At 37.4% G+C, this 45,831-nt stretch carries 39 protein-coding genes; 38 read left to right on the forward strand and 1 reads right to left on the reverse strand.

Translation table 11 applies throughout. From position 1 onward, the window contains the following. Window positions 1-360: 360 nt before the first annotated feature. The 17 genes from B5D25_RS11320 to B5D25_RS11400 all read left to right on the forward strand — a co-directional run bounded on the left by B5D25_RS11320 (window position 361) and on the right by B5D25_RS11400 (window position 17,278). Complete coding sequence (locus B5D25_RS11320) at window positions 361-2,511, forward strand: Na/Pi symporter (RefSeq protein ID WP_078788079.1); 2,151 nt, start codon at window positions 361-363, stop codon at window positions 2,509-2,511. A gap of 121 nt (window positions 2,512-2,632) precedes the next feature. Further along, complete coding sequence (gene thrC / locus B5D25_RS11325) at window positions 2,633-4,117, forward strand: threonine synthase (protein WP_078788080.1); 1,485 nt, start codon at window positions 2,633-2,635, stop codon at window positions 4,115-4,117. 217 nt (window positions 4,118-4,334) lie between these two features. After that, window positions 4,335-4,760 (forward strand): 6-carboxytetrahydropterin synthase QueD, encoded by a 426-nt coding sequence (queD, locus tag B5D25_RS11330; RefSeq protein ID WP_078788081.1) that lies wholly within the window; start codon window positions 4,335-4,337, stop codon window positions 4,758-4,760. A 2-nt stretch (window positions 4,761-4,762) separates the two neighbouring features. Continuing rightward, window positions 4,763-5,434: a putative 7-carboxy-7-deazaguanine synthase QueE gene (gene queE, locus B5D25_RS11335; RefSeq protein ID WP_078788082.1), complete on the forward strand. Its 672-nt coding sequence runs from the start codon at window positions 4,763-4,765 to the stop codon at window positions 5,432-5,434. An 80-nt stretch (window positions 5,435-5,514) separates the two neighbouring features. Further along, window positions 5,515-6,096: a GTP cyclohydrolase I FolE gene (gene folE, locus B5D25_RS11340; RefSeq protein ID WP_078788083.1), complete on the forward strand. Its 582-nt coding sequence runs from the start codon at window positions 5,515-5,517 to the stop codon at window positions 6,094-6,096. 88 nt (window positions 6,097-6,184) lie between these two features. Then, window positions 6,185-6,853 (forward strand): 7-cyano-7-deazaguanine synthase QueC, encoded by a 669-nt coding sequence (gene queC, locus B5D25_RS11345; protein WP_078788084.1) that lies wholly within the window; start codon window positions 6,185-6,187, stop codon window positions 6,851-6,853. An 84-nt stretch (window positions 6,854-6,937) separates the two neighbouring features. Then, on the forward strand, window positions 6,938-7,861 hold the full coding sequence (locus tag B5D25_RS11350; protein ID WP_078788085.1) for a diacylglycerol/lipid kinase family protein: 924 nt from the start codon (window positions 6,938-6,940) through the stop codon (window positions 7,859-7,861). Window positions 7,862-8,038: 177 nt separating this feature from the next. Further along, window positions 8,039-8,680: a prepilin-type N-terminal cleavage/methylation domain-containing protein gene (locus tag B5D25_RS11355; RefSeq protein WP_078788086.1), complete on the forward strand. Its 642-nt coding sequence runs from the start codon at window positions 8,039-8,041 to the stop codon at window positions 8,678-8,680. 168 nt (window positions 8,681-8,848) lie between these two features. Continuing rightward, on the forward strand, window positions 8,849-10,303 hold the full coding sequence (gene purB / locus B5D25_RS11360) for an adenylosuccinate lyase (RefSeq protein ID WP_078788087.1): 1,455 nt from the start codon (window positions 8,849-8,851) through the stop codon (window positions 10,301-10,303). A 12-nt stretch (window positions 10,304-10,315) separates the two neighbouring features. Further along, on the forward strand, window positions 10,316-11,152 hold the full coding sequence (locus B5D25_RS11365; RefSeq protein ID WP_078788116.1) for a class I SAM-dependent methyltransferase: 837 nt from the start codon (window positions 10,316-10,318) through the stop codon (window positions 11,150-11,152). Between the two features lie 87 nt (window positions 11,153-11,239). Next, window positions 11,240-12,910, forward strand: a complete 1,671-nt coding sequence (locus tag B5D25_RS11370; RefSeq protein WP_078788088.1) for a bifunctional diguanylate cyclase/phosphodiesterase — start codon at window positions 11,240-11,242, stop codon at window positions 12,908-12,910. A gap of 26 nt (window positions 12,911-12,936) precedes the next feature. After that, window positions 12,937-13,659 (forward strand): response regulator transcription factor, encoded by a 723-nt coding sequence (locus B5D25_RS11375; protein ID WP_078788089.1) that lies wholly within the window; start codon window positions 12,937-12,939, stop codon window positions 13,657-13,659. A gap of 188 nt (window positions 13,660-13,847) precedes the next feature. After that, the gene (locus B5D25_RS11380) at window positions 13,848-14,771 is read left to right on the forward strand and encodes an ATP-binding cassette domain-containing protein (RefSeq protein WP_078788090.1); all 924 of its coding nucleotides are present in this window, start codon (window positions 13,848-13,850) and stop codon (window positions 14,769-14,771) included. After that, window positions 14,764-15,519 carry a hypothetical protein gene (locus B5D25_RS11385; RefSeq protein WP_078788091.1) on the forward strand — a complete coding sequence of 252 codons (756 nt, stop codon included), beginning with the start codon at window positions 14,764-14,766 and terminating at the stop codon, window positions 15,517-15,519. The genes B5D25_RS11380 and B5D25_RS11385 overlap by 8 nt, the downstream gene beginning before the upstream one ends. A 155-nt stretch (window positions 15,520-15,674) precedes the next feature. Beyond that, entirely contained in the window at window positions 15,675-16,574 is a 900-nt protein-coding gene (locus tag B5D25_RS11390) for a sensor histidine kinase (RefSeq protein WP_078788092.1), read from the forward strand. Window positions 16,575-16,592: 18 nt separating this feature from the next. Continuing rightward, complete coding sequence (locus B5D25_RS11395) at window positions 16,593-17,015, forward strand: helix-turn-helix domain-containing protein (RefSeq protein ID WP_078788093.1); 423 nt, start codon at window positions 16,593-16,595, stop codon at window positions 17,013-17,015. A gap of 17 nt (window positions 17,016-17,032) precedes the next feature. After that, a complete protein-coding gene (locus B5D25_RS11400) occupies window positions 17,033-17,278 on the forward strand; it encodes a hypothetical protein (RefSeq protein ID WP_078788094.1) in 246 nt (81 codons plus the stop codon). Window positions 17,279-17,280: 2 nt separating this feature from the next. Here B5D25_RS11400 and B5D25_RS11405 read toward each other — a convergent pair whose 3' ends face one another. Continuing rightward, entirely contained in the window at window positions 17,281-18,180 is a 900-nt protein-coding gene (locus B5D25_RS11405; RefSeq protein WP_078788095.1) for a LysR family transcriptional regulator, read from the reverse strand. A gap of 211 nt (window positions 18,181-18,391) precedes the next feature. Here B5D25_RS11405 and B5D25_RS11410 point away from each other — a divergent pair, with 211 nt between their 5' ends. The 21 genes from B5D25_RS11410 (at window position 18,392) to B5D25_RS11505 (ending at window position 45,574) form a co-directional block, all read left to right on the forward strand. Beyond that, window positions 18,392-19,675 carry an adenylosuccinate synthase gene (locus B5D25_RS11410; RefSeq protein ID WP_078788096.1) on the forward strand — a complete coding sequence of 428 codons (1,284 nt, stop codon included), beginning with the start codon at window positions 18,392-18,394 and terminating at the stop codon, window positions 19,673-19,675. 193 nt (window positions 19,676-19,868) lie between these two features. After that, window positions 19,869-20,339 (forward strand): hypothetical protein, encoded by a 471-nt coding sequence (locus tag B5D25_RS11415; RefSeq protein ID WP_078788097.1) that lies wholly within the window; start codon window positions 19,869-19,871, stop codon window positions 20,337-20,339. 59 nt (window positions 20,340-20,398) lie between these two features. Then, window positions 20,399-21,199 (forward strand): Cof-type HAD-IIB family hydrolase, encoded by an 801-nt coding sequence (locus tag B5D25_RS11420; RefSeq protein ID WP_078788098.1) that lies wholly within the window; start codon window positions 20,399-20,401, stop codon window positions 21,197-21,199. Window positions 21,200-21,227: 28 nt separating this feature from the next. Further along, the gene (locus tag B5D25_RS11425) at window positions 21,228-22,433 is read left to right on the forward strand and encodes an NADP-dependent isocitrate dehydrogenase (RefSeq protein WP_078788099.1); all 1,206 of its coding nucleotides are present in this window, start codon (window positions 21,228-21,230) and stop codon (window positions 22,431-22,433) included. 56 nt (window positions 22,434-22,489) lie between these two features. Further along, window positions 22,490-25,549: a tetratricopeptide repeat protein gene (locus B5D25_RS11430; protein WP_078788100.1), complete on the forward strand. Its 3,060-nt coding sequence runs from the start codon at window positions 22,490-22,492 to the stop codon at window positions 25,547-25,549. Continuing rightward, a complete protein-coding gene (locus tag B5D25_RS11435) occupies window positions 25,546-27,264 on the forward strand; it encodes a molecular chaperone HscC (protein ID WP_078788101.1) in 1,719 nt (572 codons plus the stop codon). Before B5D25_RS11430 ends, B5D25_RS11435 begins: the two co-directional genes overlap by 4 nt. A gap of 49 nt (window positions 27,265-27,313) precedes the next feature. Continuing rightward, window positions 27,314-28,516: a class I SAM-dependent rRNA methyltransferase gene (locus B5D25_RS11440; RefSeq protein ID WP_078788102.1), complete on the forward strand. Its 1,203-nt coding sequence runs from the start codon at window positions 27,314-27,316 to the stop codon at window positions 28,514-28,516. 208 nt (window positions 28,517-28,724) lie between these two features. Beyond that, window positions 28,725-29,636: a methionine ABC transporter ATP-binding protein gene (locus tag B5D25_RS11445; protein ID WP_078788103.1), complete on the forward strand. Its 912-nt coding sequence runs from the start codon at window positions 28,725-28,727 to the stop codon at window positions 29,634-29,636. A 15-nt stretch (window positions 29,637-29,651) separates the two neighbouring features. Continuing rightward, on the forward strand, window positions 29,652-30,311 hold the full coding sequence (locus tag B5D25_RS11450; RefSeq protein WP_078788104.1) for a methionine ABC transporter permease: 660 nt from the start codon (window positions 29,652-29,654) through the stop codon (window positions 30,309-30,311). Window positions 30,312-30,390: 79 nt separating this feature from the next. Further along, window positions 30,391-31,236, forward strand: coding sequence for a MetQ/NlpA family ABC transporter substrate-binding protein (locus tag B5D25_RS11455; protein ID WP_078788105.1), 846 nt, complete (start codon window positions 30,391-30,393; stop codon window positions 31,234-31,236). A 246-nt stretch (window positions 31,237-31,482) separates the two neighbouring features. Continuing rightward, window positions 31,483-32,847 (forward strand): citrate/2-methylcitrate synthase, encoded by a 1,365-nt coding sequence (locus B5D25_RS11460; RefSeq protein WP_078788106.1) that lies wholly within the window; start codon window positions 31,483-31,485, stop codon window positions 32,845-32,847. Between the two features lie 67 nt (window positions 32,848-32,914). Next, window positions 32,915-33,514, forward strand: a complete 600-nt coding sequence (locus tag B5D25_RS11465; protein WP_078788107.1) for an RNA polymerase sigma factor — start codon at window positions 32,915-32,917, stop codon at window positions 33,512-33,514. Next, a complete protein-coding gene (locus tag B5D25_RS11470) occupies window positions 33,504-34,298 on the forward strand; it encodes a hypothetical protein (protein ID WP_078788108.1) in 795 nt (264 codons plus the stop codon). Before B5D25_RS11465 ends, B5D25_RS11470 begins: the two co-directional genes overlap by 11 nt. A gap of 265 nt (window positions 34,299-34,563) precedes the next feature. Next, window positions 34,564-34,677, forward strand: coding sequence for a serpin family protein (locus tag B5D25_RS13305; protein WP_423230092.1), 114 nt, complete (start codon window positions 34,564-34,566; stop codon window positions 34,675-34,677). A gap of 231 nt (window positions 34,678-34,908) precedes the next feature. Beyond that, window positions 34,909-36,351, forward strand: coding sequence for a serpin family protein (locus B5D25_RS11475; RefSeq protein WP_159444165.1), 1,443 nt, complete (start codon window positions 34,909-34,911; stop codon window positions 36,349-36,351). A 154-nt stretch (window positions 36,352-36,505) separates the two neighbouring features. Then, on the forward strand, window positions 36,506-37,960 hold the full coding sequence (locus B5D25_RS11480; RefSeq protein ID WP_159444166.1) for a serpin family protein: 1,455 nt from the start codon (window positions 36,506-36,508) through the stop codon (window positions 37,958-37,960). 196 nt (window positions 37,961-38,156) lie between these two features. Then, window positions 38,157-39,629 carry a serpin family protein gene (locus B5D25_RS11485; RefSeq protein ID WP_078788111.1) on the forward strand — a complete coding sequence of 491 codons (1,473 nt, stop codon included), beginning with the start codon at window positions 38,157-38,159 and terminating at the stop codon, window positions 39,627-39,629. Between the two features lie 423 nt (window positions 39,630-40,052). Continuing rightward, a complete protein-coding gene (locus tag B5D25_RS11490) occupies window positions 40,053-41,510 on the forward strand; it encodes an alpha-amylase (RefSeq protein WP_078788112.1) in 1,458 nt (485 codons plus the stop codon). A gap of 20 nt (window positions 41,511-41,530) precedes the next feature. Further along, the gene (locus B5D25_RS11495; protein ID WP_078788113.1) at window positions 41,531-42,820 is read left to right on the forward strand and encodes an HlyC/CorC family transporter; all 1,290 of its coding nucleotides are present in this window, start codon (window positions 41,531-41,533) and stop codon (window positions 42,818-42,820) included. Between the two features lie 24 nt (window positions 42,821-42,844). Further along, window positions 42,845-43,666, forward strand: coding sequence for a DUF1836 domain-containing protein (locus B5D25_RS11500; protein WP_078788114.1), 822 nt, complete (start codon window positions 42,845-42,847; stop codon window positions 43,664-43,666). Window positions 43,667-43,915: 249 nt separating this feature from the next. After that, window positions 43,916-45,574, forward strand: a complete 1,659-nt coding sequence (locus B5D25_RS11505; protein WP_078788115.1) for an ABC-F family ATP-binding cassette domain-containing protein — start codon at window positions 43,916-43,918, stop codon at window positions 45,572-45,574. Window positions 45,575-45,831: the final 257 nt, after the last annotated feature.

The raw sequence follows: 45,831 nt of genomic DNA on the forward strand, positions 1-45,831 counted from the left end.
CGGAAGGCGGATTTTCAGAGCCTCTTTAGAGGCAAGCAGGGAACAGCGGCTTATAGCCGCAGAGCAAACCACCGGCTGAGCCGGTGGTCATGATTTTGCCACGGACTATGTAACCCGGGATTATGAAACGCTGTATTTATGCCGCTTTTTGGAAGGATAAAGGACCTGGTATGCGGCAAATTGTATAATTCAGGATTGATATTTTATGAAATAATATGCTGGACTAAGTGCTGTTTTCTTAGTAATATATATGTGGTGAAATTTGTGAAATATGATTGACAGACTGTTTACAAATTCAGGGAGGTAATAGGTCTGTTTTGATATAGAATATATTTTTCGAATAAAAGAGGGAAAAAACAAATGGATATTATGTCAGTTTTACAATTGTTTGGTGGATTGGGACTTTTCCTTTACGGAATGAGTCTTATGTGTTCATCAATCGAAAAGATTGCAGGATCCGGACTGGAAAGAGCATTAGAGAAGGTTACTACAGGTAAGAGTAAGTTTACAGGCAGACTTAAAGGTTGGGGCTTTGGTGTAGGTGTTACCGGCATTGTACAGAGTTCAGCAGCCGTTACCATAATGCTTAGTGGTTTTGTTAATGCAGGTATTATGAAACTAGCCCAGGCTATGCCGGTTGTATTCGGTACAAACGTAGGTAGTACTGTTACAGCTCAGATCCTTCGTTTAGGTGATGTTAGTTCGGACAATATTCTTCTTCAGCTTATTAAGCCGGCATCATTTGCACCTATGCTAGTAGGTACGGGAGCATTCATAATGCTTTTCGGAAAGAAAAAGAAGCCAAAGCAGATAGCAGGTATTGTTGTTGGTCTTGGTCTTCTGTTTTACGGTATGACTCTTATGGAGAAAGTATTCGAGCCACTTAGAGAGTCGTCTAAATTCCAATCTATTTTTTCAAGCTTTAGTAATCCGTTTTTTGGATTCTTAGCAGGTCTTATTATCACAGCTATTATTCAGAGTTCAAGTGCATCAGTTGGTATACTTCAGGCTCTTTCTGCATCAGGAAGTATCACATTTGCAATGACAGTACCTATCATCATCGGTATGAATGTCGGTAAGTGTATGCCTATAGTTCTTAGTATGCTTGGTTCCAATAAGAAAGCCAGAAAGGTTTCATTCGGTTATATTTTATTTAACCTCTTAGGTGCATGTATACTCATGGCCGGAATCTACAGCATTTATTATACAATTGGAATTCCTTTCTTTGCGAAGGTCGTAAATAGAGGTGATATAGCAACTATTCATCTTCTCTTTAATGTTATTACAAGTATGTTAATGCTTATATTCACAGATAAGGTTGTTAATGCAGCCAATAAGGTTGTAGGCGAGGAGGAAGATGCTGAGCAGGATAAGGAACTTGCGAAGCTCGATGATATGCTTCTCAATACACCTACTATCGCTCTTGAACAGTGTAAGAGCCTCATGAATAAGATGGGTGAAGCAATTCTTTGGAACTATAAGACAGCTACAAAGATGATTTACTCTTATGATGCTGAGATGTTCCCGCAACTTGAGCAGAATGAGAATTTTATTGATAAATGCGAAACAGCTCTTTCGTCTTACGTGATCCGAATCGATAGAAAGAGACTTACTGATGATGATAAACTTCTTGTTTCCGAGATTCTTAACTCAATCAGCGACTTTGAGAGAATGGGTGACCATTGTATGAGTATTGCATATGTCGCAAGGGATAAGAACGAAGGTGGATTCCATTTCTCGCCTGAAGGACATAGAGAAGTTGATGCAATGATAGCGGCAGTTGGATATGCACTTGATACAGTGGTTGATTCTTTCTTGAATGATGATGTTAACCTTGCTGTAAGAGTTGAGCCTCTTGCAGAATCTGTTAAGAAGCTGGTTGAGATAATCAAGTCAGATCACGTTGACCGTCTTCAGGATGGGCACTGCAGTATCGAAGGTGGTGTATACCTTTTCGATCTCCTTAACTGTTTTGAAAGAATCGTATCGCATTCTTCAAATATTTCTCTTCATGTCATTAAGAGAATCAGGGATGATAGAGACTTTGATGAAATGCATGGACATGCAAATGACAGTTTCAGTGAAGAATATAAGGCACTGTACAGATACTACGAATCTAAGTATGTTGATCCGGTACTCATTCCTATGACACAAGAAGAAAGAGAGAAACTTCTTAAAGAGGGCGAAGAGAGAGAAAATGCATTCAGAAAGAAGGATGAAGAAATTGAAATCACTTCTGCTCAATCATTTACAGAGAATGAAGATAAGCAGTCTGAGAATGACAAAGAAAAGCCGGAGAAGAAACATAAGGATAAAGGTTCTAAGGTCAGATCTAAATCCGATAAATCAGTAAAAGATATTTCGGATGATGAAAAGCATGACAAGAACAGTCAGGAAAAGGCTGAGAAGAGCAAGATAGAAAAAGAAAAAGCATCAAAGGGCAAGCATGATAAAAACGGAACCGACAAGAAAAATGACGGAAAGAGTTCGGGAAAGAAATCTAAAAAATAGCTATTTTGTCCATTGAATATATAAAAATAGTATGTTATCATCGGAAACTGATAAAAAACGTTAATGATCTTATTTTGGTCGGGCGGCATAATGATGCCGGCTTTAGAGGAAAGGATTTATTATGATATACAGAAGTACAAGAAATGCAAATGAAACTGCATCAGCATCAGAGGCTATTTTAAAGGGACTTGCAGAGAACGGAGGACTTTTCGTTCCTGATGAAATTCCGGCACTTAATATCAGTCTTGATGAAGTTGCAAAGATGAGTTATCAGGAAGTGGCTTATGAAGTTATGAAGCTCATGTTCACTGATTTCACAGAAGAAGAGTTAAAGTATTGTATTAACAGTGCTTACGATGAGAAGTTCGATACAAAGCTTATCGCACCTGTTGTTAAGCATCATAATGCAAATTACATTGAGCTTTTCCATGGTAAGACTATTGCATTTAAGGATATGGCACTTTCAATCCTTCCATACCTTCTTACAACTTCTGCAAAGAAAAATAACATAAAGAATGATATAGTTATTCTTACTGCGACATCAGGAGATACAGGTAAGGCTGCTCTCGCAGGTTTTGCTGATGTTCCGGGTACAAAGATTGCTGTATTCTATCCAAAGAACGGTGTAAGTCCAATTCAGGAAAAGCAGATGGTTACTGAAAAGGGTAAGAATACATTTGTTGCAGGTATCACAAGTAATTTCGATGATGCTCAGACAGGCGTTAAGAAGATGTTCCAGGATAAGGCTCTTGAAGAGTATCTTGACAGCAAGGGATTCCAGTTCTCTTCTGCAAACTCTATCAATATAGGACGTCTTGTTCCTCAGATGGTTTATTATGTATATTCATATACAAGACTTGTTGCAGACGGAACTATCAAGGCAGGAGATAAGGTAAATATCGTTGTTCCTACAGGTAACTTCGGTAATATTCTTGCTGCTTATTATGCAAGCATTATGTGCCTTCCTGTAAATAAATTCATCTGCGCTTCAAATGATAACAAAGTGCTTTATGATTTCTTTACAACAGGAACATATGACAAGAACAGAGATTTCATTCTTACAACATCACCTTCAATGGATATTCTCATTTCAAGTAACCTTGAAAGACTCATCTATCACATTGCAGGAAATGATGCAGCAAAGAATGCTGAACTCATGAAGTCACTTAATACAACAGGTAAGTATGAGATAACTGCTGACATGAAGGAAAGACTTACAAGCTTCTACGGCGGATATGCTACAGAGGCTGAAGTAGCTGAGCAGATAAAGAAAGTCTATAACGAAGATGGTTATATCATGGATACTCATACAGCAGTTGCTTCAAAAGTTTATGATAAGTACAGAGAAGAGACAAATGATGATACTGTAACTATCATTGCTTCAACAGCAAGTCCATATAAGTTCACAAGAAGTGTACTTACAGCTATTGATCCTGAGTATGATTCAAAGGGTGATTTCGAACTCGTTGATGAACTTGCAAAGCTTTCAGGAGTTAAGGTTCCTAATGCGGTTGAAGAGATCAGAAATGCTGATATCATCCACAATACAGTTTGTGACAAGGAAGATATGGAAAAGGTTGTTAAGAAGTTCCTTGGCGTTGAATAATTCGTATTGACCGGATTCAAATAAATAATAGCAGTTCATTTGCACCATCCTGCTTATCAAAACTAGGGCTATACTTTCAGAGGAAAAGTTTATTTACTTTTTGTTTGGAGTTTAATTAGTGTAGAAACAGGATGCGGAGAATGTATCCTGTTTTTATTTTGTACAAATTTATTAAAATGTTTTCTAAGACTTGGGTTTTATTTAGAGAGGATTAGTAATGTATATTTTATCTACAAAATCAGATTTTGACAGTGCGCATTTTCTTAAAGGGTATGATGGAAAATGCGCAAATATTCATGGACACAGATGGACAGTAAGTGTTGATGTTAAAGGAAATAAACTTATAGAGTCGGGTTCTTACAGAGGAATGGTTGTTGATTTTTCAGACCTTAAGGGCTCACTTAAAAAGCTTACAAAAAATCTGGATCATTCTTTGATAATAGAGGAAAACAGTCTTAAAGAAAAGACGATGGAAGCTTTGGAAGAGGAAGGGTTCAGAATCATAAAATTCCCATTCAGACCAACGGCAGAAAATTTTGCAAAATATTTTTATGATGCCATGAGTAAAGAAGGATATGAAGTTGTGAAGGTTTCGGTTTATGAAACTCCGAATAATGTAGCAACTTATATGCCGGGAGAATAAAAATGAATAAGTATAAAATAGCTGAAAAGTTTATAAGTATAAACGGCGAGGCGAGAAAGGCCGGTGAGCTGAGTGTATTTATAAGGCTGGTGGGATGCAATCTGAGATGTAACTACTGCGATACCTTGTGGGCCTGCGACAATAGTGCTCCGGGGGGAATGATGACCGAGGATGAGATATATGATTATATCAAGAAGTCAGGTGTCAAGAATGTAACCATCACCGGAGGAGAGCCGATGCTGGCGGATAATATCAAAGCTCTGCTGCTCCGACTTTCAAGTGATAAGGATCTTTCTATAGAAGTTGAAACCAATGGTGCGGTTTCATTGACTGAGTACTATAAAGAGATGCCGGCCAATATCTCATTTACGGTTGATTATAAATGTCCGGGAAGCGGGATGGAGAAAGCGATGGTTCCGGAAAATTTTGCAAATATAAGAAATAATGACACAGTGAAATTTGTTGTCTCTGACAAAAATGATCTTGATAAAATGTGTGAGATCATCGAGACAAATAATCTTACTGAAAAATGTATGGTTTATGTAAGTGCGGTATTCGGAAGGATAAAGCCTGATGAGATAGTAAACTATATGATCGAACATAAAATGAATGATGTAAGATTACAGCTTCAGATACATAAATATATTTGGGATCCTGATAAAAAGGGCGTATAAAAAGTGTTACAGTGCCTGTGCTGTTAAATGATCCATAAACCGGATTTACAGCACGTTTAGTTATATGAGAGGAAGAAAAAATGGCAATAGATAAAGAGAAGATCAAATTACATGTAAGAGGTATACTTGAAGCTTTGGGAGAAGATCCTGACAGGGAAGGGCTTTCTGAAACTCCTGACAGAGTGGCAAGAATGTATGAAGAAGTATTTGAAGGAATCGGTTATACTAATGATGAGATTGCCGAGATGTTCAGCAAGACATTTGAAGCGCCTGTAAAGAGAAGTAAGAATGATATAGTTCTTATCAAGGATATCGAAGCTTTCAGTTACTGCGAGCATCATATGGCGCTTATGTATGACATGAAGATTTCTGTGGCATATATTCCGAAGGACAGAGTAATCGGTCTCAGTAAGATTGTAAGAATAGCAGATATGGTAACAAAGAGACTTCAGCTTCAGGAAAGAATAGGTTCTGATATAGCGGATGTAATGATGAAGGCAACAGGTTCAGAGGATGTTGCGGTTATCATTGAAGCAAAGCATAGTTGCTTAACAGCAAGAGGAATCAAGAACAGGGCATCGAGCACTCTTACAACAACATATAGAGGCCTGTTCGATACAGATGCCGAAACAAGAGACAGACTCATCGCAATGTTGAAGTAATGATAAGAAAGATTAAACATAACATTAAACAGAACGTTAAACGGAATAGAATATATTTCAGGTAGTATTTTAAATTTGAGGTAGGATTATGAAAAATAAGGATGCAGCTTTAGTAGTATTAAGTGGTGGACAGGATAGTACAACATGCCTTCTCTGGGCGTTAAAGAATTATAAACGTGTCGAAGCGGTTTCATTTGATTATAACCAGAGACATGTAAAGGAACTTGAGTGTGCGGCAAAGATCTGTGAGAAGTTTGGAGTAAGACAGAAGATTATGGATATGTCACTTCTTTCGGAGCTTGCACCGAATTCACTTACAAGAGCAGAGATTAAGGTTGATGAAGAGGCACCAAAGGAAGGAACTCCTAATTCATTTGTTGAAGGAAGAAATCTTCTTTTCCTTACATATGCAGCAATCTATGCTAAGGGCCTTGGAATAAATGATATTATCACAGGTGTTTCACAGAGTGACTTTTCAGGATATCCTGATTGCAGAAATGTTTTTATTAAGTCCCTCAATGCAACACTTAACCTTGCTATGGATTATGAGTTTGAAGTTATCACACCTCTTATGTGGCTTGATAAAGAGGAAACTTGGGCTCTTGCAGACAGCCTTGGCGGACTTGAGATCATCAGGGACATGACACTTACTTGTTATAATGGTATAATGGGTGAAGGTTGTGGCCATTGTCCTGCTTGTAAGCTCAGAAAAAGAGGATACGACAGGTATATGGAAAGAAGATCGCAGTCCAAATAATTGTGATCGGGGAAAGTATTTATATGACAAAATTAACGAGACATAATGCTTAAAGAAAAGACAGATTATCAGGGAGAGTAGATTATGAAGAAAATGCTTTTTGTAGTTAATCCTAAAGCGGGTAAGAAAGTTATAAAAAACAGGGTTTATCAGATAATCAATATATTTTCACATGCCGGATATAATGTGGAATATCATCCTACCAAGAGTGCAAATGATGCGGCCGAGTACGTAGAAAAACACGGTACTGATTATGATATGATAGTTTGTGCAGGTGGAGACGGAACTCTTGATAATACAGTTACCGGACTTATGGGATTGAGGAGAAAGGGATTGGAAATTCCTCCACTCGGATATATACCATGCGGTTCGACAAATGATTTTGCAAAGAGTCTTAAGATATCTTCCGATCCTGTTCAGGCAGCGAAAGATATTGTAAGAGGAACACCTTGTCCTATCGATGTAGGTATATTCGGTAAAGAAAATTTTATATATGTTGTTGCATTTGGTATATTTACGGATATATCATATTCAACATCTCAGAAGCTGAAGAATAAGCTTGGACATTCGGCATATATCATTTCAGCTTTTAAGGAACTTGCAAGGGTTAAGCCTGTTAAGCTTGCAGCAAGAATAGACGGCAAGGTTATCAGCGGTGAATTCCTTTATGGCCAGATTACAAATTCACGTTCGGTTGGCGGATTCAGAGCAATCGGCGTTAAGGATATGTCATTCAGCGACGGAAAGTTTGAATGTTTATTTATCAAGAAACCTAAAAATCCGCTAGAGCTTGCAAAGATACTTACAGCTATAGCTACAAATAAAATGAATCCAAAGCTTATGTATAAATGTAATGCAAAGGAAGTTGTTATTGTAGGTAAGGAGCCGATTCCATGGACTAAGGATGGAGAATATGGCGGAACGTTCAAAAAGATCAAGACAACAAACGGCCATAAGGCTATTTCGATAGTTTTAAATGATAAAAGTGCCTATAATAAGGGAATATAAATGTATGTAAATAAACAATTAATCAAATGTTAATAAAATGTTAACATGGGGTTGTGTTTTCTATAGAAATATAGTATAATAAAATCACAATAGATGTGTGGTGTGGGTAATTGAATATTGTATTTATCAGGGTGAATATTGTATTAACGAGGTGCTGATTTAGAATGGGTGGTTATTATGAGAAAAGAGGGTATTTTCAGACGCAAAGTTAATAAAGGTTTTTCGCTTGTTGAACTTATTATTGTTGTTGCTATCATAGCGATTCTTGCGGCTACTATTGCTCCTATACTTATTAGGTATATTGATAAGGCCAGGAAGCAAAGAGATGTTGCTGTAGCAGAAACAATTTATCATGCAGCAAATCTTGCGCTTGCATCTTCAGATGATAAAGTTCGTGATTCGTGGGAGCAGGATACCAAGCAGAAAAAATGGAGCGTCGTATCAAACGGTGAGTCTTATCAGATTGAGATCATTGCGTGGGCAAGAGGTTCTTATGATTATCGAAGAGAAAACGGAGAGTTCAAGAACGGATGGAATGCAGTTGATAATCAGTGGGATTTTGTAAATGAATTCAAATTAAATCTTACACAATATGGTGGAAGAAAGTTTAATACCGAAAATGAAGTAATTCCTTTTAAGTATAGAAAGACAAAAGACCCATATCGTAAGTCAAAGCAGTATGCTGATAGCTGGATATTGTACAGAAGAACTGACAACTATCAGATGGAAGTATGGATTGGAACTAAGGTTAACGGTGGTGGACTTGTAGAGCCATATTATAGATTGTTCCCGGATACTGATAAGAGATGGCTCAAGTGATGAATAATGTTAAGAAATGATAAGTCATTACTACATCGAAATATGGAGAAAGATAAAACAGACAGCGGAGGCTGTCTGTTTTATTTTTCTTGAAGTGAATATGAAAATATATTATTATATTGATATGACTGCGGTTACGGACCGTTCTGATTCATGGAGGAAAAAATAATGAATAATGATAAGTATGTAAGTCCACTTTCTGAAAGATATGCATCAAAAGAAATGCAGTATATCTTTTCACCTGATATGAAATTTACTACCTGGAGAAAACTTTGGATAGCTCTTGCTGAGACAGAGAAGGAACTGGGTCTTAAGGATACAGAAGGTAATCCGAGAATTACTGATGAAATGATAGATGAACTTAAGAGTCACATCGATGATATCAATTATGAAGTTGCAAAGGAACGTGAAAAGCTTGTAAGACATGATGTTATGAGTCATGTATATGCTTACGGTCAGCAGTGTCCTAAGGCAGCAGGTATTATTCATCTCGGAGCTACCAGCTGTTATGTTGGAGATAATACAGACATTATCATTATGAGAGAGGCTCTTTATCTTGTAAGAAAGAAGCTTCTTAATGTTATAAATGAACTTACAAAGTTTGCTTTAAACTATAAGGATCTTCCTACTATAGCATTTACACATTTCCAGCCGGCACAGCCAACAACAGTTGGAAAGAGAGCAACACTTTGGCTTCATGATTTCTATATGGATCTTGAAGATGTTGATTATATGATCAGCCAGCTTAAACTTCTTGGTTCAAAGGGTACAACAGGTACTCAGGCAAGCTTCTTTGAATTATTTGACGGTGATCATGAAGCATGTCGTAAGGCTGACAAGATGATAGCTGAAAAGATGGGATTCAAGGAGTGCTTCCCTGTTTCAGGACAGACATATACACGTAAAGTTGATTCAAGAGTATTAAATGTTCTTTCGGGCATTGCTCAGACAGCTCACAAATTCTCAAATGACATTCGTCTTCTTCAGCATCTTAAGCAGGTTGAGGAACCATTTGAGAAGAACCAGATCGGATCATCTGCAATGGCATATAAGAGAAATCCTATGAGAAGTGAAAGAATCGCTTCACTTGCAAATTATGTTATGTGCGATGCTCTCAATCCTGCACTTGTGGCTTCAACACAGTGGTTTGAGAGAACACTTGATGATTCTGCAAATAAGAGATTGTCTGTACCGGAAGGATTCCTTGCAATCGACGGTATACTTGACCTTTGCTTAAATGTAGTTGATGGTCTTGTTGTATATGAAAAAGTTATTTACAAGAAGTTCATGGAAGAGATTCCATTTATGGCAACAGAGAATATCATGATGGATGCTGTTAAAGCCGGCGGCAACAGACAGGAACTTCATGAGAAGATCAGAACTTACTCTATGGAAGCAGGTGCAAATGTTAAGAGAGAAGGTAAGGAGAATAACCTTCTTGAACTTATCGCAGCCGATCCTGCATTTAATATGACTATTGATGAACTTAAGGCGCTTATGCAGCCTGAGAGATATGTAGGTCGTGCACCACAGCAGACAGAAGAGTTTATAAATGAAATCATCAGACCTCTTCTTGATGAGAATAAGGATGTGCTCGGACTTACAGCAGAGATTAATGTTTAATTGGATCCTGTAATGAAGAAACAGACTGAGATAGAAAAATATTACAATAAATTTAACGAAGATAAGAGACTTCTTTCCAGACATGGCCAGGTTGAATATCGAACAACGATGCATTATATCCACAAATATCTTGAGGAAATATATGCTAAACGAAAAGATGCCGGCATGTCCGGAGAGGATGATCTTCGGATAAAGAATGATATAAAGATACTCGACATAGGAGCAGGAACGGGAGCATATTCGATTCCGCTTTCGGAAGAAGGATATTCCGTGACGGCAGTAGAGCTTGTCAAATACAATCTTGGAATACTTAAGAAGAAAAGCAGTCTTGTTGAAGCTTATCAGGGAAATGCGCTTAAGCTTTCAAGATTTGATGATGATACATTTGACATGACTCTTCTGTTTGGGCCGATGTATCATGTTTTTTCGAAAGAAGATCAGATCAAAGCTCTGAGTGAGGCCACAAGGGTTACAAAGAAAAATGGAATTATCCTTGTTGCGTATGTAATGAATGAATATGCAGTCATAACATATGCATTTAAAGAGGGACATATCCATGAATGTCTGAAAGACGGAATGCTGTCAGAAGACTATCAGACCTTATCAGAAGAAAAAAATCTGTATCATTATATGAGAACTGAAAATATAGAAGCATTGAATCGTGAAATTGGGGTTGAACGAATTAAGCTTATATCGGCAGATGGACCGGCGGATTATCTGAGACCGGTATTAAATAAAATGGATGATAAAACATTCGAAGAATTTATAAAATATCATATGGCAACATGTGAGAGACAGGATACTATAGGAGCTGCAGCACATACTGTAGATATTCTTTTAAAAAAATAAATAACTATGGGGAACGGTAAAGTTAATAGGTAAGTAGGAAGTAATTATTAGGCTATATATATCAAGTATTGGGAAGGGGTATTTGCTATGGAAAAACGGGCCGAGAAGGAGTTAATCAATCTTATCAAAATTGCGACAGAGAGGGAACTTAATCCTGATGATTTCGCAGGAATCTGCGAAAGTGTAAACGTTGTTAAGATGTACTATGATCTTGCTTTCGATTCTGAAGGATACAGGGGACTCGAGAATGATACTTCGAGATTCAGAGTTTTTGAACTTTATTCAAATGGCAAGGAAAGTAATCTTAAGAAGAAATATACATATTACTACAACGGTTCCGAATATGTTCATGCGATAATTGAGTTTGAAAAGGGCATAGATGAGGAAGATATAGACAAAGTAACTTGTCAGATTCTTGCTGATAATATCTATCTGCTTGTCAGCAGACAGAATATGAGGATCATGCTTGATTTCCTGGAGAATAATGATGTATTAACCGGAATTCCGAATCTCAAAGCCTTGACCAAAAAATATATGAAATGCACATGTAAAAATCACGATGCAGATTATGTTGTTATATATGGAAATGTTAAAAATTTCAAATATGTAAATGACAGAGGTGGAGTCCATCTTGGGGATTATGCGATGGCTGCACTTGCTCAAAAATTAACAAAGTATGTGAAGGAAGATGAAGGTGTTTGCCGTGTGGGCGGTGATAATTTCGCCTTTTTTGTGAAAAGGGATAATCTTGATGTTCTTCTTGTTAAACTTAAAAGTGTAAAAGTCGAAGGACTTATGGGTATGAGAAATGGATGCCATAAGTTTTCATTTTACGTCGGTGTTTCTGACACGGATGTTAAAGAGTTTGCTACAAGAATCGAAGAAGCAAGCACTGCATGTATAGTGGGTAAGACGATATTAAAGAAAGATCTTGTAATCTTTAATGCAGAGCTTTCTGAACTTATAAGTCATAATAACCTTATTGTTGCAGCATTTCCGGATGCACTTTCATCAGGCGAATTTGAACCATTTTTCCAGCCTAAAGTTAATATGAAAACAGGTGAGCTGATAGGAATGGAAGCTTTGTGCAGATGGATTCATAATGATAGTGCTATCGCAGCAGATGAATTCATACCGCTTCTTGACAGGAAGGGAATGATACATGAGCTTGATATGCAAATACTTCACAAGACATGTGAATATATCAACAAATGGAAAGATCTCGGAAGAAAAATTCCGATTGTTTCTGTGAATTTCTCTAAGAAAAATATATTTGTTCCTGATATTGAAAAGCTTATTGTTTCAACAATCAAGAAACAAGGAATCGATCTTTCGATGATAGAGATAGAGATAACCGAAACAGCCAAAGAATCAGAGATAGATAGACTTATTGAATTTGTACATAATCTTAAAATGCAAGGGATCAGGATCAGCATTGATGATTTTGGAACAGGATATTCGTCACTTTCTCTTATTCATAATATTGACGCCGATGAAGTGAAAATCGATAAGAGTTTTGTTCAGAAACTTGGATCTGATGAAAAGGCAAATATACTTATTGAGAGTATTATCAGTATCGCTGAAAGACTCGGTATGCAGGTGATTGCTGAAGGTGTTGAGACGGTTGAAGAAGGAAAGAAACTTTTGGAAATGGGATGCGTTAATGCTCAGGGATTTTTCTACGGGCATCCTTTATCTCATAAAGATATGTCAAGACTTTTGGCTGCTCCGTCTTTTGAGATTATAGATGCTGAATAAATATTTCAGAAAGTTTAAAAGTAGCTATGAAAACAATTTTAATTATAGAAGATGATAATGACATAAATAAAATGCTAACGAAGCTTCTTATGATGAAGGGATATGCTGCAAAGTCAGCATATTCCGGAACTGAGGGGCTTCTTTTACATGGAGATGATATAGATCTTATTTTGCTGGATCTCATGCTTCCGGGAAAAAATGGTGATGAAATAATCTCAGACTTAAAAGCGAAGAAGGAAGTGCCTATCATAGTAATGAGTGCCATTACGGATGTGGGCAGTAAGGTAAATCTTTTCGAGCTTGGAGCTGATGATTATATTACAAAGCCGTTTGAAAATGAAGAGCTTCTGGCCAGAATTTCCGTAAGACTTAAGCGTGCGGAAGCTGTGGCAGGAAATAAGGGCGACGATGGCAGCTCCGGAGATGCTTTGGCAGGCGAGCATATATTGGAATATGGAAATATAAAACTGGACAGTGATAATTTCATGGCGGAATGTAACGGCACGGTTATGGACCTTTCGAAACATGAATTCTTGCTTCTTGAATTATTCCTCAAAAACCAAAAACGTATATGTACAAAGAGTATGATCTACGACCAGGTATGGGATTACGAAAATTCTGCGGATGATAATACTTTGAATGTGCACATAAGTAAGCTGAGGAAAAAACTTAAAGATGCAGAACCGGATTTTGATTATATAGAAACCGTTTGGGGAATAGGATATCGATTGAGAAAAAATACTAAATGATAAATTTTTCATTTAAGGGTTTTTTAAGACTTTTGTTAAGAGTTATTTTATAAAGTGCATGTATCATAATACTTGTAAGACATAAATAATGTTTTTTATCTCAGATATAGCTTGAATAAATATTATAAAGGTTCTGGCATTATCAATATTTAAGCAAAAGTTTGAGTAAAGATATTCAGGAGGAAAATATGCAGGAAGTAATTCTTAAAACCAAAGGGTTGACAAAAAAATACGGAAAGGTTACGGCTCTTAACAGTGCGGATATATCTGTTAATAAGGGTGATATTTGCGGGCTTATCGGAAGAAACGGCGCCGGAAAAACTACACTTATGAAACTTGTATCAGGCCTTACCGATGCAACAAGCGGAGAATTTGAAATCTTCGGTAAATCAGGAAGGGATGCGGAAAAAGAGAGAGACAGAATCGGATGTTTGATCGAAAATCCGGCATTCTTTGGAAATATGACTGCAAAACAGAATCTTATGTATTACTGTAAGCAGAAGGGCATTGTTGATTATTCGCAGATTAATGAGATCCTTAAAATGGTTCAGCTTGAAGAGGCGCAGAACAGAAAATTCAAAGGTTTTTCGCTTGGTATGAAGCAGAGACTTGGAATAGCTTTTGCAATCTTGGATAATCCGGATCTGGTGATTCTTGATGAGCCGATCAACGGACTTGATCCTATCGGAATAACTCAGATAAGAGATACATTTTTAAAGCTGAATAAAGAACGTGGACTTACATTAATGATATCAAGTCACATTCTTTCAGAATTATATGCGACAGCAAATAAATTTTTATTTGTAAATAACGGAAAAGTTGTAAAAAGTCTTACAAAAGAAGAACTTGATGCTGAATGTACAAAATGCATTGTAGTTAAAGTTGATAACAATAAGAAAGCTTTAAATATATTAGAGCATAATCTGGCAACCTCGAAATACAAAGTCATAGATAAGAACGAAATCAGAATTTATGAAATGCTGGACAGGATTCCGGTGATAAACAGGGAACTTGTAATGAATGGCGTTGAAGTAAGCGGCATTTATGAGTCAGGCGTGAGTCTTGAAGATTATTTCGTATCACTTGTAGGGGAGGACGAGAAAAATGATTAATATGATTAGAGCGGATTTTTATAGATTAAAAAGAACAAAAGGTTTTTATTTGTTTTGGATAATAACATTCGCATTGTATGCCATAACAATCTTTTCAAAATTAAGCGGTGGCGTAAATGTTGGAAATAGTACAAACGGAGCGGTAGGTAAACTTGATCTTGAACAGGTATCATCTAATTTTAATTTCTATTTTCTTTTGATCATGCCGGTTTTTGCTTTTATTTTAACTGATTTTAGTGAGAAGACAGTTAAAAATACCATATCTTCAGCTATAAGCAGGAAAAGATATTTTATTACTAAATATATTTTAACAGAAATATATGCTGTTATGGCATTTGTTATATCGAATTATGCATTCTATTTTGTAAATAGAACAGTAAACGGAGATGAGTATTCATCAGATATTATGGTATTTACCAAGGCTGTAGCTAAACAGCTTCCATTAGTATTTGCAATAGTATCGGCATTTATAATGATTGCATTTATCACAAAGAAGGCGGCTTCATTTAATGCAATAACTATTATCTTCCCATTTATATATATGGTTATTGCACAGATACTGAATGCTTGCGGCGCAAAGAAATTATTTATGCATTTAAGAGACCTTGATGTTTCATATAACTTTACGAAATTAGCCGGAGTTACAACAGATCATTATCTGATGCTTTGCTGTATAGGTTGTGCTATAATCACAATTATTACAGGAATTATAGGATATACGTATTTTACAAAGTCAGAGATTAACTAATTTTCTTAGCCGGTGACTATTGTAACTAAGAATGATCGTTTCGGGCGAGCCGGTGACCACCGTATAATAAGAATGATCGGTTTTGTGTGAGCCGGTAAAATAGAAGTATTGAATTACTTGATTATATAATAAAATAAAAAATAGGAGGACACAGTATGATAGTAGCGATTATAGCATTAAGTATATTGCTTCTGTTTGCTGTGTCCTTAATTATTGTTTTGAGAAGGGATATGAGGAGGATAAGCCTGAAGGCGAAGAAAATCAGAGAAGATGGTTCGAATAATCTGATCAGAAATGAATCCGGATTTATGTCCAATGAACTTATTGAAGAGATGAATATCCTTCTTAAAGAATCTAGAACCGGAAAGATTTATTATGAGCAGAAGAGGCATGAGGTTGAACAAATGATGACTAACATTTCTCATGACTTAAGAACACCCCTTACTTCTGCTCTCGGATATATTGACATCCTTAAAAATGAAGATATTCCTTGGGAAGAAAGAGTTGAAGAACTCTGGACAATCGAGAGAAAACTCATACGTCTGAATGAACTTATTGATTCATTTTTCTTGTATTCCAAGGTTATCTCAGGAGAGAATAAATTTGAAAAAGAGAAAGTTAATCTTATAGCGCTTCTTGAAGAAACGGCCGGACTTTTTTATGATGATTATTCTGCTAAAGGAAGAGATATCATTATGAATTCTAAAGAGAAGAGGGTCAACATTCTTTCGAACAGAGAGCTGCTTATTCGAGTATTTGATAATCTGATGGGAAATAGTCTTAAGCATGGCGAAGGCAGTCTTGTTATTGATATAACCAAATGTGAAGATGAACCTATGGTAAAGGTAGTGTTCTCAAATGAACTTCATGATGACGATGTTCAGATTGATAAAATATTTGACGAGTTCTACACAACGGACATATCAAGAACCAAGGGACATACAGGTCTTGGGCTTGCAATTGCAAAACAATTTACGGAAATACTTGGCGGAAAGATAAAAGCAAGTTATAATGATAATAGATTTTCTATAATACTTTTTTATAGTATTTCGTGAAAGGGTAAGGGCGAGTATATGAGTTTTGCAGATAGACTTAGAGAATTAAGAACAAATAATAGATATTCACAGGAGCAATTGGCGGAGAAGCTCTGTGTGAGCAGACAGGCTATATCAAAGTGGGAAACAGGGGATTCTCTTCCTGATATTGATAAAGCTATGGCTATTAGTGAGTTCTTTGGGGTGTCTATGGACTACCTTCTCAAAGAACGTGAATCATTTTCCGAGATATCTACTGATGATAATATGGATAGAGCGATCATTAAATTCATGGCATCAGCAAGACAGATGAATGAGATTTCCGAAGAGCTTGTTGCTATTGCGATGGACGGAAAGATTGATGATGAAGAGATGCTCAGACTTCAGGAAATCAATGTTACACTTGATTCGATTACAAAGATCATCAAGAATATCAAAGAGAAGATGGGAATGGATATGTAGACGCGAGAGGTGTTTATATGGGACTATTCAGTAAGAAGAAAACATTTTCGGGTGATAAAGAGATTGATGATATCATCAATGGTATCCGCGTTGATCTCAGTAATAATTATAAAGATAATGCTGTGCTTGGTATAAAAAAGCTTAAAGCTGTTGTAGAAGAGAAGTATGATTCCGGGAAGCTTCGGGATAATCTCTATACGAGATATGCCGATATTATCAAAGAGTTCGAAACAGATGTTGCCGGCTTCAAGAGAACATACTGATCCTACAAAAGTTCAAGCAGTCTTTGGGCAGCAAATGAAATCATATTGGTGCTGTCGGTTATAACACAGATTTTTCTTTTAGGGATGTCTTTACTTAGTTTAAGTTTAAAGACGTCCTTATTTTTTATATATTCTTCAGCGAAGTCTGCAACTACGGAACCTATTCCGAGATTTCTCATAACGAACTGAACTATCATATTGCTTGTGGATAATTCAAATTCAGGCGCAAGAGTTACACCTTCCGACTTAAGAAATCCATCAACATATTTTCTTGTACTTGTATCTGGCTCGAGACAGATAAGAGGAAGATCTTTAAGATCGCTCAAAGAAAGGGATTTGTTGCGAAGATTCTTAAATCTGTTTCCTGCGATGAAAATATCTTCTATATCACGGACTTTTTTGACATTTATACTTCTGGCGCTGTTATCCATAAAATCCGCATAAGAATTAGATGCCGAAACAACCCCAAGGTCGATCCTTCCTGAAGAAAGGTGTTCAAGAGTTCTTGGAGTCGGAGCATTTGTTACCTGAACTTTAATCTTTGGATAAAGCTGGTGGAACTTTTCAAGATAAGGGAGGAGATAATACTGAAGCGTCATATCGCTTGCGCCGATTCTTATCTCACCGGAATCAAGGGAGAGTATCTCTGAAATTTTCTGTTCTCCTTTAATGAACATCTCGTAGCCACTTTCGACATAGCTGAATAATGTTTCGCCTTCGTGGGTCAGGACAGCGCCTTTGGCAGTACGTCTGAAAAGCTGAAGACCAAGAGAGTCTTCCAACTGCTTTATTCCCTGGCTGACAGCAGGCTGGGAGATGCAAAGTTCTTTGGCTGCTTCGGTAAAACTACCGAACTTGGCAACATGATAAAATATTTTATAATACTCAAGGTTTGTATTCATTTTGCACCTCCTGGGCCACATAAGTATACATTATGATAAGTATAATAAATATTAATTTTACTTATGTCAATATATAGGATATACTGTTATTTGTGTCAAGGTGGGAAAAGGGAGAATGATCACCTTGGTGTGAGGGGAACTATAGATGTTACGATCATAATTACGGGACCGGATCACAGATACCGGTATATAAAGGAAAGGTGGTATATTAATGGTTACAGCAATAGTAGGAGCTAACTGGGGCGACGAAGGAAAAGGCAAGATGACTGACATGCTTGCTGAGAATTCAGACATAGTTATAAGATTTCAGGGCGGAGCAAATGCCGGACATACAATCGTAAATAAATACGGAAAGTTTGCACTTCATACACTTCCATCGGGAGTATTTAATGATAATACAGTAAATATTATAGGAAATGGTGTTGCACTTGATATTGAGAAGCTTCTCAAGGAATACAATTCAGTAGTTGCTGATGGCGTTCCTGCACCAAAGCTTCTTGTATCTGACAGAGCTCAGATGGTAATGCCATATCATGTTCTTTTTGATGAATATGAAGAGGAGAGACTTAAGGGTGCATCTTTTGGATCTACTAAGTCAGGTATCGCTCCATTTTATTCAGATAAGTATGCTAAGATCGGCTTCCAGGTAAGTGAACTTTTCGATGATGAAAAGTCTCTTAAGGAGAAGATTGAAAGAGTTATTATTCAGAAGAATGTTCTTCTTGAGCATCTTTATCATAAGCCACTTCTTACAGTAGAAGGTGTTTTTGAGACACTTATGAGATATAAGAGTCTTATCGAGCCTTATGTATGTGATGTTTCTTCATATCTTGATAAGGCTATCAAGGAAGGAAAGAATATCCTTCTTGAAGGTCAGCTCGGAACACTTAAGGATACAGATCATGGTATCTATCCAATGGTTACATCTTCATCAACACTTGCTGCTTACGGTGCTATCGGAGCAGGAATCCCTCCATATGAGATCAAGAGAGTTGTTGTAGTATGTAAGGCATACTCAAGTGCTGTAGGTGCCGGTGAATTCGTAAGTGAGATCTTCGGCGATGAAGCAGATGAATTAAGACGTCGCGGTGGTGACGGTGGTGAATTTGGTGCAACAACAGGACGTCCAAGACGTATGGGATGGTTTGACTGTGTTGCTTCTAAATACGGATGCAGAATGCAGGGCGCAACTGATGTTGCATTCTCAGTTCTTGACGTACTTGGATATCTTGATGAAATCCCTGTATGTGTTGGATATGATATAGACGGAGAAGTTACTACAGACTTCCCTACAACAGCAAAGCTTAAAAAGGCTAAACCTGTTTATAAGGTACTTCCTGGATGGAAGACAGAGATAAGAGGTATCAAGAAATACGAAGATCTTCCTGAAAATTGCCGTAAGTATATCGAGTTTATCGAGAAGGAAATCGGTTTCCCTATCACAATGATCTCAAATGGTCCAAGCAGAGACGATATCATTTACAGAAATAACTAATTTAGATAAATTTACGGACTTGGTCCTTTAATAAAAAGACTTCATGTTATGCCCGGCCGGCTGACGTGGAGTCTTTTTATTATATAGAAGAAAGATAAGGTTCAATCTTGTGAATCTCTATATCTTGAAGTATAAGCGGCTTTAGTTTATAATGCATAGAGTGTTTATTTGATTTTGGATTCGGGAGATATTTATGATAGCTTATTCAGTTAAAAAAAATAAACGTTCAAGAATGACATTCAGGTTACTTGGACTTTTCTTTGTGGCTTTTACGTCGCTTCTGATAGTTCCGGTTATTCTTGGATATGATAAACATAGTGTCTTTACACTCATAATAGCATTCTTGCTTGGTTGTTACGGTTTGGCACTTTTCTTTCATTCCTTCGGAAAAACACAATATGATATAATGTATGAATTTCATGAAGATGAGATAGTTGTTAAGCATCATAGAGGCCAGACCATATATAGATATGAAGACGTTGTGGATTATTCAATTGTTTCGCCTATTGATCCAAATGTTTACAGCATAATTAATTTGAAGTTTAAAAAGGAAGATTATGTGATTCCATTTTCATTTAAGAAGGAATTTGCAGATAAAATATATACTCATTTAAATGAGAGAGTTACATCGAAACTTTTACAGGATGAATTAGAGGGTAAATAATTCATCAGACAGTATCATTTAACCGGGATGGTTAAGAAAATATTTTATAGAGGTTATTTATGATCAAACTTATTGTAAGTGATATAGATGGTACTTTGGTTCCTGACGGTACCGATCAGATAGATCCGGAGATGTTTACTCTCATTAAAAGGATGAAAGAGTATGGCATAAAATTTGCGGGTGCCAGCGGAAGACAGTATGTCAGTATGAGAAAGCTTTTTGCACCTGTAAGAGATGATATCTATTATATTACCGATAACGGAAGTATTCTTAGAGATAAGAATAAGGTTTATTCGATGAATGTGATAGAGAGAGATGTGCTTTTTGAACTTATTAGAGATGTCAAAAAGTTGGATAACTGTGATATAATGCTTTGCGGGCTTGATACAGCATACTGCGAAGACAAAAGTGAGATGTTCCTTTGGATGAGGGACTCTTACAAATATAATATTAAAGTTCTCGGTGACTTTGAGAGATATCTTGAAGATGATATCGTGAAGCTTTCTATTTATAAGAAAGACACCGTTGAGCAGGAAGTTATGGAATGGTTCTATCCGAAATGGAAAGACAGATTTGTTATAGCATCTGCCGGAACCATGTGGATGGACATAGTTAATCCGGGTGCCGATAAAGGCAGTGCGCTTAAGATACTTATGAAAGAGCTGGGACTTAAGAAAGAAGAAGTAATGGCCTTTGGAGATAATATAAATGATCTCGGACTTCTTCAGGCAGCGGGTGAAAGTTATGCGATAGGAAGCGCCAGAGAAGAGGTTAAAAATGCTGCAAAGCATATAGCGCCGCCACTTTCGGAATATGGAGAAACTATTGCCATAAGAGAATTCCTGGATAAAAATTTTTAACCGAACTTACTAATAGGAGGAATATAAAATGAGTAAGATTGAGATGAAAACACCACTTGTTGAGATGGATGGAGATGAGATGACAAGAATACTCTGGAAGTATATTAAGGATGAACTTCTTCTTCCTTTTATCGACCTTAAGACAGAGTATTATGACCTTGGACTTCCTCACAGAAATGAGACAGATGATAAGGTTACATTTGATTCTGCATATGCTACACAGAAATACGGAGTAGCTGTAAAATGTGCAACTATCACACCAAATGCTGCCCGTGTAGAAGAGTATAACCTTAAGGAAATGTGGAAGAGTCCAAACGGTACTATCAGAGCTATCCTTGACGGTACTGTTTTCAGAGCTCCTATTATCGTAAAAGGTATTGAGCCATGCGTAAAGAACTGGAAGCAGCCTATCACTATCGCGAGACATGCATATGGTGATGTTTATAAGGCTTCGGAGATGAAGATTCCGGGACCTGGAAAGGTTGAACTTGTATATACAGCTGCAGACGGATCACAGGAATCAGTTCTTGTTCATGAGTTTAATTCAGCAGGTATAGTTCAGGGTATGCACAATCTTGAGCCTTCTATCGAAAGCTTTGCTAAGAGCTGCTTTAACTATGCCCTTGATACAAAGCAGAGCCTTTGGTTTGCTACAAAGGATACTATTTCTAAGAAGTATGATCATACATTTAAGGATATTTTCCAGGAAATATATGATGCAGAATATAAAGAGAAATTCGAAGCAGCAGGAATCGAGTATTTCTATACACTTATCGATGATGCTGTAGCAAGAGTTATGAAGTCTAAGGGTGGATTCATCTGGGCATGCAAGAACTATGACGGAGATGTTATGAGTGATATGCTTTCATCTGCATTTGGTTCACTTGCAATGATGACATCTGTACTTGTTTCGCCAAGCGGAGTATATGAATATGAAGCTGCACACGGAACAGTTCAGAGACATTATTATAAGCATCTTGCAGGAGAGGAAACATCTACAAACCCTGTTGCTACTATCTTTGCATGGACAGGCGCACTTCGTAAGAGAGGTGAACTTGATGGAACTCCTGAGCTTATGACATTTGCTGATAAGCTTGAGAAAGCTACTATTGATACTATCGAAGGCGGTAAGATGACTAAGGATCTTGCACTCATTACAGAACTTAGCGATGTTACTGTTCTTAATACAGAAGATTTCATAAAGGCTATACGTTCAACACTTGAGAACATGTAATCAGACTTTATAAATGCTATATAAGCAATACTTGAAATTTGTTATAGGTGAATGATTTGAGTATCTGGACCATACTTGGTATTGACGAAACAAAAGATCTGGACAAACTAAAGAATGCATATAGAGCCAAGCTCTCCGAGAATAATCCTGAGGATAATCCGGAGGGCTTTAAAGTCCTGCGCGCTTCTTATGAAGAGGCAGTAAGGCTTGCAAATGAAAAGCATTCTGAAGAGGAAGTGCAGGACGAGGATGGTTCGGATACTTTTAATGAAAGAGAATATAATATAGAAGATCCGCAGGATTCTGAAGATTTCAGAATGGCTGTGGAAGATATCTATAAGAATTTTTACAGAAGGATAGATCCAAAGGAGTGGCAAAGACTTCTTGATACAGAATTTGCAGTCAGCCTTGATACTTCAACAGAGGCTATGGATGTGATCCTTCGTTTCTTTATGGAGAATATTTATATTCCCCAGTATATTTTTAAGATTTTTGTCGAAACATTCTCAATAGATGACAGAAGGCAGGACCTTTCTGAGGTATATCCTCAGGATTATATTGATTATTTCATCAATAATTCTATTTATCCGGATATGATCGACTACCGCCTTTTTACAGGACCGGAAGATGCTGATTATGACGGGTATATCAATCGTTTTGCCGATCTTCTTGGGGCTATCAAAAAGGGAGATATTGCTGAACAGGAATCTATCCTTCAGGAACTAATTGAATCGTCTATTAAAAATCCTTACCTGGATATAAATATATGTAAAATGCAGTGTTATAAGGGAGAACTTGATGAGGCCCTTGAAACAGCTAAGAGTCTTGTGGAAAAACTTCCGGGGAATACAGATGCACTTACCTGTATGGGCGATGTATATCTTGACCGTTCAGAATATGAAGAAGCAAAGAAATGCTATGAGGATGCTTTAAGCATAAATCCTTCTTCAATAGTTCCGAAAGTAAGACTTGTTGAGATAAAGTGCTACACAGGTCAGCCGGTTAAAGCTAAGGAAGACTGCCTTGAGCTGACCAAAGAAAGACCGTATGATGCATATATTCTCGGTCTTCTTGAGAAATGCAACGAGCTCATAATTAAAGAAAATAAGGAAAAGAAGGATGAAGATATGTCTGATGAAGACAGACATAGATTTGTTCTTGATACTGCATGGGCGTATTATCAGTCTTATGATGCTGCAAATTCGGTTAAAATTTTGTCAACTATCGATCCGTTTGATAATGAGATCATTGAATATAATAATCTTAAAGGACGTTCATATCTGGTGCTTCATGAGCCGGTTAAAGCGAGAGAATGCTTTATAAAATGGATGAATGAACTGGACCGTCTCGATTCGGAAGATCCTTTCTCTGAAGAAGGAATTAAGCAGTTGAAGAGAAGACCATATGTTAATTACCTTTTGGGCTCAACATATTTACAGGAAAATGAGCGTAAGAAAGCTGAAGAATATATAGATCTTGCGCTTGAAAATGAATTTGAGGAAAGAATCGTTGCGGAGGAATCAAAGTGCGAACTCCTTTATGATCAGGAAAGATATAGTGAATGTCTCAATATGTGTGAAACAGTTCTGAAAAATGAAAAGAATTTTGTGGCACAGCTGTATCTTGCCAGAACATATTTTAAACTTGGGAATTACCTTAAGGCTCTTGATGAGGCGTATAAGGTTGAAAAGATCTATCCATATAATGTATCTCCTTATAAGCTTGAGATGGATATATATATCAAGGTCAAGCAGTACAGGGATGCAGAAGAAATAGTTAAAAAATACAGTGGCCTTAATCCGGAAAGCAATCTTTGCAAGATGATGAAAGCGAAAATTCTTGTGGAAGAAAAAGGGGATTATGTGAATGCTTTGGATATCATTAAAAATATTGATATGCAGGTGGAGCATAATGACATAGAAGATAAGGCTGAATTCTATCTTCTGAAGGGCGACTGCTATCAGAATGTGAATGGTCTTCCGGAAGCGGAAAAGTCATATAATGAGATTCTTAAATTTGATCCGGACAATAAAAAGGTTCACAGATGTCTTGGAATGGTTTACAGGAAAATGCTTAAGTTCCACGAAGCAGTTGCTGCATATTCAAGACAGATAGAACTTGCCGGAAGGGATACGGATTATCTTTTCAGAGCCTTGACTTACAAGGTTTTAGGTGAATATAAAAAAGCAGATAAAGATTATGATGTGGTATTACAATATACAAAACCACAGGCATATGTATATACATTGTCGGCAGAGAACAAACTCAAAATGGGAGAGTATCAGGAGGCAGTAGACCTTTTTATCAAAGGATATGATAATTCTACAAATGCTCTTGATAAAGACAGGGCGAGATTTGGACTTGTCGAGGCATATAGATATCAGGAAAGATATGAAGAAGCTTTGGAAGAGATAAAGATTCTTTGCAGTGAAGCAGGTGATAAGGCGAGAGCGAATTTCGAGTATGCTTCCATACTTTCTTTCCTGGGAAGATTCGAAGAAGCAGAAACTGTTGTAGGCAAGATGCTATACAGCAGTTATAAAGTAGATAGAAGAGTTTATGAAGAACTTTGCAATATGAAATGCGCAAAGGGCGAACTTAGTGCAGCGGAGAAGCTGGTTAAAAAAGCAGGGGATGAGGGCATAGATACTCATACCATGGAATTATATATAGCCCGTCTTCTTCTTGACAGGAAGGAGTACGCAAAGGCAGAAAAATATTTCCTTAGGGCAAATGAAGGTTCATATAAAGCATTTAGTGAGCTTTCGGAAGCTGCGGCCGGACAGTTTGGAGGAAAGACCAGATATAAAAGATATAAGGATATGTTCCTTAAATTATCGGATGGTAAAATAACTCCTGAAACCTTGGTTGAAACAGCCAGGATCTGTAGGTTGGAGAAGGATTTTGATAAGGCTGAGAGGCTGCTTAAGGAAGCAATCAGCATGAATATAGGATCTTTTGGGTCTACTATTTTATACGGAGAAAGCTATAAGGAGTTATGCAAGGTATATATAGCTTCAAAACAGAGGAGCAAATTGGCGGAAGTTTTGGAACAAGCCAGAAGATATATGGGCTATAGTGAGTGGCTGGAAAATCTTGCAAAAGAGATGAAATGATAGTTGGAATCGATCTTGGAACAACAAACAGTTTAATTGCATATTACACACCTGAAGGACCTGTTGTTATACCTAATCGTTTTGGCGAGAAACTTACTCCTTCTGTCGTCAGTGTAGACAGTGAAGGAACAGTTTATGTGGGAAAGACAGCTGAAGAAAGAATGATCAGTTTTCCGAGAGAGTCAGCGTCTCTATTTAAAAGAGATATGGGTTCTATGAAAAAATATACTCTTGGAAATGATAAGTTCACTCCTACAGAGTTATCAGGATTTATTCTTAAAGCATTAAAGGAAGATGCGGAAGCATTTCTTGGAGAGAAGATAGAAGAAGCGGTAATCAGTGTTCCTGCATATTTTAACGATCATCAGCGTAAAGCTACGAAGGAAGCGGGAGAGCTGGCAGGATTCAGAGTTGAAAGAATCATCAGCGAACCTACAGCTGCGGCTATAGCTTACGGGCTCGATAAAAAGGAAGCGGATACAAGATTTCTTGTATTTGATCTTGGCGGTGGAACCTTTGATGTTTCAATACTTGAATTATTCAATAATATCATGGAAGTAAGGGCGGTTGCCGGTGACAATTCTCTTGGCGGCCAGGATTTTACGGATGAAATTTATAAGCAGTTCATCAAAAAAAATGATATAGATGAAACTGCACTTAGCGATAAAGAAAAAAGAATACTTAAAAGACGAGCGGAAGTGTGTAAGATTCAGATTTCGCAGAGCGGTAAAGGCAGTATTGATTTCGTAAAGAATGATAAAGATTATCATTTTGAAATGGATTCTGATGAACTTGAGAAGGCATGTCAGACATTGTTCGGCAGGATAAGACGTCCTATTGAGAAAAGTCTTTCAGATGCGAAGCTGAAGATCAAAGATATTGATGAGATCATTCTTGTGGGTGGCGCGACAAAGCTTCCTGTATTAAGAAAATTTGTGGGCAGACTTTTTGGAGGGTTTCCGAATGTCGGCATAAATCCTGATGAAGTTGTAGCATCGGGAGTTGCGATGCATGCAGCTATGAAGGAGAGAAATGAAGCGCTTCGAGAGATGATCCTGACCGATGTATGTCCATTTACCCTTGGTACTGAGATAAGTGTCAAGAAGGGTGAAGGCGAGGGTGTCAGAGAAAATGGCCATTATCTGCCTATCATTGAAAGAAATACAGTCATACCGGTAAGTAGAACTCACAGGGTTTATACAGCAAGTGATAATCAGAATATTATCAGAATACTTGTGCTTCAGGGTGAAAGCAGATTTGCTTCCAATAATCTGAAACTCGGAGAACTGGAGATACCTGTTCCACCGGGACCTGAAGGAAAAGAAGCTGCAGATATAACATTTACATATGATATAAATTCCATACTGGAAGTTATGGTAAAGGTTGTATCAACAGGAGTGACCAAAAAGGTCATAATTAAAAATGAAACAAGTATGCTCACGGATGAAGAAGCTGAAGCCAGAATGGAACAGCTTGCGGATCTTAAGATAAATCCGAGAGAGCAGGAGATCAATAAATATCTTATTGCCCGAGGTGAAAGATTATATGAAGAGGCAACGGGTACAAGAAGAGAACGTATTGAAAGGGAACTTATCAGATTCGATTCGGCTTTAAATACGCAGGATAAGAGAGAGATAGAACTTGCGGGAAGAGAACTTAAGGAATTCCTGGATAACATAGATGACGAATCAGATGTTGAAGATAGGGACGAATAATTTATTCGAAGCAAATAGCCGTTGTTTTGGCAAAAATGAGGATGATTGAATGAAAGAAGCAGTTGTTATACTGAAAAAAGGCGAAGGAAGAACTATCAAAGCCGGCGGTGCATGGATTTTTGATAATGAGATTGACCGTATTGACGGAGATTTTACCAATGGAGATATTGTTGATGTCCGGGATTTTGACGGATATCCTATGGGCAGGGGATTTATCAATACTGTCTCTAAGATAACTGTCAGAATGCTTACAAGAGACAGTGAGCAGATTATAGATGAAGATTTTATCGAGAAAAGAGTCAGAAATGCATGGCAGTACCGCAAAGATACTGTAGATACAAGTTCGTGCAGAGTTATATTTGGCGAAGCTGATTTCCTTCCCGGACTTGTTATCGATAAGTATGAAGATGTGCTTGTAGTAGAGTCTCTTGCTCTGGGAATTGACAGATTAAAGCCGCTTATTATCGAAAAGCTGAAGAAAGTACTTAGCGAAGACGGAATCAAAGTCAGAGGTGTGTACGAGAGAAGTGATGCCAAGGTCCGCGTTAAAGAAGGTATGGAACGTTATAAAGGATTTATAGGAGACGAATTCGATACCAATGTGGAGATAATAGAAAATGGCGTCAAGTATATAGTTGATGTTAAGGACGGACAGAAAACAGGTTTCTTCCTTGATCAGAAATATAACCGCCTTGCTATGCATAAGATTTGTAAAGGCAAGAAGGTTCTTGACTGCTTTACACATACAGGTTCATTTGCATTAAATGCAGGTATAGCCGGAGCAAAAGAGGTTCTTGCTTTAGATGCATCGGAACTTGCCATAGAGCAGGCTAGAAAAAATGCAGAGCTGAATAATCTTTCGGATACTGTGAAGTTTGAAGTGGATGATGTCCTTGAAAGACTTCCAAAGATGGTAAATGATGGTGAACAGTATGATGTAGTGATCCTTGATCCGCCTGCATTTACTAAGTCCAGAGAGACTATCAAAAAAGCTGCAAAAGGATATAGAGAGATCAATGTTTGCGGAATGAAACTGGTTAAAAACGGTGGATATCTTGCTACCTGTTCATGTTCACATTTTATGGATTATGATACTTTTACAAAGGTGATAGCCGATTCGGCAAGAAGTACGCATAAGAGACTTCGCCAGATTGAATTCAGGACTCAGGCGCCGGATCATCCGATCCTTTGGGCAGCAGATGAATCATATTATCTGAAATTTTATATCTTCCAGGTTGTGGATGAGAGATAGAAAATTCAGCCTGAAATAAGAAAGTGATAAGTAAATGATTATATTAGATTAGGTAATACCCTTCGTATACGACAGGTTTGTCGGACGAAGGGTATTTTTTTGGTATAAGTGATAGCTATAACAAACGAAAGGTTTTAACGATTTTACAAGCAATAATCGGGATGATATCATTCCCTCATACCAAACGGAACGAATGAGAGGAAAATATATGGCGCTTATAGAACTAAAGAATGTTAATAAAACTTATGAGACAGGCGTTGGAACCGTAAGAGCTTTAAAGGACATTAACTTATCGATAGAAAAGTCTGATATATATGGAATCATCGGAATGTCGGGGGCCGGAAAAAGTACTCTTGTACGATGTTTGAATTATCTGGAAAGACCGACTGACGGCGATGTGATCATAGCAGGAAAAAAACTTAGTGATCTTTCGGAAAAGGCACTTAGGGAAGAAAGAAGAAATATATCGATGATATTTCAGAACTTCAACCTTTTGATGCAGAAGAATGTTTTGAAAAATGTTTATTTTCCACTTAGCCTGAGACATGTAAAAAAGAAAGATGCCGAGGCAAGAGCTTATGAGCTTCTTGAAACAGTAGGTCTTAAGGATAAAGCAAAAGCTTATCCGGCGGAACTTTCAGGAGGACAGAAGCAGAGGGTAGCAATTGCAAGAGCTCTTGCGTCAGACCCGGAGATACTTATCTGTGATGAGGCAACAAGTGCTCTTGATCCACAGACGACAAAGTCCATACTTGATCTTCTTAAAAAGATCAATAAGGAATATGGCATCACGATCGTTATCATCACTCATCAGATGAGTGTTATCAAAGAAATCTGTAACAAGGTTGCAATCATCGAAGATGGAAGTCTTGTAGAAAAAGGAAAAGTAGCTGACATATTTGCAAATCCAAAGTCAGATGCTTCAAAGAGACTTATATTCGGAGATGTTTATATAGAGAAAACTCCTTACGATCATGATAAGGAGGATGAAGATCTTGATGAAAATGATCAGTCATCAAGAGAAAATGATAAGCCAAATAAGGAAAAGAAAATATTTGGCATCAGATTCTACAAAAAGAAAAAAGACAAAGATTCCGGTGATGAAGAGCTGGTAGGTTGAAGGAGGTGAGGAAGGATGTTTGATGCACAAACCAATGAAATGCTTATTCAAGGTGTAAAGGACACCTTATATATGACTCTGGGAGCTACTGCTTTGGGATACGCGGTCGGCCTTCCTATGGGTGTTACCCTGGCGGTGACGGATAAGAATGGCCTGAAACCTAACGCATTCATTTATAGAATATTTGATTTTATAGCAAATGTTGTAAGAAGTATTCCATTTCTTATATTACTTATCATTATGATACCGGTAACAAGATTTATAGTAGGTCAGAGTTACGGAGCTTCGGCAACTATCATACCGCTTGTTGCAACGGCAGCTCCTTACATCGCAAGACTTGTTGAGTCGTCTTTGAAGGAAGTTGATACAGGAGTGATCGAGGCTGCGAAGTCAATGGGAGCTTCAAACTTTCACATCATTTTCAAGGTGCTTCTTGTTGAATCAAGAACATCACTTATCCTTGGAGCGACTATAGCAACAGGGACCATTCTTGGTTATTCTGCAATGGCCGGCACAGTCGGAGGCGGAGGACTTGGAGATATAGCAGTCAGATATGGATATTACAGATGGCAGACGGATATCCTGATGGTGGCAGTAATACTTATAATAGTAATCTTCCAGATAATCCAGAATGTAGGAACACTCACAGCAAATAAGCTGAATCACAAAAAGTGATAAAACAACATGCGTTATTCTTGGAGAATAATGCAGAGTTTTAGAGAATATAAAAAGAAAAGAAAGAAGGAAATTTATCATGAGAAAGAAAGTAAAAGCATTATTATTAACAGGTGTATTAGTATTATCAGCATTCACAGCATGCGGTAAGAAGGAAAATAAGAAAGATGTTAGTGCTAAGGAAAATGCAGAACCAACAAAGATCACAATCGCTGCTTCACCAACACCTCACGCAGAGATTCTTGAGAAGGCTAAGCCAATCCTCCTTGAGCAGGGATATGATCTTGAGATAAAGATTTTTGATGACTATGTACTTCCAATGACAGTAGTTGATTCAGGCGAACTTGATGCAAACTATGCAGTTCACGTTCCATATCTTGAGTCATTCAATGCTGAGCAGGGAACACATCTTGCAAATGCAGGAGGAATTCACTATGAGCCATTCGGAATCTATCCGGGAAAGAAGAAAGATCTTTCAGAAATAGCTAAGGGTGATACAATCGCAGTTCCTAACGATACAACAAATGAAGCAAGAGCGCTTCTTCTCCTTCAGGATAATGGAATCATCAAGCTTAAAGATGGTGCAGGACTTACAGCAACTGTAAATGATATCGTTGACAATCCAAACAACATCAAGATCGAAGAGCTTGAGGCGGCTCAGGTAGCCAGAGTAAGAGGCGAAGTTGCATATGTAGTTCTTAATGGTAACTATGCTCTTGAAGCAGGACTTTCAGTTGGAAAAGACTCTATCGCATATGAGAAGAGTGATTCAGAAGCTGCCAAGACATATGTAAATATAATCGCTGTTAAAGAAGGACATGAGAATGATGAAGCTATCAAGGCACTTGTAAATGTTCTTCAGTCACAGGAGATCACAGATTATATTAATGAAACTTACGATGGAGCAGTTGTTCCTTTCAAATAATTAATACAAATAAATACTAGAGTAGAAAAATATATCCTTTTGAGGGTGCTGCTTGTCGGTGCCCTCATTTCCCATTTATATAAGAATTGAAACTCAACTCGCATTTTGGTATACTACTATGGTCTGAATGGAGAAAATATACCGTTTAATGCGGTGATTTTTACGGATTAAGATTAGACGCAGGAGCAAGGTGACTGTTTGGTTGCGCCTTTTTGATAGATTTCTAAATGATAAGTGAGGTAGAAAATGTCATATTTAAGTCCCGGAGAAGCAGCAAGAGAGATACACAGATTATCAAGGCTTTGTCAGGAGAATAACAAGATCGAGCCTGAACTTTATGATCAGTATAAAGTAAAGAAAGGCCTTAGAGAAGCTAACGGTAAAGGTGTTCTTACAGGTCTTACCGAAATATCAACTATATATGGAACAAAGGAAGTTAACGGTGAGATTCAGCCGATAGATGGTGAGTTATACTACCGCGGTATTGATATCAATAAACTTGTAGAGGGATTCAGCAGCGAAGGCAGATTCGGATACGAGGAGACAGTTTATCTTCTTATATTTGGTAAGCTTCCAAATGAAGAAGAGCTCGATGAATTTACAAAGCTTCTTGCATATAACAGAATGCTTCCTGATGAATTTGTGCCTGATGTCATACTTAAGTCGCCTAATAAGGATATCATGAATGCCATGGCGAGAAGCATCCTTACACTTAATTCATATGATAAGAACTCAGATGATCTTGCTATATCAAATGTTCTCAGACAGAGTATATGGCTTATTTCTACTGTTCCTATGATAGCTGCATATTCATATCTTGCATATAGACATTATATGACAGGCAGAGGACTTTATATCCATAATCCAAAGCCGGAATTTTCTACAGCAGAAAATCTTCTCAGGATTATGAGACAGAATAAAACATTTACACCGCTTGAAGCAAAGATACTTGATATAGCTCTTGTTCTTCATGCAGAACACGGCGGGGGTAATAATTCAACATTCACAACACATGTTGTTACTTCTTCAGGTACTGATACATATTCTTCGGTTGCTGCATCACTTTGCTCGCTTAAGGGACCAAAGCACGGCGGCGCAAATATCAAAGTTAAGAATATGTTTGATGAGATAAAGAAAAATGTTAAGGACTGGAAGAATGATGATGAGATAGCAGAATATCTTCTGAAGATTCTTCGTAAGGAAGCATTTGATAAGTCAGGTCTTATCTATGGTATCGGCCATGCGATTTATACAAAGTCAGATCCAAGAGCTGAGATTCTTGAAAAATATACAATGCTCCTTGCAGAGGAAAAAGACAGGATGGAAGAAGCTGATCTGTATCACAGAGTAGCCCGTCTTGCACCGGAACTTATGAAGAATGAACGCAAGATGTATAAACCTGTTTGTCCAAATATAGATTTCTACAGTGGTTTTGTATATAACATGCTCGGAATTCCTGATGAATTCATTACACCGCTTTTTGCAATTGCGAGGGTGGCAGGATGGAGCGCACATAGAATAGAAGAGCTTATTTGTACCAATAAGATCATAAGACCGGCATATATGTCAGTTGCGAAAGAGACAGATTATATCTCACTTTCTGATAGATAAAAAATATTTAATTATTTTTCCATAAATCAGTAAATGAGTTTCGTATATATAGATAGGAGGTGGCCGGGTGTCTGAAGAACAATTTAATATGCTGATGAAACAACTGGCTGCCGGAGATAGAGAGGCATTAAGCGAGATATATAAGGCGTATATGAAGCTTATATATTCTGTTTGTCTTAATATTCTCAGACAGAAAGAAGCTGCGGAAGATGTATCTGCGGATTTCTTTATAAGACTGTTCAAGTCAGCGGCTACATTTGATGGAAGAGGACACCATAAGACATGGATGATCACTATTGCAAGAAATATGTGTATTGATTATCTTAGGAAGAATTCTCATGAAACAATATCACTTGATGCACCGATGGGATTTTCCGGAGGGGCCGGACAGCATTCGATGGATTCGAGCGAGGGCGACACCGGTACAAGTATCAAGGATACACTTAAAGACAAACAAAATGTTGAAGATACTGCTGTTAAAAAACTGAGTATCGAGATGGCTATGAAGATTTTGAGCCAAACTGAGAAAGATATAGTCGATATGAAGATCGAAGGCGGTATGACATTTAAAGAAATTGCTGAAGTATTAGGAAAACCGCAAGGTACTGTATCATGGCAGTATAATGAAGCCATTAAAAAAATGAGGCGATGTTTATATGAAAGATAATGATTTCGAAAAACTGAATAATAATGACGAAATCTTCTTCGGTGATATTCGAAGTGATCTTTCAGATGCTGAGATTTCCGAAATTGAAGCCTTATATATGCAGGCGTTGGATGAGGAAGTTCCTGATATCTGGGATAAGATAGAAGCGGGACTTGATGCGCCTGATAATAAGAATGACAAAGTTATCAGCATTACCGAAAGAAAGAGGAAAAAGAAAACATTTATGACGATGCTTATTGCTGCGTCTGTTCTTGTTATACTTATTCCTTCTTATATTTTTGGAGTTAAATCTTTGAATAAGAAAGATGCTAAAGATTCGGCCGGAAGAAAGAATCCGGTAGCAGCCGGCGGGGCCGAGGAACAGGATGTAAAAGATGATGGTCAGTATTCCAATGAATCTGCTTCGATTTCATATGGTGATAAAAGCGATAAAAAAAATACGAGCACTTTAGGGAATAAATGGAAGCATACTGCTAATAAAGATGCCGAGGATATAGAAATTGTTGAAGGTATAGATGGCATTCGAGGTGAAAAATCAGAAAATGATGGAGCTGCCGTAGTTGATTCGGATGACAATTTGGTCGGAACGGGAAAGATATATCAAGACGGAAAAGACATAGTATTTGTGGATGCGACCGGAAATGTTATTCCTATTGATGTGAACATTCTTGAGGAAAACGATAAGAAAAAAGTACTTGATGGTGAAGAACTGGAAGTAGAAGTAACATATAGATTTAATGATGATGGATGTGAAGTTCTTAGCTACAATGTTATCGAGCAGTAAGGCATTTCTTCATTTGACAGATATTGGTAAATGAATGCCGTGATGTAAGCAATTGTAGATCGTTTCATTGACAAAGGAAGTTGAAAAAAATATAAAAATTCCATAAAAAGAAATATTTGCTCCGTATATATAATAGGGTTTCAAGAAAAACCGGTATATATACGGAGTTTTTGTGTATATAAAAAAGGGTTAAAAGTATGAACATTCAGGAGGAAAAATATGTTTAACAAAAATATCAGATCAAAAAGAAGAAACAAGCTGTGCAATAGCCGGAGAAGAAGTTCATATTACACTGGATCAGCCATTTGTATATATGATAATTGATAATAGTACAGGATTACCATTATTTATGGGTGTATGTAATGATATAGTTGAATAGTATTCCTGATCCTCATCTGAAGCAACCCTGTTTAAGACCAAATGAGGAGCTGATGAGAATCCGATGAGGACCAAATGAGGATCAGATTGGATTTGAATATAATTTCAAAAAAAATTCCATAAAAAGAAATATTTGCTCCGTATATATAATATGGTTTCAAGAAAAACCGGTATATATACGGGGTTCTTGTAAATAAAAAAGGTTAAAAGTATGAACATTCAGGAGGAAAATATGTTTAACAAAAGTATTAAATCAAAAAGAAAAAATAGCAGAAGACTGGCAGCAATTTTCATGGCAGGGATGATAATGCTGACAGGATGCGGAAAAACAGGAAGTTCCAAGAAAACAGAAATAAATAGTGAGACTCAGACAACGTCAGAGCCGACAACAAAAACTTCTACAACAATTGCAGTAGAACCGACAACGTCAGAACCAACAACACAAAATCCATCAGCGAAAGAGCCGGTAGCGCAAAAGGAAATAAGTGAAAAAACAGTTCTTCTTGGCGCGAACATGAAAAAGAACGATGCAGAGCTTCCATCCTTTGATGAAGAGAAAAAGTTCGTTGATAGCACAGCTGATTTTTCATTTGAACTTATGAAGAAGGTTTTAGCTGAAGAAGATGATAATGTCATGATCTCACCTATATCAATAATCAATGCTCTTGCCATGACAGAAAACGGCGCTGCAGGTAACACACTTGCCGATATGGAAAAGGTTGTGGGCAGAGGAATGACAAGGGACGAATATAACAGAGCGCTTTCTGCATATTGTGAATCTTTGTATGATGATAAAGCTCAGTTTAGCAATAAAAATTCAATATGGATCAGGAAAGGTATAGGTGTGAAGGATGCATTTGTTCAGAAATGTAAAGATTATTATGACTCTGAAATCTTCCAGGCGCCATTTGATGAATCAACATTAAATGATATAAATAATTGGGGATACAATAATACGAATGGACTCATAGATAAAACCATTGATCAGATTAATGAAACTAACATAATGTTCCTTGTAAATGCGCTTTATTTTGAAGGCGAATGGGCAGCTGCTTATACGGAGGATAGTATATCAGAAGACAGGATATTTACTGACAAGGATGGTAATGAAGATAAAGTTACAATGCTCAGCAGTCAGGAAAACTGTTGTTTTACACTTAATAACGGAACAGGATTTATAAAGCCATATGAAGGAGATAAGTATTCATTTGTAGGAATTCTTCCGGCGGATGGAAAGAGTCCTGAGGAATATATCAGCGAGATTAAGGGAAATGATTTTATTGCTGCGGTAACAAATCCGGATTACAGTAAAGACGTTTATGTAGAAATACCGGAGTTCTCTGCGGATTATAGATCGTCTTTGAAAGCTCCGTTATATGATATGGGAATGGAAAGCGCATTTGAAGATGCAGACTTCAGCGAGATGCTTGATCTTAGTACTGTTGATGGTGGCAGAGCTAAGATTAGCGATGTATATCATAATACTCATATTGATGTTGACAGAAAGGGTACCAGAGCAGCAGCCACAACAGCGGTAGTCGTAGATAATGAAAGCTGTACAATAGCCGGAGAAGAAGTTCATATTACACTTGATCAGCCATTTGTATATATGATCATTGATAATAGTACAGGTTTACCGACGTTTATGGGCGTATGTAATGATATTGTAAAATAGGTTTTGGGATAACACAAAAATAATAAATTAATATAAACCAATCCAATAAAAACTCTATTTGCTCCGTATATATATTAGAGGTTAAAGAAATCCGATGTATATACGGAGTTTTTATTATAAAGATCAAGTGTGTTATATGACAGGAGGAATATATATGTTTAATAAAACAATAAGTTCAAAAAGAAAATACGGCAGAAAATTGGCGGCAATCTTTATGGCAGGAATGATCATGCTGACAGGATGCGGAAATACAGGAGATAAGAAAAAAGACAAGCCGATTCCGAATGAAAATCCGGAAATTCAGAGTACAGAGATACAGTGGACAGATGATGATCATGCTGAAGAACAGCCTTCGGAGAAGCAGCATCCGGATGAAGAGTATGAAGAGAATAATAAATCAGAAAATCCGGTTCCTAAAAAAGCGATAAGTGATAAGGCGATTCTTCTTGGTGCAAATATGGAGCAGGGTAAGGTGGAACTTCCGTCTGAAGATGAAGAGAAAAAGTTTATAGACGGAACAACGGATTTTTCATTTGAAATCATGAAGAAGATTTTGGAAAATAGCGATGGAAAGAATATTATGATCTCTCCGGTATCGATAATAAATGCTCTTGCAATGGTAGAAAACGGAGCGGCAGGAAATACTCTTACTGACATGGAAGCTGTTGTGGGTAGAGGAATGACAAGGGACGAATATAACAGAGCTCTTTCAGCATATTGCAAGTCCTTATACAGTGAAGACGCTACATTCAATAATGCTAATTCAGTTTGGATCAATGATGATGTGGTTGTGCAGGATCCGTTTGTACAGAATTGTAAGAATTATTATAATTCGGAAATCTACAAGGCTCCATTTGATAAATCAACAATAAATGATATAAATAACTGGGGCTACAATAACACAAACGGATTGATAGATAATACTGTAGATGATATGAAAGAAACAGATATTATGTTCCTTGTAAATGCTATATATTTCGAAGCTAAGTGGAAAGTACAGTATGAAGAGAAAGATATATCGGAAAATCGAGTGTTTACAGATAAAAACGGAAATAAAGATCAGGTTACGATGTTAGTAAGTGAGGAAAATGATTGGTTCAAGCTTAATGGTGGAACCGGTTTTATAAAGCCATATAAAGGAGATAAGTATTCATTTGTCGGAATTCTTCCTGGAGAAGGAAAAAGTCCTGAGGAATATATGAGTGAAATAAATGGAAGTGATTTTGCGAATGCGATAGTAAATGGGGAAAATGGTCATTGTTGTGTTGAAATTCCTGAATTCTCCGCTGATTATAAATCTTCTTTGAGAGAAGCTTTGATAGATATGGGAATGGGAAGTGCATTCGAAAATGCAGACTTCAGTGAGATGTTTGATCTTAGTACTGTTGATGGCGGCTATGCAAAGATAGGTGATGTTATTCATAATACTCACATTGATGTTGACAGAAATGGTACCAAGGCGGCTGCTATAACAAAAGTTGAGATGGTAGGAGGTGCTGCATTGGTGGATGGACATGTCGTACTGGACAGACCTTTCGTATATATGATAATCGACAATGATACAAATATGCCGGTATTTATGGGTATATGCAATGATATAGTTGAGTAAATTCATGATAGCAAATTCATGAAAAGAAATTCGTGATAATAAATTTATGATGATAACTTTATGGGGAACAGTCCAAAAATAAAATAAAAAATCCAATAAAAATATTATTTGCTCCGTATATATTATAGGTTTGAAAAATTCAGATATATACGGAGCTTTATTACGGTTAAATCAACCGGATATCAGGAGGAAAGTTATGTTCAACAAAAGTATTAAATCAAAAAGAAGATACAGTAGAAGGCTTGCGGCGATTTTTATGGCGGGGATGATTATGCTGACAGGATGCGGTAAGACAGGAAGTGACAATAATACTGGGAATGAAACCCCAAGTGAATCACCGACACTCGTGAATCCTACTACAGAGATTCAGCCAACAGAAAATCAGTCTACAGAGAATCCGGCTACAGAGGATCAGTCAAGTGGTAATGAAACAACCGGATTGCAATCATCAAAGGAACCGGCTGCACAAAAAGAAATAAGTACAAAGACAGTTCTTCTTGGTGCAGATATGGAACAGGGAAAGGTTGATCTTCCGTCTCCGGATGAAGAGAAAAAGTTTATAGACGGAACAGCAGATTTTTCCTTTGAACTTATGAAGCTGGTTTTGGAAAATGAAAAAGGGAATAATGTAATGGTATCCCCGATATCGATAATAAATGCACTTGGTATGACAGAAAATGGTGCGACATCCCAAACTCTGACTGAGATGGAGAAAGTTCTCGGAAAAGGAATGGCAAGAGATGAATATAACAGGGCGCTTTCTGCATATTGTAAATCTCTAAAAGATGAGGAAGCTGAATTCAGTAACGCAAATTCGATATGGATCAAAGAAGGGATAGTTGTAAAGGATGGATTTATCCAAAATTGCAAGGATTATTATGATTCGGAAATCTATCAGGCTCCATTTGACAGTTCAACAATAGATGACATAAATAACTGGGGCTACAATAACACGAATGGTCTGGTAGAAAAAACTATTGATGATATAGATAAAGAAGCAATAATGTACCTTATAAACGCACTTTATTTTGAAGCTGAGTGGAAAAAGGAATATAGCAAGGACGACATAAATGAAAATGCAATTTTTACTGATAAGGATGGTAATGAAGATAAAGTTGCAATGCTTAGCAGCAAGGAAAGCTGTTATTTTACACTTGATGATGGTATAGGATTTAGAAAGCCATATAAAGGGGATAAGTATTCATTTGTCGGAATTCTTCCTGCAGAAGGAAAAAGCCCTGAGGAATATATGAGTGAGATAAAGGGAAATGATTTTATTGCTGCGGTAACAAATCCGGATTACAGTAAAGAAGTTTATGTAAAAATACCTGAGTTTTCTGCGGATTACAGAACATCTTTAAGAAATGTGCTTATGGATATGGGGATGGAGACGGCTTTTTTTAATGCTGACTTCAGTGAGATGTTTGATCTAAGCAGCGTTGACGGTAATGGAGCAGATATATCCGATGTTTTTCATAATACTCATATCGATGTTGATAGAAAAGGCACACGTGCAGCGGCTACAACAGCGGTTGAAATGAAAAGATGTGAAGCTGTAGAAGAAAAGGCTGTAGTGTATATCACACTGGATAAGCCATTTGTTTATATGATAATAGATAATGAAACAGGTCTGCCGGTATTCATGGGTACATGCAATGATATAAAATGATCAACCGGTATTATATGATTATTTAGTTTTACGACAGATAATGTGAAATGATAGACGATCATTTGAATCTACGACTGATGCAGTGAGATGATTGATGATCATCCGCTATATGATATGCGTGGTGAAATGTGTAAATATCTCAGACAAAAACAGGTGATCGCTTGTCCGAGTAGTTTATAGAATAATCAGAAAGAGAATAGTGGAGGCTCCGGGGTAAGACGGTTACCCTTGGGGCTTCCTTTATTTGTATGGGGTTGGTGATAGAAAACGGTTTCCTATTTTGGTTGAAGGAGCAGGTGAGGATAAAAATCTTATTTACGATAATAAGTGATTTTGCTATAATCTAAAGGTGATTAGCTATTTTGGAAACTATAACAGATATTAAATATTTGAGATGTTGGGTTAAAAGAGGAGGCTGATTTTATGGGCGAAAACGGACTGATGGTGCAGTTTTTTGAGTGGAATCTTCCCGACGACGGAAAGTTATGGAAGAATGTTGCGTCAGAGGCGCAGAAACTTAAAACTGCGGGGGTAACAGCGGTTTGGCTTCCACCTGCATATAAAGGGGCTTTTGGTTCTAAAGATGTAGGTTACAGTGTATATGATCTTTACGATCTTGGTGAGTTCAATCAGAAAGGTTCAGTGAGAACCAAGTACGGAACCAAGAAAGAATATCTTGAGGCTATTAAAGCGCTTCATGATAAAGGTATAAATGTTTATGCGGATATAGTTCTTAATCATAAAATGGGTGCCGATCAGGTAGAGAAGGTCGAGGCTGCGGAATTCAATGAGCACAATCGATATCAGATGGTTGGCGATAACAGAACTATCGGTGCATGGACAAAATTCACATTTCCCGGAAGAAAAGGAAAATATTCCAAATTTACATGGAACTGGAGACATTTTGATGGTATTGACTGGGATCAGGACAATCTGAAACGTGCTCTCTACAAGTTTGCGGGTAAAGAATGGAATGAAGGCGTTGATGATACAGATAATGGCAATTACGATTATCTTATGGGCGCCGATATAGATTTCAGTAACCGTGAGGTTTTTGAAGAACTTGTAAATTGGGGAAAATGGTATATCGAAACAACAGGCATTGACGGAATGCGTCTTGATGCCGTTAAGCATATACCTGCTGCATTTTACAGAGATTGGTTATATAAACTCAGAGAAGAGCTTCATAAGGAATTATTCACCGTTGGCGAGTATTGGCATTGGGACAGATATCGTCTGGAAAAATATCTTGAGGATATCAAAACACCTGCATCGCTTTTCGATGTGCCACTTCATTTTAGTTTACATAATTGTTCGAGAGCTCATGGGGATTTTGATCTGAGGAGAATATTTGACGGTTCTCTTGTTCAGAGCAGTCCTATCAGTGCGGTTACATTTGTTGATAATCATGATACACAGCCGGGAGGATTCCTGGAATCCTGGGTTGAAGATTGGTTTAAACCTATGGCTTATGCTTTGATACTTCTTAGAGCTGAGGGCTATCCTTGTATCTTCTACGGTGACTATAAGGGAATTCCTCATGACAAGATTAAAGCTAAGAAGACAGTGCTTGATAAGCTTATGAAACTTAGAAAGACAAAGGCATATGGAGCTCAGCATGACTATTTCGATGATCCAAATTGCATAGGATGGACAAGAGAAGGTGATCCTGAACATAAGGATTCGGGTCTTGCTGTTGTTTTATCCGACGGAACAGGCGGAACTAAGCATATGTATATAGGCAGACAGTTTGCCGGTGCTCATTTCTCGGATGTCATGGGAAATGCCAAGTATAATATAAAAATAGATGATGAAGGTTTCGGTGATTTCTATGTAAATAGAGATGCGGTATCCGTATGGGTACGAAAGGAACCTAAATAGGTAATAGGAAAGGAATAAATATGGACCCTGATGCCATAGTGAAACTGGTCGTTCTTATAGTGCTTTTGATACTATCCGGAGTTTTTTCTTCTGCGGAAACAGCGCTTACAACAGTTAATCTGAACAAATTAAAAGCACTTAGTGATGAAGGCAATAAAAGGGCGGCCAAGGTTTTAAGGCTTAGAGATTCATCTTCAAAATTGCTGACAACAGTTCTTATCGGCAATAATATAGTAAATCTCTCTGCGTCAGCACTTGCTACAACACTTTGTACAGAACTTTTCGGAAGTGCTTATATCGGTGTTGCAACAGGTATACTTACACTTGTTGTTCTTATATTCGGAGAGATAACACCAAAGACATTTGCAACACTTTATAATTTAAGATTGTCACTTATATTTGCATATCCTTGTGCATTTCTTATGCTCATTTTTACACCATTGATATGGATACTTAATGGTGTGACAACAGTTATTTTCAAAATCCTTCGCATTGATCCGAATAAGAAGGAGCATATGACTGAAAGTGAACTCAGGACAATTGTTGATGTTAGTCATGAAGACGGTGTTATCGAAAAAGATGAGAGAGAAATGATAACCAATGTGGTTGACTTCGGAGAAGTTGTATCGAAAGATATAATGATACCGAGAGCCGACATGGTTTGTGTTGAATATGATACGGGATATGACGATCTTTTGAAACTTATCAGACGCGAGAATTTCTCGAGGATTCCGGTTTACAGAAAAACCCGTGATCATATAATCGGTATTCTTCATGTTAAAGATGTGCTCCTTTTGAGCGACAACGAAAAGAAGAATTTCAAGATTGAAAAGGTTATGAGAAAGCCGGTATTTGTATATGAATATCAGCATACTGCAAAGATATTTGCAGGCATGAAAACCTCTTCGGCAAATATGTGTATAGTTATAGATGAGTACGGACTTACAGCCGGTCTCATAACTATGGAAGATATTCTTGAAGAGATAGTCGGGGATATCAGAGATGAATATGATACATATGAAGATGACCTCATCAGAAAATTAGATGATGATCATTATGATATCGATGCTTCTGTAAAGATCGATGATGTAAATGATGCTATAGGTACCTCCATTGAATCAGAAGATTATGATTCTATCGGTGGTTATGTTATTGAGCTTTTGGACAGAATTCCGGAAACCGGAGATGAAGTCAGCGATGGAAATGTGCGAATAAAAGTAACTAATGCAGAGAAGAACAGAGCTGTGAGAGTTGAGCTTTTTATTTTGCCTAAACCTGAAGACGAAGACGAGGATGATCCGGAAGTATAATGCTTATTACGAAAGTGGGATTATATGGATGATAAATTTAATGATTTAAAGAAGGAGATCCGAAGGCTTATTAGACTTGATTACATTATGCCTGAAGATATTCCGGATATAGAATTATATATGGATCAGGTTATTCGATTTATGGATGTGCATCTTCAAAGGAGTGATCGTACTGACGGAGAGGATGATAAGACTCTCACAAAGACTATGATCAATAACTATACAAAGAATAAGATACTTCCGCCTCCTGAGAAGAAAAAATATTCCAAAGAGCATATCATTATGCTGATATCTATTTATTATCTTAAGAATATTGCTTCAATCAGTGATATAAGAAAACTTTTGGACCCAATGATGGAAAGATATTTCAACAAGAAGGGTGAAGACGGAAGAAGTCTTACTGAGGTATACAGTGAGATCTTCAATCTTGAAAGAAGGCAGTATTTCAATATCGAGAACAGTATAATCAGAGCTGATGAGATAGCTGAAATGAAAATGCCTGAAGAAGATGACGAATATCTTAAGAAAATGACGCTTGTTTATATGCTCGCATATGATATATATAGTAAGAAGCGTTATATGGAGCATCTTATTGATGAGATAGATGAATCAGAGAAAAAGCGTAAGGCTAAGGAAAAGGCAAAAGCTGTCAGGGCTTCTGTGAAATGTGCAGCTAAGAAATCGGCTGCCATGGATAAGAAAGCTGCCGCAAGAAAGGTTGCTGCTAAAAAAACTGCGGCAGGAAAAACGGCTGTGAGAAAAACTTCAGTTAGCAGAACCGGCGAAAGAATTAAGCAGGGCAGCACTGCTAAAAGTTCAGGCCGCCCAAATACTGATACAAAATAATCTTGTGTTGCAAAATGCCGGTAGCCGGATATAATAAGCAGGAAACTGTTTGGTATGATTATAGGCGATTGAACGTAATAAACAGAAAACAGGTTGCCACAGTGGTGATACGTAGTATAAATAAGCAGGAAACTGTTTGGATAATTGCAGGTGGACAGACGGTGGCATCACTAAATTATAAAACGGACATAACTTCCGGATAATATAAAGATTATAAAGAAAAATATATATAGAAAAGGAAAAAGATAAATGATAAGCGCAAACAATATTTCACTCAGATTTGGTAAAAAGGCACTCTTCGAGGAGGTTAATATCAAATTCACACCGGGAAACTGCTATGGTCTTATAGGAGCAAATGGAGCAGGAAAATCAACATTTCTGAAGATCCTTTCAGGTGAACTTGAACCAACCAGCGGAGATGTTTCCATGGATCCGGGAGAAAGACTTTCGGTACTTCAGCAGGACCACTTCAAATACGATGCATATAATGTTATTGATACAGTTATCATGGGTAATAAGAGACTCTATGATATCATGCAGGAGAAAGATGCAATCTATGCGAAAGAAGATTTTACTGAAGAAGATGGTATAAGAGCTTCAGAGCTTGAAGCTGAATTTGCTGAACTTGATGGATGGAATGCGCAGGCAGATGCGGAAACTCTTCTTAATGGTTTAGGAGTTGAATCAGAATATCATTACAGTATGATGAGCGAACTTGATGGTAACCTTAAGGTCAAAGTTCTTCTTGCACAGGCACTCTTCGGAAATCCTGATGTACTTCTTCTCGATGAGCCGACAAACCATTTGGACCTCGATGCTATTGCATGGCTTGAAGAGTTCCTTATTAACTTTGAAAATACAGTTATCGTTGTCAGCCACGACAGATACTTCCTCAATAAAGTCTGCACACATACAGCAGACCTTGATTATGGCAAGATTCAGATCTATGCAGGTAACTATGACTTCTGGTATGAGTCAAGCCAGCTTATGATCCGTCAGATGAAGGAAGCAAATAAGAAGAAGGAAGAGAAGATCAAGGAATTAAAAGAATTCATTGCAAGATTCTCTGCTAATGCAAGTAAATCAAAGCAGGCTACTTCTCGTAAAAAAGCTCTTGAGAAAATCGAGCTCGACGAGATCAAACCTTCAAGCAGAAAATACCCATATATCGATTTCAGACCAAATCGTGAAATCGGAAATGAAGTTCTTACAGTTAAGAATATCAGCAAGACAGTTGATGGAGTGAAACTCCTTGATAATATTTCATTTACAGTAGGAAAAGAAGATAAGATAGCATTTGTAGGTCCAAATACACTTGCTACAACTATGCTCTTCAAGATCCTTGCAGGCGAAGAAGAACCTGATGAAGGTGAATACAAATGGGGTGTTACAACATCTCAGGGATATTTCCCTAAAGACAATACAAAAGAATTTGATAATGACCTTCTTATGGTTGACTGGCTTACACAGTATTCTGAAGAGAAGGATGCAACATACGTAAGAGGATTCCTTGGAAGAATGCTCTTCCCTGGTGATGCAGGAACTAAGAAAGTTAAAGTCCTTTCCGGAGGAGAGAAGGTTCGATGCCTTCTGTCTAAGATAATGATTATGGGAAGCAACTGTCTTATCCTTGATGAGCCTACAAACCACCTTGACATGGAATCTATCACATCACTCAATAATGCCCTTATCAAATTCCCGGGCGTTGTACTTTTTGCATGTCAGGATCATCAGTTCATTCAGACAACAGCTAACCGTATCATGGAGCTTACAGCTACAGGTCTTATCGATAAGCAGACAACATACGATGAATACCTTGATAGCGATGAACTCGCTAGAAAGCGTCAGATTATGAATATGGACATGTCTGTAAAGGATGAAGAGGAAGAAGAAAGCTCAGAAGAGTAATCGAATAAAATAATATAGGCCTTGTACAGCCTAAAAAAGTTCACGCGGGAAGTATCGCAATACTTCCCGCGTGAACTTTTTTGCTAAATATATGAATGATTTTTACGGCAATCCCCAAAAGCATTATATATCCTTGGAATGAAAAAGCTTCAAGCAAAGTGCCCCGAAAGAAGTATTACATTAACGAATGAAGGGCGTTTTGTTTGAAACATAACATAATCCATTAGATATATATTTGTCTCTAGGAATGAAAAAGC

This window comes from Eubacterium ruminantium (assembly GCF_900167085.1).
GTDB classification, from domain to species: domain Bacteria; phylum Bacillota; class Clostridia; order Lachnospirales; family Lachnospiraceae; genus Eubacterium_Q; species Eubacterium_Q ruminantium.

What these genes read in the sequence shown, in the direction of transcription:
- B5D25_RS11410 (WP_078788096.1), top strand. Translation starts at nt 18,392, where the DNA reads ATGGTTACAGCAATAGTAGGAGCTAACTGGGGCGACGAAGGAAAAGGC.
- B5D25_RS11445 (WP_078788103.1), top strand. Translation starts at nt 28,725, where the DNA reads ATGGCGCTTATAGAACTAAAGAATGTTAATAAAACTTATGAGACAGGC.
- B5D25_RS11490 (WP_078788112.1), top strand. Translation starts at nt 40,053, where the DNA reads ATGGGCGAAAACGGACTGATGGTGCAGTTTTTTGAGTGGAATCTTCCC.
- queC (WP_078788084.1), top strand. Translation starts at nt 6,185, where the DNA reads ATGAAAAATAAGGATGCAGCTTTAGTAGTATTAAGTGGTGGACAGGAT.
- B5D25_RS11350 (WP_078788085.1), top strand. Translation starts at nt 6,938, where the DNA reads ATGAAGAAAATGCTTTTTGTAGTTAATCCTAAAGCGGGTAAGAAAGTT.
- B5D25_RS11405 (WP_078788095.1), bottom strand. Translation starts at nt 18,180, where the DNA reads ATGAATACAAACCTTGAGTATTATAAAATATTTTATCATGTTGCCAAG.
- B5D25_RS11495 (WP_078788113.1), top strand. Translation starts at nt 41,531, where the DNA reads ATGGACCCTGATGCCATAGTGAAACTGGTCGTTCTTATAGTGCTTTTG.
- B5D25_RS11475 (WP_159444165.1), top strand. Translation starts at nt 34,909, where the DNA reads ATGTTTAACAAAAGTATTAAATCAAAAAGAAAAAATAGCAGAAGACTG.
- B5D25_RS11370 (WP_078788088.1), top strand. Translation starts at nt 11,240, where the DNA reads ATGGAAAAACGGGCCGAGAAGGAGTTAATCAATCTTATCAAAATTGCG.
- B5D25_RS11395 (WP_078788093.1), top strand. Translation starts at nt 16,593, where the DNA reads ATGAGTTTTGCAGATAGACTTAGAGAATTAAGAACAAATAATAGATAT.
- B5D25_RS11505 (WP_078788115.1), top strand. Translation starts at nt 43,916, where the DNA reads ATGATAAGCGCAAACAATATTTCACTCAGATTTGGTAAAAAGGCACTC.
- thrC (WP_078788080.1), top strand. Translation starts at nt 2,633, where the DNA reads ATGATATACAGAAGTACAAGAAATGCAAATGAAACTGCATCAGCATCA.
- folE (WP_078788083.1), top strand. Translation starts at nt 5,515, where the DNA reads ATGGCAATAGATAAAGAGAAGATCAAATTACATGTAAGAGGTATACTT.
- B5D25_RS11500 (WP_078788114.1), top strand. Translation starts at nt 42,845, where the DNA reads ATGGATGATAAATTTAATGATTTAAAGAAGGAGATCCGAAGGCTTATT.
- B5D25_RS11390 (WP_078788092.1), top strand. Translation starts at nt 15,675, where the DNA reads ATGATAGTAGCGATTATAGCATTAAGTATATTGCTTCTGTTTGCTGTG.
- purB (WP_078788087.1), top strand. Translation starts at nt 8,849, where the DNA reads ATGAATAATGATAAGTATGTAAGTCCACTTTCTGAAAGATATGCATCA.
- B5D25_RS11355 (WP_078788086.1), top strand. Translation starts at nt 8,039, where the DNA reads ATGAGAAAAGAGGGTATTTTCAGACGCAAAGTTAATAAAGGTTTTTCG.
- B5D25_RS11440 (WP_078788102.1), top strand. Translation starts at nt 27,314, where the DNA reads ATGAAAGAAGCAGTTGTTATACTGAAAAAAGGCGAAGGAAGAACTATC.
- B5D25_RS11450 (WP_078788104.1), top strand. Translation starts at nt 29,652, where the DNA reads ATGTTTGATGCACAAACCAATGAAATGCTTATTCAAGGTGTAAAGGAC.
- B5D25_RS11320 (WP_078788079.1), top strand. Translation starts at nt 361, where the DNA reads ATGGATATTATGTCAGTTTTACAATTGTTTGGTGGATTGGGACTTTTC.
- B5D25_RS11400 (WP_078788094.1), top strand. Translation starts at nt 17,033, where the DNA reads ATGGGACTATTCAGTAAGAAGAAAACATTTTCGGGTGATAAAGAGATT.
- B5D25_RS11455 (WP_078788105.1), top strand. Translation starts at nt 30,391, where the DNA reads ATGAGAAAGAAAGTAAAAGCATTATTATTAACAGGTGTATTAGTATTA.
- B5D25_RS11375 (WP_078788089.1), top strand. Translation starts at nt 12,937, where the DNA reads ATGAAAACAATTTTAATTATAGAAGATGATAATGACATAAATAAAATG.
- B5D25_RS11460 (WP_078788106.1), top strand. Translation starts at nt 31,483, where the DNA reads ATGTCATATTTAAGTCCCGGAGAAGCAGCAAGAGAGATACACAGATTA.
- B5D25_RS11365 (WP_078788116.1), top strand. Translation starts at nt 10,316, where the DNA reads ATGAAGAAACAGACTGAGATAGAAAAATATTACAATAAATTTAACGAA.
- queE (WP_078788082.1), top strand. Translation starts at nt 4,763, where the DNA reads ATGAATAAGTATAAAATAGCTGAAAAGTTTATAAGTATAAACGGCGAG.
- B5D25_RS11470 (WP_078788108.1), top strand. Translation starts at nt 33,504, where the DNA reads ATGAAAGATAATGATTTCGAAAAACTGAATAATAATGACGAAATCTTC.
- B5D25_RS11415 (WP_078788097.1), top strand. Translation starts at nt 19,869, where the DNA reads ATGATAGCTTATTCAGTTAAAAAAAATAAACGTTCAAGAATGACATTC.
- B5D25_RS11435 (WP_078788101.1), top strand. Translation starts at nt 25,546, where the DNA reads ATGATAGTTGGAATCGATCTTGGAACAACAAACAGTTTAATTGCATAT.
- B5D25_RS11380 (WP_078788090.1), top strand. Translation starts at nt 13,848, where the DNA reads ATGCAGGAAGTAATTCTTAAAACCAAAGGGTTGACAAAAAAATACGGA.
- B5D25_RS11425 (WP_078788099.1), top strand. Translation starts at nt 21,228, where the DNA reads ATGAGTAAGATTGAGATGAAAACACCACTTGTTGAGATGGATGGAGAT.
- B5D25_RS11480 (WP_159444166.1), top strand. Translation starts at nt 36,506, where the DNA reads ATGTTTAATAAAACAATAAGTTCAAAAAGAAAATACGGCAGAAAATTG.
- B5D25_RS11420 (WP_078788098.1), top strand. Translation starts at nt 20,399, where the DNA reads ATGATCAAACTTATTGTAAGTGATATAGATGGTACTTTGGTTCCTGAC.
- B5D25_RS11485 (WP_078788111.1), top strand. Translation starts at nt 38,157, where the DNA reads ATGTTCAACAAAAGTATTAAATCAAAAAGAAGATACAGTAGAAGGCTT.
- B5D25_RS11385 (WP_078788091.1), top strand. Translation starts at nt 14,764, where the DNA reads ATGATTAATATGATTAGAGCGGATTTTTATAGATTAAAAAGAACAAAA.
- queD (WP_078788081.1), top strand. Translation starts at nt 4,335, where the DNA reads ATGTATATTTTATCTACAAAATCAGATTTTGACAGTGCGCATTTTCTT.